The organism is Grimontia sp. NTOU-MAR1 (assembly GCF_035758505.1).
Lineage (GTDB): Bacteria > Pseudomonadota > Gammaproteobacteria > Enterobacterales > Vibrionaceae > Enterovibrio > Enterovibrio marinus.
Map to the genome: position 1 here is coordinate 1440818 of NZ_CP142108.1, position 57671 is coordinate 1498488.

48 protein-coding genes and 3 pseudogenes (2 of these 51 running past the window's edge) are annotated in these 57671 nt (G+C 49.1%); 36 read left to right on the forward strand and 15 right to left on the reverse strand.

What is annotated here, in order from left to right:
• On the reverse strand, nt 1-310 hold the 5' end (the start) of the coding sequence (locus VP504_RS06605) for a tetratricopeptide repeat protein (RefSeq protein WP_325893509.1). The gene continues 851 nt to the left of window position 1, outside the view; 310 of the gene's 1161 nt are visible here — the first part of the coding sequence; the start codon lies at nt 308-310; its stop codon lies off the left edge, out of view.
• Between the two features lie 221 nt (nt 311-531).
• Between VP504_RS06605 and ycaO the strand changes: the two genes are divergently transcribed.
• The 5 genes from ycaO (at nt 532) to pflA (ending at nt 9314) form a co-directional block, all read left to right on the forward strand.
• Complete coding sequence (ycaO, locus tag VP504_RS06610) at nt 532-2283, forward strand: 30S ribosomal protein S12 methylthiotransferase accessory factor YcaO (RefSeq protein ID WP_325893510.1); 1752 nt, start codon at nt 532-534, stop codon at nt 2281-2283.
• A 431-nt stretch (nt 2284-2714) separates the two neighbouring features.
• Nucleotides 2715-4259: a DUF3360 family protein gene (locus VP504_RS06615; RefSeq protein ID WP_442788898.1), complete on the forward strand. Its 1545-nt coding sequence runs from the start codon at nt 2715-2717 to the stop codon at nt 4257-4259.
• Between the two features lie 199 nt (nt 4260-4458).
• Nucleotides 4459-6735: a formate C-acetyltransferase gene (gene pflB / locus VP504_RS06620; RefSeq protein WP_251876208.1), complete on the forward strand. Its 2277-nt coding sequence runs from the start codon at nt 4459-4461 to the stop codon at nt 6733-6735.
• Between the two features lie 478 nt (nt 6736-7213).
• Nucleotides 7214-8425, forward strand: a complete 1212-nt coding sequence (locus VP504_RS06625; protein WP_325893511.1) for an EAL domain-containing response regulator — start codon at nt 7214-7216, stop codon at nt 8423-8425.
• A 148-nt stretch (nt 8426-8573) separates the two neighbouring features.
• On the forward strand, nt 8574-9314 hold the full coding sequence (gene pflA, locus VP504_RS06630) for a pyruvate formate lyase 1-activating protein (protein WP_325893512.1): 741 nt from the start codon (nt 8574-8576) through the stop codon (nt 9312-9314).
• A gap of 74 nt (nt 9315-9388) precedes the next feature.
• Here the strand turns inward: pflA and VP504_RS06635 are convergent, their stop codons facing one another.
• The gene (locus tag VP504_RS06635) at nt 9389-10036 is read right to left on the reverse strand and encodes an energy-coupling factor ABC transporter permease (protein WP_325893513.1); all 648 of its coding nucleotides are present in this window, start codon (nt 10034-10036) and stop codon (nt 9389-9391) included.
• A 204-nt stretch (nt 10037-10240) separates the two neighbouring features.
• On the opposite strand from VP504_RS06635, the gene VP504_RS06640 reads away from it, so the two are divergent.
• The 13 genes and pseudogenes from VP504_RS06640 (at nt 10241) to VP504_RS06705 (ending at nt 23619) form a co-directional block, all read left to right on the forward strand.
• A complete protein-coding gene (locus VP504_RS06640) occupies nt 10241-10747 on the forward strand; it encodes a YfbU family protein (RefSeq protein WP_325893515.1) in 507 nt (168 codons plus the stop codon).
• A 358-nt stretch (nt 10748-11105) separates the two neighbouring features.
• Nucleotides 11106-11297 (forward strand): hypothetical protein, encoded by a 192-nt coding sequence (locus VP504_RS06645; RefSeq protein WP_325893516.1) that lies wholly within the window; start codon nt 11106-11108, stop codon nt 11295-11297.
• A 111-nt stretch (nt 11298-11408) separates the two neighbouring features.
• Nucleotides 11409-13328 (forward strand): biosynthetic arginine decarboxylase, encoded by a 1920-nt coding sequence (gene speA, locus VP504_RS06650; protein WP_325893517.1) that lies wholly within the window; start codon nt 11409-11411, stop codon nt 13326-13328.
• 50 nt (nt 13329-13378) lie between these two features.
• The gene (gene speB / locus VP504_RS06655) at nt 13379-14314 is read left to right on the forward strand and encodes an agmatinase (protein WP_325893518.1); all 936 of its coding nucleotides are present in this window, start codon (nt 13379-13381) and stop codon (nt 14312-14314) included.
• Between the two features lie 189 nt (nt 14315-14503).
• The gene (gene rlmA, locus VP504_RS06660) at nt 14504-15319 is read left to right on the forward strand and encodes a 23S rRNA (guanine(745)-N(1))-methyltransferase (RefSeq protein ID WP_325893519.1); all 816 of its coding nucleotides are present in this window, start codon (nt 14504-14506) and stop codon (nt 15317-15319) included.
• 56 nt (nt 15320-15375) lie between these two features.
• A complete protein-coding gene (locus VP504_RS06665) occupies nt 15376-16332 on the forward strand; it encodes a ChaN family lipoprotein (RefSeq protein ID WP_325893521.1) in 957 nt (318 codons plus the stop codon).
• A gap of 126 nt (nt 16333-16458) precedes the next feature.
• Nucleotides 16459-17415, forward strand: a complete 957-nt coding sequence (locus tag VP504_RS06670; protein ID WP_325893522.1) for an AAA family ATPase — start codon at nt 16459-16461, stop codon at nt 17413-17415.
• Nucleotides 17412-18368, forward strand: a complete 957-nt coding sequence (locus VP504_RS06675; RefSeq protein WP_325893523.1) for a DUF58 domain-containing protein — start codon at nt 17412-17414, stop codon at nt 18366-18368. The genes VP504_RS06670 and VP504_RS06675 overlap by 4 nt, the downstream gene beginning before the upstream one ends.
• Nucleotides 18369-18370: 2 nt before the next feature.
• Nucleotides 18371-18865 carry a DUF4381 domain-containing protein gene (locus VP504_RS06680; protein ID WP_325893524.1) on the forward strand — a complete coding sequence of 165 codons (495 nt, stop codon included), beginning with the start codon at nt 18371-18373 and terminating at the stop codon, nt 18863-18865.
• The gene (locus tag VP504_RS06685; protein ID WP_325893525.1) at nt 18858-19823 is read left to right on the forward strand and encodes a vWA domain-containing protein; all 966 of its coding nucleotides are present in this window, start codon (nt 18858-18860) and stop codon (nt 19821-19823) included. The genes VP504_RS06680 and VP504_RS06685 overlap by 8 nt, the downstream gene beginning before the upstream one ends.
• Nucleotides 19816-21949: pseudogene (locus VP504_RS06690) on the forward strand (vWA domain-containing protein). The gene VP504_RS06685 and the pseudogene VP504_RS06690 overlap by 8 nt, the downstream one beginning before the upstream one ends.
• A 7-nt stretch (nt 21950-21956) precedes the next feature.
• Nucleotides 21957-23177, forward strand: a complete 1221-nt coding sequence (locus tag VP504_RS06700) for a BatD family protein (RefSeq protein ID WP_325893529.1) — start codon at nt 21957-21959, stop codon at nt 23175-23177.
• Nucleotides 23161-23619 (forward strand): hypothetical protein, encoded by a 459-nt coding sequence (locus VP504_RS06705; RefSeq protein WP_325893530.1) that lies wholly within the window; start codon nt 23161-23163, stop codon nt 23617-23619. The genes VP504_RS06700 and VP504_RS06705 overlap by 17 nt, the downstream gene beginning before the upstream one ends.
• A gap of 23 nt (nt 23620-23642) precedes the next feature.
• Here VP504_RS06705 and VP504_RS06710 read toward each other — a convergent pair whose 3' ends face one another.
• Together VP504_RS06710 and yfbV are read right to left on the reverse strand one after the other, a co-directional pair.
• On the reverse strand, nt 23643-24290 hold the full coding sequence (locus tag VP504_RS06710; RefSeq protein ID WP_325893531.1) for a phosphatase PAP2 family protein: 648 nt from the start codon (nt 24288-24290) through the stop codon (nt 23643-23645).
• 280 nt (nt 24291-24570) lie between these two features.
• A complete protein-coding gene (gene yfbV, locus VP504_RS06715) occupies nt 24571-25020 on the reverse strand; it encodes a terminus macrodomain insulation protein YfbV (protein WP_062712052.1) in 450 nt (149 codons plus the stop codon).
• Nucleotides 25021-25629: 609 nt separating this feature from the next.
• Here yfbV and VP504_RS06720 point away from each other — a divergent pair.
• Nucleotides 25630-26826: an acetate kinase gene (locus VP504_RS06720; RefSeq protein WP_325893532.1), complete on the forward strand. Its 1197-nt coding sequence runs from the start codon at nt 25630-25632 to the stop codon at nt 26824-26826.
• Nucleotides 26827-26985: 159 nt separating this feature from the next.
• On the forward strand, nt 26986-29133 hold the full coding sequence (pta, locus tag VP504_RS06725) for a phosphate acetyltransferase (RefSeq protein WP_325893994.1): 2148 nt from the start codon (nt 26986-26988) through the stop codon (nt 29131-29133).
• Nucleotides 29134-29207: 74 nt separating this feature from the next.
• Here the strand turns inward: pta and VP504_RS06730 are convergent, their stop codons facing one another.
• Nucleotides 29208-30140, reverse strand: coding sequence for a LysR family transcriptional regulator (locus tag VP504_RS06730; RefSeq protein WP_325893533.1), 933 nt, complete (start codon nt 30138-30140; stop codon nt 29208-29210).
• Nucleotides 30141-30253: 113 nt separating this feature from the next.
• On the opposite strand from VP504_RS06730, the gene VP504_RS06735 reads away from it, so the two are divergent.
• Genes VP504_RS06735 through VP504_RS06760 form a run of 6 tightly spaced genes read left to right on the forward strand, consistent with a single transcriptional unit; the run spans nt 30254 to nt 35882 of the window.
• Nucleotides 30254-31075 (forward strand): hypothetical protein, encoded by an 822-nt coding sequence (locus VP504_RS06735; protein WP_325893534.1) that lies wholly within the window; start codon nt 30254-30256, stop codon nt 31073-31075.
• A 36-nt stretch (nt 31076-31111) separates the two neighbouring features.
• A complete protein-coding gene (locus tag VP504_RS06740; protein WP_325893535.1) occupies nt 31112-31861 on the forward strand; it encodes an amino acid ABC transporter ATP-binding protein in 750 nt (249 codons plus the stop codon).
• Nucleotides 31825-32667, forward strand: a complete 843-nt coding sequence (locus VP504_RS06745) for an amino acid ABC transporter permease (protein ID WP_325893536.1) — start codon at nt 31825-31827, stop codon at nt 32665-32667. Before VP504_RS06740 ends, VP504_RS06745 begins: the two co-directional genes overlap by 37 nt.
• A gap of 34 nt (nt 32668-32701) precedes the next feature.
• Entirely contained in the window at nt 32702-33529 is an 828-nt protein-coding gene (locus VP504_RS06750; RefSeq protein ID WP_062712005.1) for a transporter substrate-binding domain-containing protein, read from the forward strand.
• A complete protein-coding gene (locus VP504_RS06755; protein ID WP_325893538.1) occupies nt 33526-34473 on the forward strand; it encodes an amino acid ABC transporter permease in 948 nt (315 codons plus the stop codon). Before VP504_RS06750 ends, VP504_RS06755 begins: the two co-directional genes overlap by 4 nt.
• Before the next feature lie 2 nt (nt 34474-34475).
• Nucleotides 34476-35882: an aspartate ammonia-lyase gene (locus tag VP504_RS06760; RefSeq protein ID WP_325893540.1), complete on the forward strand. Its 1407-nt coding sequence runs from the start codon at nt 34476-34478 to the stop codon at nt 35880-35882.
• Between the two features lie 81 nt (nt 35883-35963).
• Here the strand turns inward: VP504_RS06760 and VP504_RS06770 are convergent.
• Nucleotides 35964-38505, reverse strand: a pseudogene (locus VP504_RS06770) (ATP-binding protein); the annotation flags it as partial.
• Between the two features lie 502 nt (nt 38506-39007).
• On the opposite strand from VP504_RS06770, the gene VP504_RS06775 reads away from it, so the two are divergent.
• Nucleotides 39008-40108: a response regulator gene (locus VP504_RS06775; RefSeq protein ID WP_325893544.1), complete on the forward strand. Its 1101-nt coding sequence runs from the start codon at nt 39008-39010 to the stop codon at nt 40106-40108.
• Between the two features lie 13 nt (nt 40109-40121).
• Here VP504_RS06775 and VP504_RS06780 read toward each other — a convergent pair whose 3' ends face one another.
• The 6 genes from VP504_RS06780 to VP504_RS06805 form a co-directional block, all read right to left on the reverse strand.
• The gene (locus VP504_RS06780) at nt 40122-40730 is read right to left on the reverse strand and encodes a LysE family translocator (RefSeq protein WP_325893995.1); all 609 of its coding nucleotides are present in this window, start codon (nt 40728-40730) and stop codon (nt 40122-40124) included.
• Nucleotides 40731-40879: 149 nt separating this feature from the next.
• Nucleotides 40880-42259 (reverse strand): TRAP transporter large permease, encoded by a 1380-nt coding sequence (locus VP504_RS06785; protein WP_062711994.1) that lies wholly within the window; start codon nt 42257-42259, stop codon nt 40880-40882.
• Nucleotides 42256-42822 carry a TRAP transporter small permease subunit gene (locus tag VP504_RS06790; protein ID WP_325893545.1) on the reverse strand — a complete coding sequence of 189 codons (567 nt, stop codon included), beginning with the start codon at nt 42820-42822 and terminating at the stop codon, nt 42256-42258. Before VP504_RS06790 ends, VP504_RS06785 begins: the two co-directional genes overlap by 4 nt.
• Before the next feature lie 87 nt (nt 42823-42909).
• On the reverse strand, nt 42910-44019 hold the full coding sequence (locus VP504_RS06795) for a TRAP transporter substrate-binding protein (protein ID WP_062711988.1): 1110 nt from the start codon (nt 44017-44019) through the stop codon (nt 42910-42912).
• Nucleotides 44020-44350: 331 nt separating this feature from the next.
• On the reverse strand, nt 44351-45766 hold the full coding sequence (locus VP504_RS06800) for a PepSY-associated TM helix domain-containing protein (protein WP_325893546.1): 1416 nt from the start codon (nt 45764-45766) through the stop codon (nt 44351-44353).
• 134 nt (nt 45767-45900) lie between these two features.
• Nucleotides 45901-46236 carry a hypothetical protein gene (locus VP504_RS06805; RefSeq protein WP_325893997.1) on the reverse strand — a complete coding sequence of 112 codons (336 nt, stop codon included), beginning with the start codon at nt 46234-46236 and terminating at the stop codon, nt 45901-45903.
• Between the two features lie 390 nt (nt 46237-46626).
• On the opposite strand from VP504_RS06805, the gene metN reads away from it, so the two are divergent.
• The 5 genes from metN to VP504_RS06830 all read left to right on the forward strand — a co-directional run bounded on the left by metN (nt 46627) and on the right by VP504_RS06830 (nt 50383).
• Nucleotides 46627-47661, forward strand: a complete 1035-nt coding sequence (gene metN, locus VP504_RS06810; protein ID WP_325893548.1) for a methionine ABC transporter ATP-binding protein MetN — start codon at nt 46627-46629, stop codon at nt 47659-47661.
• Entirely contained in the window at nt 47651-48343 is a 693-nt protein-coding gene (locus tag VP504_RS06815) for a methionine ABC transporter permease (protein ID WP_325893550.1), read from the forward strand. The genes metN and VP504_RS06815 overlap by 11 nt, the downstream gene beginning before the upstream one ends.
• 57 nt (nt 48344-48400) lie before the next feature.
• Nucleotides 48401-49213, forward strand: coding sequence for a MetQ/NlpA family lipoprotein (locus tag VP504_RS06820; RefSeq protein WP_062711970.1), 813 nt, complete (start codon nt 48401-48403; stop codon nt 49211-49213).
• 133 nt (nt 49214-49346) lie between these two features.
• Nucleotides 49347-50111: a sulfite exporter TauE/SafE family protein gene (locus VP504_RS06825; protein WP_325893552.1), complete on the forward strand. Its 765-nt coding sequence runs from the start codon at nt 49347-49349 to the stop codon at nt 50109-50111.
• Complete coding sequence (locus VP504_RS06830; RefSeq protein ID WP_325893553.1) at nt 50108-50383, forward strand: SelT/SelW/SelH family protein; 276 nt, start codon at nt 50108-50110, stop codon at nt 50381-50383. Before VP504_RS06825 ends, VP504_RS06830 begins: the two co-directional genes overlap by 4 nt.
• A 41-nt stretch (nt 50384-50424) precedes the next feature.
• Here VP504_RS06830 and VP504_RS06835 read toward each other — a convergent pair.
• A pseudogene (locus VP504_RS06835) lies at nt 50425-50578 on the reverse strand (DUF1538 family protein); the annotation flags it as partial.
• A 291-nt stretch (nt 50579-50869) separates the two neighbouring features.
• On the opposite strand from VP504_RS06835, the gene VP504_RS06840 reads away from it, so the two are divergent.
• Entirely contained in the window at nt 50870-51766 is an 897-nt protein-coding gene (locus tag VP504_RS06840; protein WP_062711962.1) for a TIGR01777 family oxidoreductase, read from the forward strand.
• A 52-nt stretch (nt 51767-51818) separates the two neighbouring features.
• Here VP504_RS06840 and VP504_RS06845 read toward each other — a convergent pair whose 3' ends face one another.
• Both VP504_RS06845 and VP504_RS06850 read right to left on the reverse strand, forming a co-directional pair.
• Nucleotides 51819-54239, reverse strand: coding sequence for an ABC transporter permease (locus tag VP504_RS06845; protein WP_325893554.1), 2421 nt, complete (start codon nt 54237-54239; stop codon nt 51819-51821).
• The gene (locus VP504_RS06850; RefSeq protein ID WP_062711956.1) at nt 54236-54913 is read right to left on the reverse strand and encodes an ABC transporter ATP-binding protein; all 678 of its coding nucleotides are present in this window, start codon (nt 54911-54913) and stop codon (nt 54236-54238) included. The genes VP504_RS06845 and VP504_RS06850 overlap by 4 nt, the downstream gene beginning before the upstream one ends.
• Here VP504_RS06850 and VP504_RS06855 point away from each other — a divergent pair.
• The 3 genes from VP504_RS06855 to VP504_RS06865 form a co-directional block, all read left to right on the forward strand.
• The gene (locus VP504_RS06855) at nt 54912-55520 is read left to right on the forward strand and encodes an arylesterase (protein WP_325893555.1); all 609 of its coding nucleotides are present in this window, start codon (nt 54912-54914) and stop codon (nt 55518-55520) included. The two genes, VP504_RS06850 and VP504_RS06855, sit on opposite strands and share 2 nt — an antisense overlap.
• A gap of 7 nt (nt 55521-55527) precedes the next feature.
• On the forward strand, nt 55528-56355 hold the full coding sequence (locus tag VP504_RS06860; protein WP_062711949.1) for an SDR family oxidoreductase: 828 nt from the start codon (nt 55528-55530) through the stop codon (nt 56353-56355).
• A 507-nt stretch (nt 56356-56862) separates the two neighbouring features.
• A protein-coding gene (locus VP504_RS06865; RefSeq protein WP_325893556.1) for a co-chaperone YbbN crosses the window boundary here: on the forward strand, nt 56863-57671 show its 5' portion. 46 nt of this gene lie beyond the right edge of the window; the window shows 809 of its 855 coding nt (coding positions 1-809); the start codon lies at nt 56863-56865; the stop codon falls past the right edge of the window.

Sequence of the window (57671 nt, forward strand, 5' to 3'; positions counted from 1 at the left end):
CCAGCGCACCTAGCACATCTTTCCTCAAGCTTTCGGGCAGCTTTCTGTATTCCAACGCGTTGGTATAAGTCACATAGGCGCGGTCGTAGTCGCCTTCATGAAGGTATATATAGCCAAGCAGGCGTTGGTGAAGGGCTTTCTGCTCGTCATTGTCAGCGACCAAAGCCTTGGCAAGATCGGCAGCTGTATCTACATCATCATTCGAGAGCAGGGTTTCGATACGATTTAGATGACGGGCAAAATCCGGATCACTGCCATACGCCGGTAAACCCACCAAGAAAAGAAGTATGCCAACGCCAAAAAGTTTCATATCCCTCAGCCAATAACGATTTGATATCTCGAATATAACGCAGATTAGACACTCTTCGCCTTTAAAAACGTCTATTTTTTGCAGGCACGCAAACATATATACCGAAACATGCTAAATCCTGCACCTTCAGCTTGTTTCGGTATACGTGCTAGCTTTCAGTGCATGCACACGTCAAGGAAAGGAGTATATACTCCGCGCCTTCATAAAAGACTGAGATTCCGATGAAAACCTATATCCCTGGTAAAGACGAAGCACTCGAAGTGTCCATTAACAACTTCGAAGCAAAGCTGAAAGCAGCAGGCTTCCACGTTGAACCTATTTCCTGGCTTAATCCAGTGCCGAATGTTTGGTCGGTTCACATCCGTGATGTCGACGCGCCGATGAACTTTACCAACGGAAAAGGCGCCAGTAAAAAAGCCGCGCTGGCCTCAGCACTCGGTGAGTATTTTGAGCGACTTTCCTGTAACTATTTCTACGCTGATTTCTATTTGGGTGAAGAGATCGCAAAGGCACCATTCGTGCACTACCCCGATGAGCAATGGTTTCCACTCACCGATGACGACACGCTGCCGGACGGTCTGCTTGATGAAGACATGAGGGTATTTTACGATCAAGAAGAAACCCTGATGGCGAGCGATTTGATTGATCTTCAATCCAGTAACGCAGAACGCGGGATCTGTGCACTGCCATTCATTCGCCAGAAAGATCAGCAAACGGTATATGTGCCAATGAACATTATTGGCAACCTTTATGTATCTAACGGCATGTCAGCTGGTAACACTGCAACCGAAGCGCGCAGCCAGGCGCTGTCGGAAGTATTCGAACGTGCCATCAAAAACCGCATCATTGCTGGGCGCATCAGCATGCCAGAAATCCCGCAGGAAGTGATTGCGCGGTTCCCTACCATTCAAGCTTCTATTGAGGCCATGCAGGCAGAAGGTTTCCCGATTGCGGTTTATGACGCCTCCATGGGCGGTCTGTATCCGGTTGTTTGTGTAACACTGTTTAACCCCAACAATGGCACCTGCTTTACTTCTTGGGGCGCACACCCCCGCTTTCAGGTGGCTTTCGAGCGCACTGTAACCGAGCTTCTGCAAGGCCGCAGTCTGAAAGATTTAGATGTGTTCGAAGCGCCATCATTTCATGATGAAGAAGTGGCGGACCACCACAACCTCGAAACTCACTTCATTGATTCTTCAGGCACGGTTTCCTGGGACATGTTCAAGTCCACGCCAGATTACGAATTCACAGAGTGGAACTTCGAAGGCAGCTCAGAAGAAGAAGTCTCCTGGTTACTGGGTAAACTCCACGCTGAAGATGCCGATGCCTACATCGCCGATTACAGCCACTTGGGAGTGAACTGTTGCCGTGTGATTGTGCCCGGCTGGTCTGAAATCTACCCTCCGGAAGAAGTGCAGCTTTGCAATAACAATCGGGGTACCGATCTGCGTGATTCAATGTCCACGCTGTTGGCAACTGGCTTCAGTGATGAATCCGTTGAGTCTCTGTTCGACGTGCTGGAAATGTCAGACTTTGACGATAGCTATATGGTTTGCGAATTAATGGGCGTGCTGCCCGATGCAGGTACGGCATGGAAGTCGCTGACTATCGGTGAGCTGAAATGCTTGCTGGCACTGGCGATGGGCGATATGGAAACAGCGCAGGACTTCGCGGCATGGAGCCTCGAATACAACACAACGATTTACAGTCAGCAACGCGCCATGTTTATGCGCTGCCTGTTAACAAGCCTTGCGTTGGCGCAGGATGAAGCACGTGATGCGGCAGAGTATCGCCGAGCATTTGGATTCGTATATGGAGAGAGCGTTACTGAAACGGTTTGGGGCTCTATCTGTGGAGAGATTCGCTTCTATGGCCTTGAGCTTGATAATGTAAACTTAACCTCGTTCAGTGCGCATCAGAAACTTCTGTCCTCCTACAAAAAGCTCCAGCAAGCAAAAGCCAACGCCGAGTAATAACTTTTTACGATTTTTCACTGAAGAAGCCTGCGCAGGAAACCCGCGCAGGCTTCTTAATTTTGTTCAAGTACATCGTGCAGGAAAAGCGATGTGCTACTCCATTTAACTGCAAATCATCACACCTTTGTGGCACATACCTCGCACTATATTTGGTAATTTTATTTCAGAATTTAAAATGAATTCGGTAAAACTGGTAATAACCTCACCACTCATGGCGCTTTTCGTTTCTTATCACTTTCAAATTCTGTAATTTATTTTCACGAAAATGATCTAAATCAAATTTGCTCATAGGAGGTTTGTTAGTATGTTTGTAACGCATTTTTGGCTCCCGGCCTCACCTCTCTCAGCAGCGCATTCATTGCTGAATAAAAGCTAAAACCCGCGGGGAGCGTAACCAGTTCTGTTTGCTTTTGTACGAAGAGGACTTTATGTCAACTCAAGCTCCATCAGAGCATATCGGCGATATGGCGCAAAGCGAGTATCAAGCTAAGCACCGACCTGCCTCAGAGTTCGCGACCCGTTCAGATTACCTGGACCACGAACTTCAAATCATGAACCCGCGCCGCTGGAAACTAAACCTTCCTGGCCGTGATTTCCGTTTCGAACTCGAAGATCTCGTTCCTGCACTGGCGGGTACTATCGGCATTATCGCGATGTACTCCGCAGTCATGATGTCTTGGGCTGATGGCCTGACCCAGGCTTGGGATCACATCAATCTGGGTAAAGAGTTCGCGATTGAAGTTGCGCGTGTAGAGATGCTTATCCCTGCCCTGCTGTTCTGTGTGCTTGCCTCTGGTTTTATCAACCCACGCGCTAACCTTGCCGGTAACCACGGCCCAATGATCCCGCTGATCGGTACCATTGCGCTAGCCGGTGCTCACCCTCTTGCGCTCGCTCTTCTGCTGGGTATGTTCGGCTTGATGCTGAGTTACTTCAAAGGTGGCTCGAAACTGGTGAATCTCACCAGTGAAGGGGTTGCCGGCGGTCTTCTTATCTTCCTTGGTTTCACTGGTGCAATGAGCCAAATCGCGGACATCCAAACCTGGGCAAAAGGCCTTGAGTCTGCGACAGTCGCAAAAGGCAGCATGGGTTATGTTGGCCTAGTGGTTCTGGCTGTGAACGTGGTGCTTTACGCCCTACTTGCACGTATCGGCAAACGCTGGCTGGCCATTCCTGCCTGTGCTTTCACAGGGCTGATTGCAGCACTGGCGCTCGGTGCAGGCTTCGACCTGACCTTCACCACTGAAATGGGTCTGCCTAACCTGAACCCTGTTTACTGGTGGGGTAGCACTGAGCAAGGTTGGATGCTGGGTCTGCCAAATCTGCAGCACTTCATCGCTTCTCTGCCGTTTGCCATCCTAGCGGTAGCCATGTGGTCTCCAGACTTCCTGGGCCACCGTATCTTCCAAGAATTGAACTATCCGAAGAAAACCGAAAAAGTCCTGATGGATGTAGATGACACTATGACCATGTGTTCTATCCGTCAGATGGTTGGTACTGCGGTAGGTGGCGGTAACATCACGTCTTCTTGGGGTACTTATATGATCCCTGCAGCGATTGCGAAGCGTCCAATCCCTGCTGGTGCCATTCTGCTTGGCTGTTTGGTGATGTTCATCGCTATCCTTGGCTTCCCAATGGACATAGCAGTATGGCCACCAGTGATGCGTATCGCGCTGCTGGTGGGTGTATTCCTGCCACTGCTCGAAGCAGGTGTGCAGATGGTTCGTGAAACGAAGGATTCACAATCAGCAGGTATCTGTATCTTCGCATCAATGGTTGCTAACCCAGTACTGGCTTGGGCACTGGCAATGCTGCTCGACAACAATGGTCTCATCGGTAACAAAGCGCGCGCGAAAAAACTGTCTTTCGTAGATCGTATCGTGATTCCAGGTTCAGTATTGGTTATCTGTCTGGTTGCTATGCTCGCAGTTGGTATGCTGGAAGATCAGTTTGGCATCCCTGCTCTTATGTAAATACGACTTGGGCAGCCTTAACTGGCTGCCCAAATTACTGTTCATAACTTGGCTAGAAAGCGTAAAATCAAACGCGTTTTGAAAGACCGTTTTTGCTTTTACAGTTTTTTAATGATCGTGTACGACCACTGGCTCAACGGTGGAGCGACATCTAAGTCGCTAAGTACTTGTTTTCTTCTACTAAAAAGGTAGGTACAACATGTCTGAGCAATTTGCTAAAGCATGGGAAGGTTTCGCTGACGGCGAATGGCAGAACGAAGTTAACGTTCGTGACTTCATTCAGAAGAACTACACCCCTTACGAGGGCGACGAGTCTTTCCTGGTCACTGAAGGTACTGAAGCAACTAACAAGCTTTGGGAAAAAGTGATGGAAGGCATCAAGCTTGAGAACTCAACTCACGCGCCTGTAGACTTCGACACTTCTGTAATCTCTACCATTACTGCTCACGACGCAGGCTACATTAACAAAGATCTGGAAAAGATCGTGGGTCTGCAAACTGAAGCTCCTCTGAAACGTGCAATCATGCCAAACGGCGGCGTTCGCATGATCGAGGGTTCTTGCAAGGCTTACGGCCGTGAGCTGGACCCAATGGTTTCAAAAATTTACTCAGAGTACCGCAAGACTCACAACCAAAGCGTTTTCGATATCTACACCCCAGATATCCTTAAATGCCGTAAGTCTGGTGTTCTGACTGGTCTGCCTGACGCATATGGCCGTGGTCGTATCATCGGTGACTACCGTCGCGTAGCACTGTACGGTGTAGACTTCCTGCTTAAAGACAAAGCGAAGCAATTCCACTCTCTGCAAGAGAAACTGGAAGCAGGCGACGATCTGCAAATGACCATGCAGCTTCGTGAAGAAATCCAAGAGCAATACCGCGCTCTGAACCAGATGAAAGAAATGGCTGCGAAATACGGCTACGACATCTCTGGTCCTGCAACTAACGCACAAGAATCTGTTCAGTGGCTTTACTTCGGTTACCTGGCTGCCGTTAAGTCTCAAAACGGTGCTGCAATGTCACTGGGTCGTACTTCTACGTTCCTTGACGTTTACCTTGAGCGTGACATCGCTGAAGGCAAGATCACTGAAGTTGAAGCGCAAGAAATCATCGACCACTTCGTGATGAAGCTGCGTATGGTTCGCTTCCTGCGTACTCCTGAGTACGATGAGCTGTTCTCTGGCGACCCAATCTGGGCAACAGAATCTATGGGTGGTATGGGCTGTGACGGTCGTACGCTGGTAACACGAACTAACTTCCGCTTCCTGAACACCCTGTACACTATGGGCCCAAGCCCAGAGCCAAACATCACTGTACTGTGGTCTGAGCAATTGCCTGATGGCTTCAAGCGTTTCTGTGCGAAAGTATCTATCGATACTTCTTCTATCCAGTACGAAAACGATGACCTGATGCGTCCAGACTTCGACAACGATGATTACGCCATCGCTTGTTGTGTATCTCCACAGGTTGTTGGTAAACACATGCAGTTCTTCGGCGCACGTGCGAACCTGGCGAAAACGCTGCTGTATGTAATCAACGGCGGTGTTGACGAAAAACTGAAGATGCAGGTTGGTCCTAAGCAAGATCCAATGACTGACGAAGTTCTGGACTTCGACAAAGTTTGGAACGGTCTGGACAACTTCATGGATTGGCTGGCGAAGCAGTACGTCACTGCGCTGAACGCCATCCACTACTCACACGACAAGTACAGCTACGAAGCGTCTCTTATGGCCCTGATGGACCGTGATGTTTACCGTACTATGGCTTGTGGTATCGCTGGTCTGTCTGTAGCAGCTGACTCACTGTCTGCTATTAAGTACGCGAAAGTAAAACCTGTTCGTGACGAAGACGGCATCGCCATCGACTTCGAAATCGAAGGGGACTATCCGAAATTCGGTAACAACGATTCACGCGTTGATGACATCGCATGTGAAATGGTTGAGAAGTTTATGAACAAGATTCGTAAGCTGAAAACTTACCGCGATGCAGTACCTACTCAGTCTATCCTGACCATCACTTCAAACGTTGTGTACGGTAAGAAGACAGGTAACACGCCAGACGGTCGTCGTGCAGGTGCGCCATTCGCACCGGGTGCCAACCCAATGCACGGCCGTGACGAGAAAGGTGCAGTAGCCTCTCTGACTTCTGTCGGTAAACTACCATTCGCTCACGCGAAAGACGGTATCTCGTACACCTTCTCTATCGTGCCTAACGCACTGGGTAAAGATGGTGACACGCAGAAAGCTAACCTTGCTGGTCTGATGGATGGTTACTTCCACCACGAGTCTGGCATCGAAGGCGGTCAGCACCTGAACGTTAACGTTCTGAACCGTGATACGCTGGAAGACGCCGTTAAGCACCCAGAGAAGTACCCACAGCTGACTATCCGTGTATCAGGTTATGCAGTTCGCTTTAACTCTCTGACTGCTGAACAGCAGAAAGACGTTATCGCACGTACTTTCACTGAATCTCTGTAATCTGAGACTTCGATGAATTGATAAGCACCTCCTCCGGGAGGTGTTTTTTTATGCCTGCCCAAAAAGCGCCAAGCCCCTGATACAAAGGCAATAACCGCATAACGTTCTGTCGACGCTCTCAAAAATAGCGACCATACTGGAATCAAGCTCTTCTAGGGGCTGTTGACCTTTGGTGGTGATTTTTGCAGCAGTTTGTGGGGATTTTATGCAAGGCAGAGGCTTCGATGTGTAGCTAGCCTACATGAGAAGCCGATAACGCAGCAGAAATTCCCCACAAACGCTGCCCGAAGGGTTCTGCCCTAAGCGTTTTACGCTTCGTTGAGGTGTATTTGCTTAGAATGACTAGGCGGCACACACCTCGCCGCGCCTAAAACGCTTATAGCGAGAACAAAATTTAACCACCAAAGGTCAACAGCCCCTAGAACAATATTTTCGTATCGCCATTCGATACCGCCATATGCGCATTTAGGGGAACACCATGAATATCTTGCTAGTGGAAGACCATCTCTTCCAACGAGATGTAATTGCTGGGCAATTAATGCAACTCATATCAGGTGATGACACGCTGGTATTCGCCGAGTCTGGTAACACCGCATTGGAAAAAATCCTCCATGAAACACCGGACATCATATTCTGCGATTTAGATTTACCGGATATGGATGGCATCAAGCTTTTAAGCAAAGCTGCCGAGCGCGGATTTACTGGGTGCATTGTCATTACCAGTGCTGCCTCCCAAAAAGTGTTGGATACGGTCAAAAGCATGTGTGAACACATGAAGCTCAACGTATTAGGTATCCTGCCCAAACCAGCCTCTATCCCCCTGCTGAAGTACTACCTGACACTCGCCCATGAGTGTGACACTGATTACCCACAAGACTTGCTGGCAATGTCGGGTGATGAAGTGCTGGAAGCATGGCAGTCGAATCTGTTCGAGACTTGGTATCAACCTATTGTCCGCTTTGATACCGGGGAATGGGTCGCATGCGAGGCACTTCAGCGAATGAAACACCCCATCAGGGGGACGTTAACGCCCATCTCTTTCCTGCCTCAGCTAACAAGCTTGAATCTGGAAGCAGAACTGACGTTATCGGTCATCAATTCAGTGATCGCCAACCAGACTTATCTTGATGGGCATCCCGTCGGTATCAACGTTTCGGTGAGTAACCTTATCGAGTTGGATTTCGTCGATGAGCTCATCGAGATGGGTCATCAGCACCCTAACCTCAACCAACTGATTTATTTCGAGATTCACGAACCTGATAACTTTTCGCAAATTGCGCAACTTCAGGAAGCCGCTTCGCGTTTACTGCTCAATGGATTCCGTATCTCGATAGACGGCTTTGGTTCCGGCTACAGTACTCTGCAACAAGTGGAATTTCTACCACTAGACTCTCTCAAAATAGGCCTCAACCTGATATTGCCGATGTTAAGTTCTCGCACTGCCCTCGCCTTGGTAGAAGCCAGTGTCTTGGTTGCCAACCGCATAGATGTGGCATCAGTCGCTGAAGGCATTGAATGTATTGAAGTGTGGCACTCTCTTCGCGATATGGGCTGCAACTATGGTCAAGGTTTTTTTATTGCCAAACCCATGCCCGCTGACAAATTGCAGGGCTGGCAAGAACTTTGGGATTCATTACTCGAAAGTCGTACGCTTTGTCCACCTCTGGCACTGAACACCATCGTTATCTAACCCTCGAAAAGGCGCGGTTTTCGCGCCTTTCTTCTCCCCTTACAATTTCCTATTTTACTTGGCCGCAAAGCCACCTTATTTCCTTTAGGTCACCACGTTTCTGTAATAAAATAACACCTTACTTTTTACAGTAGTTTTGGAGATGCTCATGTCGGTGATTGGCCGTATTCACTCTTTTGAGTCTTGTGGAACCGTTGATGGTCCTGGCATTCGATTTATCGTTTTCTTGCAAGGGTGCCTGATGCGCTGCAAATACTGCCACAACCGCGATACGTGGGATCTGGACGATGGCCGAGAAGTCACCGTCGAAGAAATCATGAAAGAAGTGGTGACCTACCGTCACTTCATCAATGCCTCAGGTGGCGGAGTGACCGCTTCAGGTGGTGAAGCCATGCTTCAACCTGAATTCGTGCGTGATTTCTTCCGTGCAGCAAAAGCGGAAGGCATTCATACCTGTCTGGATACCAATGGTTACATCCGCAAGCACACTGACGTGGTTGATGAAGTGTTAGATGCCACAGACTTGGTGATGCTGGACCTGAAACAAATGAACGACAAAATCCACAAAGATCTGATTGGCGTATCCAACCGCCGTACACTGGATTTCGCCCGCTACCTGCATCAGCGTGGCCAGAAGACCTGGATTCGTTACGTTGTGGTTCCCGGCTACACTGACGACGAAGAGTCTGCACACCGTCTGGGTGAGTTCATCAAAGACATGGACAATATCGAGAAAGTAGAAATGCTGCCATACCACCAGCTTGGCGCGCACAAATGGGAAGCGCTGGGTTACGAGTATGAACTCAAAGATGTCAGCCCACCGAAGAAAGAAACCATGGAAGCGCTGAAAGCGATTCTGGAAGGCTACGGCCACAAAGTGGTTTACTAACCTCGAACGGATTTAACGAAGACCGGCCTCGCGCCGGTTTTTCTTTAACCACCAAAGGCCAACAGTCCCTAGTGTCATCTATCAGGCGACAAGTATTCTCTGTCGTAGAAGGTTCTCAACCAATGCGGGCGATACACTGCCAGTAAGGTCACAGCCATGCCGTTGAGCAGCCCTTCGGGGAACCAGATCAGCAGTGCCAGCGTCAGGTAATTATCGAGAATCGTATCCCAGCCATGAAGGCCAGACACCCAGTAACCTGTCGACACCGTGCAAAGGTGGAACACTATGGTAAAGGCCGCATTGAGAAAACCGGCGATGAAGATATAGATGAACAGGTGATGGCTGAGATAGCGGTAGGAAAGCAGGAAAATTGCATAGCTGACCACAGCTGGAAGCACCGCCGTGGTGAACGCATATAGCCCAACATCAGCAAATGGCAGCAGGCCAAATCCCACCATTAGAGTCAAAGGAATCACTGAAATCCAAATAGCGATTCTCGGGCCGTGACACAGCGTGAGCACTGTCATTCCCAGAAAGTGGATATCCAACCCTTCGCTGATCCCTGCCTTCAATGCCCACAAACAAAATAGAATGATCCCGCTGGCAAATACTAAGTGCTGGTAGTCCTTTTCCGTGCGCATTTTTTGCCAACCAAGCGGTGACCGGCATAGCCAAAGCGACACCAGAAAACACGTCCAACCAAACACCTGCCAATAAATCATCCTTGCTCCGTTATCCTTGGGCTTTGAGCTACAAAAATGGTGCAATTTTCAAGTTAAAAAAGCGTAACTAACCTGTATCCAGATCAAAAAAGTAGCCTGCTCCAACTGTTAATCTGTGGCACATGGATTACCAAACTAGCTCACTTCAAATCAAAACTAAGAGGCTGTTTGGACAAAGAATTTTTATCTTTCGAGGCCACTATTATGGAAATGACACACGCTCAACGTCTTATCCTATCTAATCAATACACGCTAATGTCCCAACTTGATCCACAAAATGCAGAAAAATATCGTCGTCTACAAACTATTGTAGAGCGCGGATATGCCCTGCAAATGCGTGAATTGGATAAAGAATTTGGCGACATGCCAGAAGAACTGTGCCGCCAGGTGGTTGATATCATGGAGATGCACCACGCACTTCAGGAATCTTATCGCATGCTGGAAGACGGCACCCGTTGCGAATGTGATGTTGATGCACGTCGTCTTCAATTCTGGGGTTTTGATGCAGCGACTGAAGCACATCTGGTGAACTATGTGCGCTTCCTGACCGATGTCGAAGGTTTGTACCCACAATTCGACAAAGGCTCACACCACTTCAACAGCCAAACACCGATGCTGGCGAAATACCAGCGCATGCTGCAGGTATGGCGCAATTGCCCTCGTCAGTACCACCTGTGTGGTAACGAGCTTTGCCAGATCGTGGGCGCATAAGCTCCAAAAATCTCAATCAAAAGCCGCTGTTTTCAGCGGCTTTTTTGCATTTAAATTCCACTCATAACCTACTGTTTAAATTAAATTTATCTCACATCACCTGGATGAGAGGATTGATAAACAATTTTGATTGTCAGTGACAAATTAATTTATTTGCGCCCAAGCTAAATCGGTTGTCTAATCGCCACGCACCCAACCGTTTTTGATGATGCCGTCGAGGTGTATATGGGCTAGGTCAAGCGAATCAACCTCTGATTTGCAATGCGCTGGAACAACCTCAAGTTGCAGTTTCCGCGCTGACCAGCCGCTTTCTCTGTCATACCGTGCAACAGTAAGCGCGGCCTTTTTAGGAATGGCAATGAAATCTTTCGCAAACCACGCTGTTCAGGCAGAAAGCCTGGGTACTCTTTGCGACACCGCAGCTAACATCCACCCGCAAAACAAACCCCAGAACCTGTCGACCCATGTACGCAGGAAACGGGTATCGTTAAAGCGAACACGCAGCGCGGAAACCGTACTTTTCGAACTGTCGCTTCAGATGCCTGAGTAAGGTCTGCCAGCGTTACCCATTATTTTTATCCGGTACACAGCACCGTTGACGGCCACCTATTATCTGCCGTCATCGGCGTTTCCTGTACCCAATCACCACTGAGGAACAAATATGAGTGATTGGTCTACCAATGACGCCCGCGATGTCTATAACACGCCTTACTGGGGTCAGGGTTACTTCGATATTAATTCACAAGGCGAGGTGATTGCCCGTCCGGATACCCAACAACCGGGCAACAACATCGCGCTTTCAACGCTGGCTGATGAACTGATTACCAAAGGCGCTTCCCTGCCTGTGCTGGTGCGTTTTCCGGAGATCTTGCACCACCGCGTAGACAGCCTATGCACCCACTTCAACGATGCCATTGCTGACTACGGCTATGAAGGCGAATACCTGCTGGTCTACCCAATTAAAGTGAACCAGCAAAAAGAAGTGGTTGGCGAAATTCTGAAAAGCCAATACGCCAGTCAGGAACGTCAACTGGGTCTGGAAGCGGGCAGTAAGCCTGAGCTGATGGCTGTGCTGGCCATGGCACGTCAGGCAAGCTCAGTGATCGTGTGTAACGGCTACAAAGACCGCGAATACATCCGTCTGGCACTGATTGGCGAAAAGCTGGGCCACGAAGTCTACATCGTGCTGGAGAAGCTTTCTGAGCTGGATACTGTGCTGGCAGAAGCGAAAGCATTGGGCGTGAAACCGCGCTTGGGTCTGCGCGCGCGTCTGGCGTCTCAGGGCAAAGGTAAGTGGCAGGCAAGTGGCGGCGAGAAGTCGAAATTCGGTCTGTCAGCTTCTCAGTGTATGACGGTAATGGATCGCCTGCGTGAAAACGACATGCTGGATTCACTGCAACTGCTGCACTTCCATCTGGGTTCGCAAATCGCCAATATCCGCGACGTACGCTCAGGTGTAAACGAAGCGGCGCGTGTATTTGCAGAGCTGACCCAAATGGGTGCAGGCATCACGACTGTTGACGTAGGTGGCGGTCTGGCAATCGACTACGAGGGCACACGAAGCCAAAGCAGCTGTTCCATGAACTACAGCCAGCGCGAGTACGCCAACAATGTCGTCTACACCATCGGTGATGTGTGTAAGGCATTCGACATCAAGATGCCGCGCATTATCTCTGAGTCTGGCCGTAACCTGACTGCGCATCACGCTGTGCTTATCACTGACGTGATGGGCGTTGAAAGCTACCAGCGTGAGGAAGTGTTTGCACCAGCAGAAGATGCATCACAGATCCTTCATAACATGTGGCGTTCATTTAAAGACCTGAGCCAGTCAACTGACCAGCGTTCACTGGTGGAGATTTACCACGATAACCAGAACGATCTGGCTGAAGTACACATGCAATTCGCCATGGGTCTGGTGAACTTTGCCGAACGCGCTTGGGCAGAACAAATCAGCCTGCGCATTTGTTACGAGCTGTCTTGCAAGATGTCCCAGAAAAACCGCGCACATCGCCCGGTATTGGATGAGCTGAACAGCCGTTTGGCAGACAAGTTCTTCGTGAACTTCTCTCTATTCCAGTCACTGCCTGACGCTTGGGGTATTGAGCAGGTGTTCCCTATCCTGCCGCTGTCAAACCTGGATAAAGAGCCGCAAAGCCGTGCTGTGCTGCTGGATATAACCTGTGACTCTGACGGTGCGGTTGAGCAATACGTCGAAGGCCAAGGCATTGAAAGCACACTCGCTGTACCAACGTGGAGCGATGAATCGCCATACCGCATCGGTTTCTTCCTTGTGGGTGCGTATCAGGAAATTCTGGGCGACATGCACAACCTGTTCGGTGATACCGATTCTGCCGTCGTTCGCTGCAATAAAGATGGCGGCTACGAGATAGAATCTATCCACCACGGCGACACTGTGGGTGATGTGCTGCGTTACGTGCACCTGGAAGCGGACGAGTTCCTGAGCCAGTACGAAGAAATGGTGAAAGCCCTGCCAGAGCAGGAGCAAGACGCAATTCTGTCTGAGCTTTCTGAAGGTCTGAAAGGTTACACCTACCTCGAAGACATTCACCACAACCGTTAATGATTTCGGCTGCCTGCATTGCGGACAGCCTCTTTTTCAAGGAATTATCAATGGCAACATTGGCCAACTACCCAGACTACTCCCTGTACGCCAACGCGTTCGGTTTCCTGCGCCAACCACTGGTGTTTAACCCACAAGGTTGCGACGCTGACGTGGTGATCACAGGTGTTCCTTTTGATATGGCAACCACAGGCCGCTCTGGCGCACGCATGGGCCCAGGCGCGATTCGTCAGGCATCCACCAATCTGGCGTGGGAAAGCAAAAAATGGCCTTGGGATTTCTCCCTGACCAAAGAAATCAACATCGCTGACTGCGGTGATTTGGTGTTTGATTGTGGCGATGCACGCAACATGAGTGAGCGTCTGGAAGCACACGCCACCAGCCTGCTGGCAGAAGGAAAAACGCTGCTGACGTTCGGCGGTGACCACTTCGTGACCCTGCCACTGCTACGCGCCCACGCAAAGCAGTTCGGTGAAATGGCACTGGTTCACTTTGATGCCCACACTGACACCTACGATCAAGGCAGCGAGTTCGACCATGGCACCATGTTCTACACCGCACCAAAAGAAGGTCTGATTGACCCACATGCGTCTATCCAGATTGGCATCCGTACTGAGCATAGCGACGAGCTGGGCTTCCAGGTAATAGATGCAGCGACAGCGAACGATTGGTCTGTGGAACAAATCGTTGAGGCGATTAAAAACCGTGTTGGCGACCGTCCGGTTTACCTGACCTTCGACATCGACTGTCTGGATCCAGCTTACGCGCCGGGTACAGGCACTCCGGTTTGCGGCGGTCTGAGCACTGACAAGATCCTGAAAGTGATTCGTTCACTGCAAGGCATCAACCTGATTGGTATGGATGTGGTAGAAGTGGCACCAGCCTACGACCACGCAGACCTTACCTCTCTGGCGGCAGCGACGATCGCGACTGACCTGTTGTATGTGTGGGCGGCGAATCGTAAAGCGAAGCTTTATCGCTCGTAATCATATCTATGGGATTTCTAGTGCTTACTTTGACGTGAAGAGCAGAAGCAGTACAAGTACCGATTTATGCCAGACTAGAAAGGTCTGGCATATGTAATGTTTTTCATCTCTATAATCATGTACACCCCTTGAACCACCCGCCCCCACACCGTATCCTTGCCGCTCATTCATCCTTGCCGAAATTTCGCTATGCCATCTTATCTTTGTCCGCTGTGCCAAGAGCCGCTGAACCTTTCTGACCGCACGTACAAATGCGCCAACAATCACCAGTTCGATCTGGCGAAAGAAGGCTATGTAAACCTGCTCCCTGTGCAGCATAAGCGTTCAAAAGATCCGGGTGACAACAAAGAGATGATGCAGGCACGCCGTCAGTTTCTGGATGGTGGTCATTACCAGACAATGCGAGATGCAGTCAGTGAATTACTCACCTCACTGCTTGCTGGAAAAGACAGTGCGGAGCTTTTGGATATCGGTTGTGGAGAAGGCTATTACACCAGCTACTTTGCGGAACAGCTGGCGGGCACCAAGGTGTTTGGTCTCGACATTTCCAAAGTGATGGTTCGCTATGGTGCCAAACGTTACCCAAATGTGGATTTCCTCGTGGCCTCCAGCCAGCGTTTGCCATTCGCCGATAACCAACTGGATGCTGTGGTGCGTATCTACGCGCCATGCAATGACGAAGAGCTTGCGCGTGCAGTGAAAGACAACGGCGTGGTGGTAACAGTCACACCGGGTCCACGCCATCTGTATCAAATGAAAGCGGGCATTTACGACGAGGTGCGCTTACATGACGTGCCAGTGGAAGACCTACCTGGCTTTGAACTGGAAACCGAGCAAACCGTCGCTTACCCAATGAAGCTGAACAGCACAGACGCCACGACTTTATTGCAGATGACGCCCTTCGCATGGCATGCACCGGAAAGTCTGTGGCAAACCCTGAAAGATGCAGAACAGTTTGAATGCGAAGCAGATTTCACGCTTCGGGTGTATCGCAAAATTGCATAACTGAGCCGTTACACCATAATGGAGCGTATCTAAGGATTTACCTCTCAGGACTTCCCATGCCGATACGCTCCATTTCAGCTGCATTGCTCATTCTGTTCCTGATGGGATGCACCCATTCTCTTTCTACAAAAGAATTACCGCCGCCCGCAGGCACCCTCTACGACTACCATATAGAGTCATCAGGTGGCGCTCCCTATTCATTAAACGAACTTGCCAATGCCGTGGCAAATGCCGATGTCGTTCTGGTCGGCGAGTGGCACACCCATCCTGGCGTGCATCTATTCCAAACGCAGCTTCTCGCCACACTGGCTTCCCGCCACCCCGCCACCGTCCTCTCTATGGAGCAGTTTACCCGAGCCGATCAGGCCATTATTAACAGTTACCTTGCAGGAGACTTTGGCGAAAACAGCTTGCTAAGCAAAACCAGTAAGTGGTCGAACTATGAAGGTAGCTATCGCCCATTGGTAGAGTATGCCAAAGCCCAATCATTACCCGTGATCGCATCCAACGCACCGATTGAAATCGTCCGTTGTATTGGTAGAGAAGGGAAAGCGTATCTCGACCGACTGCCGCAAGATAAACGTGGTTTGGTGGCAGAAACACTTACTGACGGGGAATCACCTTACAAAGCGAAATTCTTCGCCGCCATGTTTCATGGTGATGAAGAGAAAACCGCGAATCAGTATTTGGCGCAACTGGCGTGGGACGACACCATGGCTGAGAGCATCGTGAACTATTTAGCTGATAACCCCGGTGATAAAGTGATACACATTGCCGGAGCTTTTCATGTCGAAGATGGACTTGGTATCGCCAGCCGGATTGCGAAGCGCAACCCTGCGCTCAATATCGCTATCATTTCTCCACAAACCGAGGATGCGCCGCTTGCTGATACCATCAAAGACTTTCGTTTGGTAGTCAATCCACTTCCCAAACAATGGCTTTCTGAAGAAGAAATGAGCCAGGCTCTCTCTTCAATGCGACATTCCACCGGAACATCACTAACTTGCCCATAAAGCAATGCATTGCCCCTTGAAAAAAAGAGATAAGAAGACTAATTAAAAGCGTGTGAACCCTAGAGGCTATTTTTGGTCTCAGGTTATTAAACACTTTCTTTGTCAGGTTCAGGGGCTTTCACCACTATGTTCGCAGACACTTTTCAACGTCTTAACACTTACCTACAAAGCCAGGTTATCGGCCAACCCGAACTGGTTAAACAACTTCTTATTGCCCTTCTGGCTGACGGCCACATTCTGGTAGAAGGGCCACCGGGGCTAGCCAAAACCCGGGCAGTTAAAATGCTATCTGATTGTATTGAGGGAGATTATCATCGCATTCAGTTTACGCCAGATTTGCTGCCAGCTGATCTAACGGGCACAGATATTTTCCGTCCTGAAACCGGTGAATTTACCTTTCAGCCAGGACCAATCTTTAACAGCCTCTTGCTCGCAGACGAAATCAACCGAGCCCCCGCGAAAGTTCAGGCTGCCATGTTGGAAGCCATGGCAGAAAAGCAAATCACTGCGGGTCGAAAAACTTACCCGCTACCCCCACTTTTTCTGGTCATGGCGACCCAAAACCCCATCGAGCAGGAAGGGACTTACCCGCTGCCTGAAGCCCAGCTCGACCGTTTTTTACTGCAGCTCAATGTCGAATACCCGAGCGAAAGCAGCGAGATGGCGATTTTGCGTCTAAACCGCGGTGAAGCTCAGGGTCTGGAAAAACAAGAGCCCGTGCACCTCAAGCAGGAGAGTATTTTCGACGCACGCAAAGAAGTGCTCAGCATTCACATGGCAGAAGATGTCGAGAAGTACATCATCCGCCTCATCATCGCGACCCGCGAGCCACAACGGTACAGTGACAAACTGGCCGCTTGGTTACAAATGGGTGTCAGTCCCCGCGCGACACTGGCGCTGGACCGCTGCGCCCGTGCCAACGCCTGGCTGGACGGTCGTGATTTTGTGACACCGGAAGACGTTCAAGCCATGGCCTACCCAGTGCTGCGCCACCGCTTGTTGTTAAGCTACGAAGCGCAAGCAGAAGGCATTGCTGCTGACACTGTGGTTTCCCACCTGATTGAACACGTTGCCAGCGTATGAGAGTAGCGACTCCCCATTCCCTGCTGCCGCCCCACAGCGACGGTGTCAATGTTTTGATGCCAGAACTGCTGCACTACCGCCAACAAGCAGTGCGCTGGTTGCCGCCCGCGCTCAGCGTTTGGTCGCAGCTGAGTGGTCAGCACACTAGTCGCAACAAAGGACGTGGAATGAACTTTTCCGAGGTGCGTCCCTACCAGCCCGGTGATGATATCCGTACGATTGATTGGAGGGTGACAGCACGCACCGGAAAAGCCCATACCAAGCTGTTTACGGAAGAGCGCGAACAGCCTGTGATGTTGATGATTGATCTCAGCGCCAGCATGAAGTTTGGTTCTCAGTTGATGCTGAAATCGGTACAGGCCGCGCATTTTGCCAGTCTGCTTTCCTGGCTGGCCATGAGTCAAAAGGACCGCATTGGCGCGGTGATTTACAACGGAATAACGCTTCGTGAGTGTAAACCAACCGCCCGCCAGCAAGGGCCACTTAGGCTGATACATGTGCTGATGGAGGCCCACGCAGAGATGCTTCAAACCAACACCGCCGGTAACAGCAATCAGGCTTGGCAAGCCGCACTTCGCCATTTGCATCACCTATGCCCCAAAGGCAGTGAGATTGTTATCATCAGTGATTTTTACGCTCTCAGCGCCCATGACAAGCGTCGCCTGAGTCAGCTTCGCCAGCACAACCGTATTCAGTTTGTGCGTGTGCATGACCCATTAGAACAAGGGCAGACCGAGTTCAAAGGGCAGGAATTGGTAGCTGACCATACTGCAACGGCCTGGCTGGATTTTTCATCCCGAAAAACAAGGGACGGACTGGCACGTCAGTTTCAACACCAACAACAATTTATTGCTGACATGGCGCGTTCTCTGGCCATTCCGCTTTATAGCCTTAATGCAGCGCAACCCTTGCTGCAACAACTTGGAGCCACCTCTATGAAGGTAATGCATTAACCATGGCAAACAGTGTGTCTCCCTCTACGCTGCCACTGGCAGACATTCATCTTCAACAAACACCCGGTATATGGCCACTGGCCTGGGGGTGGTGGTTGCTGATTGCGGCAGCGCTCGTTTTTCTCGTTGCCTTCTTCCTTTGGCAGCAAAAGCGCCAACAGCGACGGGCCGCACAACAAGAAGCACTCAAGGCACTGCGCGGCATACATTCACTCTCAGAAATTAATATCTTGTTGAAACGGGCCGCGCTCACCTACTACCCGCGTGACGATGTCGCCGCCCTCACCAGCGAGCGTTGGATGGCATTTTTGGACCAACAACTTCCCGTGAGGCATCAAGGCTTTGTAGCCACGCATACACTCTGGCAGAAAGGGCTCTTCTCCCCCCAACCGATCAGCGATGAAGAATTTGCCAAATGTCAGCAACTGGCAGAGCGGTGGCTGAAACACGCTCTGCCACCCCGTCATGCCTCAGCACAGGAGGCTCAATATGTTTGAATTTCTGTGGTGGTGGTCGGTATTGCTCTTGCCACTGCCTTGGCTGGTATACCGCTTTACACGTCCGGTTCCACGCCCTGCGGCGATTCATCTCCCTCAATTACCAGCAGGCCTTGGGAGTCAGCAGGCAGGCAGTCGGTTACGCTTTATTTTAATGTCTCTGCTTTGGCTGTGTTTGATAGTCGCCGCCTCTCGTCCTGTCTGGTATGGCAACCCCGTACAGATTCAGCCTGAGCACAGAGACATGATGCTGGCAGTGGACTTATCCGGCTCAATGGAAATGGAAGACATGTTGCTTCCCGATGGCAGTGCCACCAACAGACTCTCCGCGGTAAAGCATGTGCTGTCAGACTTCATCAGTAAGCGGGAAGGAGACAGGCTTGGCTTGGTGCTGTTTGCTGATCATGGCTACTTGCAGACCCCATTAACTCTAGACAGAAACACAGTGGCGCAACAACTGAGCCGCGCTGTACTCGGCCTGGTTGGGAAACAGACCGCCATTGGCGAAGGTCTGGGGGTTGCCACTAAAACCTTTATCGACAGCAAAGCGCCGCAACGGGTGATTATATTGCTCAGTGATGGCGCAAATACTGCTGGGGTGATAGACCCAATTGAAGCGGCAAAACTCGCCAAAGAGTATGACGTCACCATCTACACCATTGGTGTCGGCGCAGACCAGATCCGTCAGCGTAGCCTGTTTGGCTCTCGTATCATCAACCCTTCTCAGGAGCTGGACGAGCGCACCCTGACCCAAATCGCCAAGATGACCGGCGGCGAGTATTTTCGTGCACGCAACCCTGAGGAGCTGGAGAAAATCTATCAAATCATCGATCAGTTAGAGCCTATTTCTGCGGTTGAGCAAACGTGGCGCCCAACAGATGAGCTGTTTCGCTACCCCTTAGCCTTGGCGCTGTTGTTTTCTGCCGTGGTGGCAGTGATGAGGAAACGTCATGGCTGAGTTTACCTTTATGCATCCCCAGTGGTTGCTAGCAGCACTGCCACTGGTGCTTTTACTGCCTTGGTTGAAAGGAAAGGCACACGCGTCAGGACTGATCGCCCCGCATCTGGCCAGTCTTCTTTCCACTCAGCCAACCGCTGGCCGACAACGAGCCAAACGCTGGCCTTTATTTCTGCTGGCATTGGGGTGGCTTTTGACCATCGTTTCATTGGCAGGTCCAAGCTGGCAAAAAACGGAATTGCCAGCGGTGAACCTTGCCGGTGCACGGGTATTAGTGATGGACATGTCGCGCTCTATGTATGCCACTGATATTGCACCAAGCCGCTTGGCCCAGGCGCGTTTTAAGGCCCTCGATATGCTGCCAGGCTGGAAAGAAGGCAGCACAGGCTTGGTTACTTATGCTGGTGACGGTTACATCGTCAGTCCGCTGACAGAGGATGCTGCCACGCTGAAAAACCTGATCCCGAATCTGTCTCCTGCAATCATGCCCTTCCCCGGCAGTAATGCAACCGCTGGAATTCAGCAGGCGGTCGATTTGTTGCGTCAAGCCGCCATCGCTGAAGGCGACATTGTTTTGTTGACGGATGGCTTGAGTAACAAAGAGGCAGCGCAATCCCTCAAGGTGTTGGCGGATAGCCAGTATCGCGTTTCTGTGCTGGCGATAGGCACCCAGGAAGGTGCTCCCATTCCACTGCCAGATGGCGCCTTGATTGAGCAAAATGGACGCACTGTGATTGCAAAAATGGAGTTGGCCCCTCTTTCCGATCTCACTCGCGCCACAGGTGGCTTATTGCAACGCTGGCAACCGACCAACCAGGACGTGGATAATCTTGTTGCCTTCACTGCTAAACCCTTGTCAGGCAAAGCTGGAAAAGGAGAAAAAACCATTGAAGAGCGTATCAACGATGGCTACTGGCTATTGCTGCCGATCATCGCTTTGACGCTGCTGAGTTTTCGACGCGGTATTGTGTTGATTGCCATGTTAATGCTGTTACCGGTTCCGCATAGCGCTGAAGCAGCGGCGTTCAAAACCAAAGACCAGCAAGGGTATGAGCAGTTTGTGGCAGAAGACTACCAAAATGCAGCAGACGCCTTTGATTCTCAGGCGTGGAAGGGTATTGCCCAATACCGTGCGGGGGATTACAACGGGGCCATTGATTCCCTCTCTGCTTTGACCGATCCCACCTCACGCTACAACCTTGGCAACGCCTACGCCAAGGCGGGCGAACTGGAAAAGGCAGCGGAAACCTACCGTTCCCTGCTGAAGTCCAATCCTGACTATGCCGACGCCAAACATAATCTGGATATTGTTGACAAGGCGCTGCAACAGCAACAGCAACAGCAACAGCAACAGCAACAGCAACAGCAACAGCAACAGCAACAGCAACAGCAACAGCAAAACGATGGCAACCAATCTTCTCAAGAGCAACAGGGCAGTGAAGACCAACAAGGACAGCAAGGACAGCCAGCAAGGACAGCAAGGACAGCAAGGACAGCAAGGACAGCAAGGACAGCAAGGACAGCAAGGACATTCTGACGCTCAGGATAGCCAGTCGCAAGACGGACAATCCGCTCAAACTCAGCAGGGTCAGCAGGGTCAGCAGGGTCAGCAGGGTCAGCAGGGTCAGCAGGGTCAGCAGGGTCAGCAGGGTCAGCAGGGTCAGCAGGGTCAGCAGGGTCAGCAGGGTCAGCAGGGTCAGCAGGGTCAGCAGGGTCAGCAGGGTCAGCAGGGTCAGCAGGGTCAGCAGGGCGACGCTAATGTGCCCTCTCAGAAAAGCAACGCGTCAACAGACCAAAACTCAGAAAAAGAGGCTGGATCTCCGCAGGCCAGTACCTCTACCAATAAAAAGGGTGGAGACTCAGCGGGCACTGAATCTCGTGTTGTCAATGAACAAAGTGAGAAAGAAGGGCAGGATGCATCCGAGGGGAGCAACGATAAAGAAGGCAATGCCCTTGGTGCAACCTCTGTAGACAACGAGGGAAGCTCAAATGGGTTGGAAGCCAGTCACCCTGTGCTGAAGAAACTGGAGCAAGTTCCTGATGACACGGCCGCCCTGATCCGCGCACAACTTATTTTGCAAGCGCGTCAAAAAGACAATCCCGCACCAACAGAAAACTCATGGTAATCGAGCAATGATAAAGACAACCGGTTCATTCACTCTCCGATTCACTCGCATTCCTTTTAAGCTGCTGAGCCTGTTATTCGTAATTGTGGCCCCTGCTGCCGTGGCGGCATCTGCGGTCGCCACCGTCTCACAAAACGTGGTGCCCGTAGGTGAAGCGTTTCAATTAACTATTTCGGTCGATGACAGCGTTGACAGCGATACCTTGGATCTCACTCCTCTGTCTGCGGATTTTATCTTCGGTCGCCCCAGTGTCAGTAACAGCACATCAGTCATCAACGGCAGTATGTCGCGGAAAACAGAGTGGCGAGTGGCGGTAGCCGCTAAACAAACGGGTACCTACACCCTACCTAGCCTAGATATAGATGGAATGAAAACTGAACCCATCACTATTCAAGTCGTCAACGCCAGTCAGAAAAACAGTTTAAAGGATAAGAATGCTGTGAAACTGACAGCAACTGTCGACCGCGTCAAAGGCTACATAGGTGAAACATTCAATTATCGCATTCGCTTGATGATTGGCATTCAACTTGATTCCCCAACACTCCAAGCTCCAAAGGGAGAAGGACTGGACGTGAAGCAAGTTGGTGAAGATGTGCAGGCTGAAGCCGTGCTTAATGGTCGCCGCTATCTGGTGATCAGCCGCTTATATCAAATCACCCCAACCAAAGCAGGAAGTATCAAACTCCAAGGCGCGGTATTCAGCGGCACAGAAGTAAAAAGCAATGGATGGGGCTCTTCACTCGGCCTCCCTATTGAACGTGAAGCTGAGTCAATGACACTGGAGGTGTTGGACAAACCGACTGACTATCAGGGTCTTTGGCTACCGACGCCATCACTGAAGCTATCGCAAAGTTGGCAGCCAGACTCACTTGATGGCCAACTCTCGGTAGAAGTGGGTGAAGCGATCAACCGTGAGATTACATTAAAAATCAAGAATATCAAGCAAAGTGCCATGCCGAATCTTTCGCTGAATTACCCGCAAAATGTACGCGTATACACAGATAAAACTGAGTACAGTCGTGATGGTGAATACACAGTGATGACGGTAAAACAGGTGATCATTCCTCGTGATGTCGGTGATACTGAACTACCCGAACTTTCCATAAACTGGTTCAATACCCAGACCGAACAGCCTCAAACCAGTGAACTGAAAGGTTTGTCTATCGCGGTAAAGTCTGGCAAGAACGCACACAGCAGCCTTAACACCGACAATGGCTTCTGGCAATGATGAAACTGCGTTACAACCATATGGCCCGTTAAATGAGACAACAATATTCACCAAAGCAGGCTTTTGGCCTTGGCTATCCGGTTTATTTGCCTTCCTTTGGATCATTACTCTGGTACTTTTACTACGAAAAAAAGGTCCCCTTCCCTCCAGCGTGGATAGGCAAGAAAGCAACACGACACCTTCCGGGTTAGAAGCCATGCGTACTGCTGTTATCTCAAACGATGCCGTGAAAGTTGCAACGGCACTGAGGCTTTGGGATCGCTCTTTACTGCCAGAAGCACTCAATAAGGAGATTGAACAAGAAGTCACTGCTCTCATGGCCAGCAGATACAGTTCCTCGATAGGAGAATGGCAAAATCATCAGTTATTGTTGCTGTTAAAAAGAGCGGGACAGCACAGCAAGTTGACGCCTAAGCAAGAGGTATTAAGCGATCTGTACTGATGATTAACTAGGCCGATTCTCATTCAAAACTGATAGTTGAATGTCACCATCATCTCATCAGAGGAGAGATAGAAAAAAGTGAATAAGTTTGGTTCGATACTGTTTGTCATGTCGTAGATGAGGCTAGACACAAAGTTCCCATACACCGCCCCCCACAAAACCTGTGAAGGATAATGAGCCTGTGATTCAACCCTCGCCCACCCGGTCGCATAAGCAGACAGGTAAGTGGCGAAGGTTAATGTGTTGTGTATGCCAGGATGCAGGATTGACTGTTGGTAGTTTCTCCTTGCGATCAGTGCTGTTGCAAAGGCTCTTGAGGTATGCGCCGAGGGAAACCCACAACATCCTCCATTTGGTCGGGCTTTTTTTGTTGCAAGTTGAATGTCCCCAGTGGTAGTCGCTACAAATCCGGCGTTAAGATTGTTTCCTAGCGCCCTAAGCGCCTTACGTTCAAAAAACTCTAGCGGACCGGAAGCACTGTAATCACTGGCGACCAGCAACGTGGAAAGGTGCATGGACATTCGAGTATTCGCCCTCCAGTCATCACTGGCTTCTCCCGCCTCTTTCACACTGCCAAAAAGGTAATTGTTTTCAACGGCTGCTTTGGAGATACGCTCATCACTATCAGTAGCGACTATCACGCCGGCAAGTAGCGCATTTCCCCATGTCATCGGGTCGGTTCCTGCCCGATAAACACTGTCGAAAAAGTTGTATCCTCTCGTCGAAGTGCACCCTGTAACGAATAGAATTAAAGCTAAAAGCAAGGACACCCTAAACCAGTGATAAATTCTCATCGCTATCTCCCCACCTAGGCAATACCCAAATTCTCAACAAAGCAAGAATTAACAAAAAAATAACATTCTTAATATTGAGACTAGACTTTTCCGTTGGATAGCAGCGAAAAAAAACGCCCCGACGTGAGCCGGGGCGTTTTTTATTTAGAAATGTTAATCAGAACCAGCGTTCAAGCGATGCCTTATCAAGCTGTTTAAATGCGCGATTCAGGGTTTGGGCCAGCTCTTTGTATCGTGGGCGGCTTTTCATTGGCTGAACGGCTCCACCTTCGCTGACAATCTTCTCATGCAATTCGCGATACCAACCCGCCAGCGCAGGTGGCAGTTGTGTTTCGCGGCGTTTCCCCAGCCACCACATACCCTGCAGCGGTAAACTAAGTGCAAACAAAGCCATGATCATGGCTTGCGGCAAACCTGAGTAGTTATTGAAGGCCATCTGCATTAACACGCTGATGACAGCCACAGCAGGCATCACTTTAATCGCAAACTGGGTTGCACGGATCACTCGGTTTTCCGGGAACATCGGTGCCAGCTCTTTTCGAACCGGCCACTCCGTCATGTACTTCTGACCATCACGGAATGCGTTCCACATTGATTTATTACTCATACGGCGCATACCTCTTAAGCGATGTCTCTGTATCATCGGCTAAAAACTTGCTGCAAGCTTTAAAATAAAGTTGATAAGCTTTAATTAAAATCAATTAAGACTCAAAAATTTTTGTTATCTGGCGCAAGTATCGCTAGACTTAGCCGACCTAAATCAATTGTTGCTCGGATTTGATTATCTCGCAACCACTGAAACGCCAAATGGATGACCGGCAGCGCAACAAAACACCAAAGATGGTGGGCCTGTAGGACAATCTGTCTGGCGTTTTTCGTTGCGTACCCGGATATGTTGACCGGTGTGGCAAAAAACTGTTTCAAAAAATGAAGCAGTCACACCTTAAAGCTCAAATCTTGTTGCGTCATAAGGCCCAATACGTGAACTCTTCGAACATCAATCACTGATGTGACAGAAAATCGGATTGGCCAGTCATGTGACGCAATACAGGATGAGCGCGACTCAGTGGGTATCTATCAAAGGACTGATGAGCGATGTATCTATTCCGCGACAAATTTTGCTAAAAGTTTTTCTGGGACGGTTAGTGTGATGTTAATCAACTATCCTTCTCCGATTAGTAAACACCCCCTACTTTACACGAATAGGTAGTCTCAAATGTCTAAGCTGGTTCTTGTTCTTAACTGCGGCAGCTCTTCGCTGAAATTCGCAATCATCGACGCACAATCAGGTGATGAGCACCTGTCAGGTCTAGCAGAATGTCTGCACCTGCCAGAAGCACGCATTAAGTGGAAATTGGACGGCAAACACGAAGCTCAATTGGGCGAAGGTGCTGCACACAAAGAAGCACTGAGCTTCATCGTTGAAACCATTCTGGCTTCTAAACCAGAACTGGCTGAAAACCTGGGCGCAATCGGTCACCGTGTTGTTCACGGCGGCGAGCAGTTCACTAAGTCTGCACTGATCTGTGATTCAGTATTGAAAGGTATCGAAGACGCAGCGAGCTTCGCACCTCTGCACAACCCTGCGCACCTGGTAGGTATTGAAGCGGCGAAAGCAGCATTCCCTACTCTGAAAAACGTCGCGGTATTCGATACAGCATTCCATCAAACTATGCCTGAAGAAGCGTTCCTGTACGCACTGCCATACAAGCTTTACAAAGAGCATGGTATCCGTCGTTACGGCATGCACGGTACTTCTCACTACTTCATCGCTCAAGAAGCAGCTGCACAGCTTGATAAGCCAGTTGAAGAACTGAACATCATCAACTGTCACCTGGGTAACGGCGCATCTGTATGTGCAATCAAGAACGGTAAATCTGTAGATACTTCTATGGGTATGACTCCGCTGGAAGGTCTGGTAATGGGCACCCGTTCTGGTGACCTTGATCCAGCAATCATCTTCCACCTGCATGATGCACTGGGTTACAGCGTTGAGCAAATCAACAGCATGCTGACCAAAGAGTCTGGCCTGATGGGTCTGACCGAAGTAACTTCTGACTGCCGCTTCGTTGAAGATAATTACGGCGCGAAAGAAGAAGCAACTCGCGCAATGGACGTGTTCTGTCACCGTCTGGCGAAATATGTAGCTAGCTACACTGCATGTCTGGACGGCCGTCTGGACGCGATCGTGTTCACTGGCGGTATCGGTGAGAACTCTGGCCCAATCCGTGAGCTGGTTCTGAACCGCCTGGCTCTGCTGGGTGTTGAAGTTGACCAAGAGCGCAACCTGAAAGCTCGTTTCGGCGGCGAAGGCGTTATCACTACTGATAACAGCCGTGTTCCAGCAATGGTTATCTCTACCAACGAAGAGCTGGTCATCGCACAAGACACTGCACGTCTGGCTGAGATCTAATCGCCATTTGATGCAAACATGCGGCTGGTCAAAGTGGTCAGCCGTTTCAATTTGGCAAAGTTATCTGACTGTCTGCCAAACTGAATTTTTAATAAAACCTGCGCCTGTGGGTTTTGCCCCCTACATAGTAAAGAGGAATCAAGCGTGTCCCGTACTATTATGCTCATTCCAATCGGCACAGGTGTCGGTCTGACCAGCGTTAGCCTGGGCGTACTGCGCGCGATGGAACAAAAGGGCCTTCGCGTCTCATTTTTCAAGCCTATCGCCCAGCCTCGCCATGGCGACAACCAGCCCGACCTGACGACAACCATCATTGAAGCAAACAGCGACATGAAAGTGGCAGAGCCGCTGACCATGGCAAACGCTGAAGCGCTGATCCGTACCGATCAGACTGACGTGCTGATGGAAGAAATCATCGCCCGCTTTAAAGAAGCAACTGCTGAAGCAGAAGTCGCGTTGATTGAAGGTCTGGTACCTACCCGTAACCATCCTTTCGCGAATCAAGTTAACTACGAAATCGCGAAAACGCTGGATGCGGAAATCGTGTTTATCACCACTCCAGGCACTGACAACCCTGCGCAACTGAAAGAGCGCATTGAAGTTGCAGTGTCTAACTTCGGTGGTAGCAAGAATTCAAACATCGCAGGCGTTGTGATCAACAAACACGGCGCACCTGTGGATGAACAAGGCCGCACCCGTCCAGATCTGTCTGACATCTTCGACGACAACAATGCAGCGAAAGGCAGCAATGTTGAAGTGATGGAGATCTTCAACTCCAGCCCAATCCGCGTTCTGGGTTGTGTGCCTTGGAGCATCGATCTGATTGCAACACGTGCGAGCGATCTGGCGAAGCACCTGAATGCTGAAGTCATCAACGAAGGTGAGATCAACACCCGTCGTGTCAAGAGCATCACTTTCTGTGCGCGCTCAATCCCTAACATGGTTGAACACTTCCGCGCAGGTTCTTTGCTGGTGACTTCTGCTGACCGTCCTGACGTTATCGTTGCAGCGTGTCTGGCAGCGATGAATGGTCTGGAAATCGGTGCCCTGTTGCTGACTGGCGGCTACAGCATCCCAGAACAGCTGAACGGTTTGTGCGAGCGCGCATTCCAAGCTGGCCTACCAGTGTTCACCACTGCGGGTAACACCTGGCAGACGTCTTTGAACCTGCAAAGCTTCAGCCTGGAAGTTCCAGCTGACGATAAAGAGCGTGTAGAGTTCGTTCAAAACCACGTCGCAGCGCACGTTGACGGTAACTGGATTGAGTCTCTGTCTGAAGGCGCTGCGCGTGCACGTCGCCTGAGCCCACCAGCATTCCGTTACCAGTTGACTGAGCTGGCTCGTAAAGCGGCTAAACGTATCGTTCTGCCAGAAGGTGACGAGCCACGTACCGTAAAAGCGGCAGCCATCTGTGCTGAGCGTAAGATTGCGGAATGTGTGCTGCTGGGTAACCCAGAAGAAATCAAGCGTGTGGCAGACCAACAGGGCGTGGTTCTGGGTGCTGGCGTCACCATCATCGACCCTGAAGCAGTGCGTGAGCAATACGTTGCGCGTCTGGTTGAGCTGCGTAAGAACAAAGGCATGACCGAAGTTGTAGCGCGTGAGCAACTGGAAGACACCGTAGTGCTGGGCACTATGATGTTGGAAGCGAACGAAGTACACGGTCTGGTATCTGGTGCGGTTCACACCACAGCAAACACCATCCGTCCACCGCTACAAATCATCAAGACTGCGCCAAGCGCGTCTCTGGTGTCTTCTGTGTTCTTCATGCTGCTGCCTGACCAGGTTCTGGTATACGGTGACTGTGCGATCAACCCAGATCCAAACGCAGAGCAACTGGCTGAAATCGCTATCCAGTCTGCAGATTCTGCAGCAGCATTCGGCATCGAGCCTCGCGTAGCAATGATCTCTTACTCTACCGGTACTTCTGGTCAGGGTGCAGACGTTGAGAAAGTACGTGAAGCAACGCTGATTGCTCAGCAGAAACGTCCTGATCTGATGATCGACGGTCCTCTGCAGTATGACGCCGCTATCATGGAAAACGTCGCTGCTTCTAAAGCGCCAAACTCTCCAGTAGCAGGTAAAGCGACCGTATTCGTATTCCCAGACCTGAACACCGGTAACACCACTTACAAAGCAGTACAGCGTTCAGCGGATCTGGTTTCAATCGGTCCAATGCTGCAAGGCATGCGCAAACCTGTTAACGACCTGTCTCGTGGTGCACTGGTAGACGACATCGTTTACACCGTTGCACTGACTGCAATTCAGGCAAAACAAGCAGAAGACGCGGAAGCAGCAGCTGAATAAACCCTCTGACTTCTGACAGAAAAGCCGACGCCAGTTCACACTGCGTCGGCTTTTTTATAAGTTTAACTTGAGGCTCATTTCCCCAATTTACTGAGGTTAACCTCAAAGTCGCTGATTTCTTTACTTATATCATGAAGCCACTGGTGGAATAAGACATAGGTAGGATTGTCGCTGTCAGCGATTACCCGCACCAGTTTGTAAGTAAAAGGGTTTTTGACCACGGGAGGATATAGCGGAATCAGCTTCCCCTCTTTTAAAGCATCAATCACCAAACATGTGCGCCCCATAGCAATACCCTGACCTTGCTCAGCTAACTGGAGCGTTAAATTGGCGTGAGAGTCAAAATGCTTATAGTCGACGGGTGGTATCACACCCAACTTCTCAGACCACAATTGCCAATTCGCATCAAGATGAGACGGCCCCCGGTCAAATACAACGGGGAGCTTCAGCATTTCCTTGATTTGTTGAGACGTTTTCATTCCGGTACGAAGGGAATTCCTGCGCGCAAACTCTGGCGAGCATACGGGGAAAATGGATTCGGTGAAGAGTTTGTTTTGTTCTGACTGGCTGTATTCAAATTTACAATCAGAATAGTGTGCCTCAATATTCTCTCTCGGGTTAATGATATTGAAGGTCGTAATGATGTCTGGATACTGCTTACGAAAGGCATCCAATCTAGGGAATAACCAACGCACGCCAAAGCCTGGGTAGATAGATACTATTAGTTCATTCTTATGCTGTTTCCTTCGCTCCACCTCAATGGTTTTTTGTATCTGACCAAGGTTCAACTGCACTGAATTGAGTAGATTTCGACCTGATGGCGTTAACTTGACTCCTCTTCCCTCACGAAAGAAGACTTTAAAGCCCACTCTTTCTTCCAATGATCGAATGTGCTGGCTGATAGCGCCTTGGCTCACATTAAGTGACTGAGCTGCCTTAGAAAAGCTGTCATATTCTGTCACAGCCTCAAAGACCTGCAACGTATGTAGAGATGGTAAAAGTTTCATCGGGTATTAGCTAAACCTAATGAGTGAATTAGATATTGAGGATAGGGTATTGAACCGACCGAATGTTAATATTGTTAACAGATTGTTGCAATATGGTTTTTTGGGGAGTGGGAATGATTGATTTAACTCTGGATGTATTTGCATCCCTCAGAGAGTTACCGGAGCCCTTACTACATGAGATTCCAGTCTTACTGGTTAATCGCAAAGGAAACGATGACGACGCTTACATGCGTGTAAAAAATATCACTGGCTTTGTCGAACCAGCACGCAGTTACCAGCTGGGTCTCGGTGGATTTGAACCAACAGATTTAACGCAAAATATCAAAACAACCACAGTGAAAGAACCGTCAAAATGCACTATTGCAGGTCAATGGAAGCAGGTTGTTTTGCATGAAGAAGGTGAGAAAGCCGCCAATATTCTGGGGGGGTATGGCAGGTTTTATCTCCCTGATGAATATGAATACCTAGATGTTCCTGTAAATACCGCCACGCAAGAGAATTTGGCCTATTTCGGCTGTAGGTTGGTTCGCGTGGGAGAGCAAATCACATTTGATGGGGACAGCGCTATGCCCATCACGATTACGTCGATCGGACAAAAATATGTAGATGACTACCTGATGAACCCAAATTTGGGCGCGGGCGCCTACCTTGAAGTTCACAACCGACCGCACTTCCATATGCCACTTAACAACCTAGCCAGAGGCGCGTTGATTTTAGGCAAACAAAAAGCGAATGACACGATAGAACTCTCCGGATTCACTATTCCACTAGGGTTTGGCGTCTACACACCACCTTGGGTGATTCACGCAGACTCGCATTTGGTCGGTGATTACATGGTTGTCTTCTCCCGTACTGATGAATACTCAACTGTCTTAGTAAGACGCCAAAATAATGAGCTGATTGGTCTAAAACTAAATGAAGTATCGATGAAATAAGCCCCCTAAATCCAAGCTGTACTTAGAGAGGTTCTCATGAATGGAAGTGATGAGTTGCTGGTTGATATCCAGGCAATGAACAAGCATTACGGTAAGTTTCACGCACTCAAAGACATCAACCTATCGGTAAGAAGTAGCCAGCGTGTTGTTATCTGTGGTCCATCGGGTTCTGGCAAATCCACGCTGATTCGCTGTATTAACCGCTTAGAGGAACATAGCGAGGGAACCATTAGTGTCAATGGCACATTGCTGAATGACGACACCAAAAATATCAATACGATTCGGAAAAATGTCGGGATGGTCTTTCAACAATTTAACCTGTTTCCCCACCTTACTGTTTTGGAAAATCTCACTATAGGTCCAGTGAAAGTCAAAGGAATGGCCGAATCAGAGGCTATTACTCTGGCGCACCAATACCTTGAAAGAGTCCATATCCCTGAAAAAGCTAACCGCTATCCTGGCCAACTCTCCGGGGGGCAACAACAACGTGTAGCGATCGCTCGCTCACTCTGTATGGAGCCGGACATCATGCTCTTTGACGAGCCAACTTCAGCGCTGGATCCTGAAATGATATCGGAAGTTCTCGACGTTATGGTCGAGTTGGCGAACAGCGGAATGACAATGATCTGCGTGACCCACGAAATGGGATTTGCCCGAGCAGTGGCTGATGTCATGGTGTTTATGGATCAGGGGAAGATCATTGAATATGCCGACGCGGAAAGCTTTTTCTCTCAACCGCGTGACCAACGATGCCAACAATTTTTAAGCCAGATCATCCAGCACTGAAAGCGAAGGCAGAAGTCATGTCGAAAAACCTACTTACGAACAACGCTATATCATGGATGATCTATCTCGCTGTGATGTTTGGTCTGGGGCATTTAGTTGTCGCTGGTGCCTCTTCCATGGGGTACAACTGGCAATGGTACCGCATTCCACAGTACTTTTTCTCCGAAAAAAACGGCACTATCGAATTGGGTTTGTTCACCATTGGCGTGCTCAACACGTTTAAAATCTCTTTTATTGCCTTCTTTTTTGCCTGTGCCTTTGCCATTGTTCTAGTGGCACTGAGGCTATCCCACCTCATCGTTGGCAGAGCGCTATCAATTACCATTCTGGAGCTGGTGAGAAATACACCCATTCTGGTATTGCTATACCTCTTTTATTACGTATTTGGCCCGGTATTTTCACTGGAACGCGAAGCTGCTGGCATCGCATGCCTTGCTGTTTTTCACGGCGTCCTTATCTCTGAAATTCTCCGCTCAGCCATTGAAGCAGTGCCAAAAGGCCAATGGGAAGGCGCAAAGTCTATCGGTATGTCTCCATTTCAAACGTATCGATACATTATCCTGCCTCAGAGTGTCTCTTTCGTTATTCCTCCACTCACTGGCGAACTTATACACCTTATTAAGAACTCGGCGGTCGTAAGCGTCATTGCCGTCGTTGAGCTAACCACCATAGGTCGCAACGTTATATCAGACACATACATGAGCTTTGAAGTCTGGTTCACCATTGCAGCCATTTACTTAGTCATCACGCTCAGCTTCTCGGCGATGTTCCATGTCGTAGAGAAGCGTTTTGCTTTAAAAAGTTGAACAAAGACGGATTTATCACTGTGAGGAAGTAATTATGAATCGGATATTCAAACAACTTTTTGCTCTGTTATTGATGGTGTTCACGGTTTCTGCATCGTTTACAGCAGTTGGAGGCACGCAACAGGATATCGCTAAATCTAGCGTTATCGAATCAATAAAGAAACGCGGATATATGAAAGTAGGCTTATCGCTTTTCGTTCCTTGGTCAATGCGTGACAAGAAAGGTGAGCTCATCGGTTTCGAGATTGATGTTGCGAACAAACTTGCAACAGATATGGGGGTCGAAGCTGAGTTTGTTCCTGTGTCTTGGGATGGCATTATCCCCGCCCTCGTCTCAGGTAAATTCGACGTCATTATCTCAGGCATGTCTATTACACCTGAACGAAACCTCACTGTTAATTTCTCTGATCCCTACTCATATTCAGGCCTAAAAATCATTGCTAACAAGGTAATGACTCAAGGGTTTTCAATTGAAGACTTTAACAATGAAAACGTCACTTTTTCCGCACGTCGTGGAGCTACGACAGCCAACACAATTCAAGTGTTGTTTCCAAAAGCAAAATTGCTCCAGTTTGACGAAGAAGCAGCAACACTGCAGGAAGTATTAAATGGCAAAGCGCATGCAACAATGGGATCAGAGCCCTTCCCTTCCACCGAAGTGGCCAAAAACCCAGAAACGCTTGTTATCCCAACTGATACTGTTTTCTCTAAAGCAGCTGAAGCTTTTGCTCTTAGGAAAGGGGATCCTGATGCATTGAACTTCTTTAATAATTGGATAGCCGCTAACCACCGAAATGGTTTCCTTAAAGAACGCCATGACTACTGGTTTACCACCACGGACTGGGCGGGTCAGGTTGAATGAGTCAGTTAGCGAAAAACCACCGGGAATCTGTATTTATGAATGAAATACTCAAACAATGGTGGAAAACCCTCATTCGGTTTCATTGGGGCAACTATTTGTTGCTCCTACTGATCGGCTTACTTTTCTACTATGTTTGGGTACAAGTAAACCAAACACTTAACTACAAGTGGAACTGGTCTATCATACCCAACTGGATTATTCGTTACGACGAGGACACCCAGTCCTGGGTACCTAACCTGTTGCTCCAAGGGCTAATCACAACATTTAGGCTCACCCTTTATTCCAGTATTCTTGCCTTATTAATGGGTATATGTCTTGGCCTGGCTAGAACCTCGAAAAATCAAGTTGTCAGTATGCTGGCTAGGACCTATTTGGAACTTCTAAGAAATATTCCACAAGTTGTGATCATTTTCGTTTTCTATTTTTTCCTGTCAGAGCAAATCGTTCAAGCTTTGGAAATAGAAAGCTGGGCAAGGAGCATTGCCCGGGGTGATAGTAGCGAAATATGGTCTTTTTTCTTTGGAGATATGAGACGTTTTCCCTCGTTGGTTTCAGGTGTGTTGGTGCTGGCTTTGTTTGAAAGTGCATTTGTCGGAGAAATCATTCGCACAGGAATCCAAACCGTTCCGAAAGGACAATATGAGGCAGCATCTTCTATCGGCATGACGAGAATGCAGTCAATGCGATACATCATCCTGCCTCAAGCATTCAGGAAAATCCTGCCACCGTTGGCAAACCAACAAATCATATTGGTCAAGAACAGCGCTTTCGTCTCTCTTATCGCAGTTCAAGAACTGGCCTATAAGACCACTGAATTGGTCGCAACGACACGGGCAATATTTGAAGCCTGGCTTACAACGGCAGCTTTTTATTTCGTTATTTGTTTTGGTCTTTCTGTGCTTTTCAGGCGCCTAGAGAAGCATGGTATGAGTGAAGGAAGATAGGCATGAGCGGAGACACGCAGAAAACCCGTATAGAAACAGACTGTCTGGGCTCAGTGGAGATTCCTCATGACGCGCTGTATGGCATAAATACAGCCAGAGCAAAAAGAAATTTTGATGTCTCTCCCCTTGTTCTGGGTGACCAGCCTGAGTATGTGCGGGCACTCGCCTTGGTTAAGCAAGCTTCTGCCATAGCGAACCACCAGCTCGGCGCGCTTTCAGAGAAAAAAAGTGACGCGATCACGCGTGCGTGCGAGGAGTTAGCGAAAGGCAAACACTGCCAGTGGTTGATCACCGATATGCTGGAAGGCTCAGGTGGCACCTCTACAAATATGAATATGAATGAAGTGATCGCAAACAGAGGTCTGGCAATTATGGGCTTCAAGCCAGGCGAGTATCAACATCTTCACCCGAACGATGATGTGAACTGTAGTCAATCAACAAATGATGTTATTCCAACAGCGATTCATATTGCACTACTAACAAAGGCGCCCAGGCTTCTTGATGCATTAAATAAACTTAGCCACAGCCTCTCACGTAAAGCGGACGAGTTTTCTTCAGTGTTGAGACTCGGTAGAACCTGCCTCCAATCGGCCCAACCTATGACACTTGGCCAAGCATTTAGTGGATATGCTGCTGTTGTTCGCCGTCGAGCAAAATGTATTGAATTAGCATTGGAAGGCCTTAACGTTGTCGCATTGGGCGGAACCGCAATAGGAACCGGGTTTGGCTCTTTGAACGGCTATCGGGCGCTGGTTAACCAGCATTTGTCGAATATTAGTGGTTTGAACATTTTGCCCGCAGAAGAGCACTTTGATGTCATGCAGAATGCTGATGACATTGCTAGGTTATCATCTGAAATTCGGATAACCGCAGAGACGCTTGGGAAAATAGCAACCGATTTTACGCTACTCGGTTCCGACGATGCCGGTGGGTTAGGAGAAATTGCTTTGCCTGAGTGTCAGGCCGGCTCATCTATTATGCCTGGAAAGGTAAATCCTGTTATTCCAATGATGGTGCAACAAGTCTGGTTCTCTGTTGTTGGCAATGATGCTGCGATCTCAATGGCTGCGTCACATGGCCAGTTGGAAATTAATCACTTTGAACCCGTTATGACTACCCATCTATTTGATTCATTGAATTTATTGACGAATGCTTGCACCCGATTTGACGCCAAGTGCGTGTCTGGGCTTGAGGCAAAAAGCCAACGATCGCTCAATAACCTTTTGAACTCTTCAGCTCTCGCCACTGCGCTCGTCCCTCAAATGGGTTATCAACAAGTCGCCGAGATTGTGAGGGAAAAGCACCAGAACTCTCAGAGTTTTCTAATGACGCTCCAGCAACATGGCTTAATGAGTGAAGATGAAGCCAAAGCTTGTTTAAAACGGTGTGTATATACCCAAACGACCTGAAGATGCTCGTATTCAGAGGCCCATATTCGGGTATACACTCTCGTTAGGTAACGCTCTCGCTAAAGAGGTAACCATCTTTCTCTAACCCATTTTCCTCTTCAGCGCTTTAAGATGCACTTCCGCTTCAACGAAATCGAACTGATTGATTGATTCCTTTAAGCGTTTAAATTCATCAAGTTGATTACACCACTGAGGAAAGTCTTTAGACAGCGAGGTAAGCTTATCCTGCGCGCCAATATCAAACTCCTGCAGACTGATCTGCAAAGCATTTATCTGTTCAATAAGATATGCATCCAGAGGTTTAATTTCTTCTTGGACCATTGAATCTGCTTCTAATGGCGCTGAGCTTAAAGCGATTTCATCAAATTTCACAATAGCAGCCGTGATCAAGTTTTTTAGTTCATTCACTTCTGCTTCAGTGACGACTTCACCCAAGTTGTATTTATCCTCAAGTCCAGAAGCTATCTTGGAGATTTCATCCGCGCCAATATTACTTCCTGCTCCTTTGCAAGAGTGGGCCAGTATCGCTTTTTCGCCGTTATCTACATCTGACAGTAATTGATCCATCGCCGCTTTCTGGGAGGTCAGGAACAGCGATAATATTTTAAGATACTTGACTTTGTTGCCCCCCAAGCGCTGTGCCCCTTCGCCGAGATTGATACCTGGTATGTTATCAACCAAAAGGTCAAACATTGCGTCATCGTATTCCATGTTGACTCTCCTTCGGCCCCGTTCAGCATCTGCAGATTCCTGTTCTGCACCTGACTTCACTGCGGGCTCCAGGGGTTCGACAGCGGTTTCTTTCCCTTCCGTCGTCACATTGGTATCCGTACCCTCTGCTTCTGCGCTTACTTCCGAGGTTTTCTGTACTTTTTCTTTCTGGTTCTGGTTCTGATTCTGGTTCTGGTTCTGGTTCTGGTTCTGGTTCTGGTTCTGGTTCTGGTTCTGGTTCTGGTTCTGGTTCTGGTTCTCCAAGTGATGGAACCACAACCGATTCAATCGGTGCCTCAGATTTCTTCTCTTCCTCTGCATCTTTCGTGAGCCATTCAATCAGTTTGGCGCGAAGCAACTCAAAGTTGATAGGCTTGGCCAGGTGTTCATTCATGCCAGCTTCACGACATGCCGCAACATCATGTGCATCTGTGTTGGCGGTCATGGCGAGTATCGGCAACGATTTCATGCCAAGTTTCTGACGGATGGTTCTGGTAGCTGTCACCCCATCAACAACCGGCATTTGCATGTCCATAAGAATAATGTCGACGTGATGCTCTTTGACCATATCGATAGCCTCTGCGCCGTTGTCCGCGACAAGCACACTCACGGGGAGAGTTTCCATTGCCCCCAATGCCACTTCCTGATTAATCAGGTTGTCTTCAACCAGCAGCACCACCTTGTCCATGATGGCAATTTCTTCTTCTGGAAGATCCTCCAGTTCCAACTCGGACAGATCTGGAAGGCCATTTTTTATCGGCTTAACTGTGCGGGTTTCTTCGGTCAGTGCCCGCATAAACTTGGAAGGTAGCATCGGCATAGTAACCCAGCTAAATGCAAAATTCGGTCTGGCCTCTGGAATATCGAGGCAATGTTTTTTTCCACATAGCAGCAGTACTGATTGCTCCCTTGAAAGGCTATTAAAAATGGTCGAGATACAGGATTTCATTTCCGGAGTGATGGAATTCCAGTCCACCACCACATGCTCGTATCCGCCGTGTTCAATGCTGTGTTTGCTTTGTTCGATGTCATCTAAATCTCGACATTGACTCACGTTAGCTCCAGCATAAATCAAAGGTTCTTTCACGTTGTTTCGAAGCGTTGCATTTGGCGACACAATCAACACGCTTTTGGCCGTGAGTGACCTCGCCCATGCTCCGCCAAGTCTGGATGTTTCGCGGAGGCCTGACTGACATGGCAACGTGAATGAGAATACGCTTCCGTCGCCCAGACGGCTGTCTGCCTGTAGCTCTCCCCCCATCAGCGATACCAGTTCCCGTGCAAGCGTCAGGCCAAGGCCACGCCCGCCATGCTCTCGTGAGGCAGAGGTATCTGATTGAGAGAAAGGCTGAAACAGGGATTCAAGGTCTTTACGTCGGATACCAACACCGGTATCCCGAATCGTGAAGCGGATCTTGACGTCTGATTCACGGCAGGACTCAAGTGTCGCTGAGAGCGTGACTTCTCCTTCCTCAGTGAACTTGATAGCATTATCACCTATGGCCATGAGTACTTGGGTAAGGCGCACGGAATCTACATCAATAATCTTTGGAATAGCCATGTCCAAATTGACACAGAACAACACGTCTTTTTCCTGTGCTCGTTCACCCAACGTGTCAGCGACTGGCGTCAGAATAGTTTCCAGATTGCACTCGACCCATTCAATGTGAAGATTGCCCGCTTTGACATTAGTAAAATCCAGCACATCATTAACTGCATCGAGCAAAGTGTTTGCTGAACTGATCACCCGCTTGATGTAACGCTGCTGTTTTCCTTCAAGGCCGCTGTCCATCGCCAGTTGAGACATCCCTAATATGGCATTCAATGGTGTTCTGAGCTCATGGGACATATTCGACAGAAAGTCTTTCTTTGCCTGATGTGCAACACGTGCAGAGCGTTTAGCGATGGAGAGGTCTTTTTCAGTTTTACGGATTTTTTGACGTTGGTCTTTAATTTGCTCCCGAAGACCTTTAACAGTGATAATCCCGCGGAACAAAATCACCAGCAGTATGATGATAATCCCCGTCAGCAAAGGGATAAGGCTGACACCTTCCCCTGCAGGGGGTAGGACGGCGGAAGATAAATAGCCATACTCTTCTTCCGCCCTCGATGGTGTGGACCACAATACTAGTGCTGCCGCAACGAAGGTGAAGGCCTGTCTCATTATCAATACACCACCCATCATTGCATTAATTCCTGAGCTAAGCCTTCCACTGAACGCTTCTAAGGCTATAAAACTGCTTATATTCATAGGTCTTTGTCTGTTCACAGTTGGCGCATACTGGGGTTTATGCCTTCGCCCCTCTACGCACTGTAACTTCATGTCTCAATTAAAATAATGTGCCCAACAATTGGAACATTATTAAGAGTAGACCTAGGATTGAATAAGTGAAAAGTGATTCAGGAACCCGTTAATGGTGCCACCGGAAAACAACTCAAAGAAGCGCGCTACTATACTGGTCGTCGACGATACCCCTGAGAACCTCGTATTCGTGAGCGAAATGCTCAAAGATAACTATGAGGTAAAAGCCGCGACCAATGGTAAAACCGCCCTTGCTATCGTTGAAAAATTTTCCATCGACTTAATTCTGTTGGATGTCGTCATGCCAGGAATGGATGGCTACGAGGTCTGTCGTCAGTTAAAAGCCAAAAGAGACTGCAGTGACATTCCAGTTATCTTCCTGACTTCAAAGTCAAAAACCGAGGATCAGGAGTTTGGATTTTCAGTAGGAGCCGCGGACTATATCAACAAACCCCTGAGTCCCCCGATCACCATGTCGCGTATCAAGATTCATCTTGAAAACAAAGCGTCAAAAGACTTCCTGCATGACCAAAACGAGTTTCTGGAAGCGGAAGTTCAGCGTCGTGTGAAAGAACTCAGCGTTATACAGGATGTGACTATCAACGCACTGGCGAGCTTGGCTGAAACTCGCGATCAAGAAACAGGGAACCACATCATCCGCACCCAGTACTATGTTAAGATCCTTGCAGACCAGTTGTATTTGCGGGGTAAATACCCCGAAATTGTAACACCTGAGTATGTCACCATGGTGTTCAAAACCGCCCCACTTCATGATGTAGGTAAAGTTGGTATTCCAGACGCAGTCTTACTCAAACCAGGCAAGCTCACTGCTGAAGAGTTCGAAATCATGAAGACACACGCGAAACTTGGCTACGATGCGATAGTGAAAGCGGAGGGAGAAGTAGATACTTACTACCCATTCCTCACCACGGCGAAAGAAATCGCTTATGGGCACCATGAGAAATGGGATGGCTCTGGCTACCCACAAGGCCTAGCGGGAGAAGATATCCCACTCAGCGCCCGACTAATGGCAGTTGCCGATGTCTTCGACGCCCTTATCAGTAAGCGAATTTATAAGTCCGCGATGAGCAATGCGGAGGCGTTCGACATTATTCGGGAAGGCAGAGGGACACATTTCGACCCTCTGCTTGTAGACATCATGTTTGAAAGGAAGGAGGAATTTATAAAAATCGCTGAAACATACAAAGACTAACCTTCAAGAAAGGTTAACCCACCGCTAACCAAACTCCTACCCCCATCATCAACGTACCTGCGATGCGGTTCATCATTCGTACATTACCACTTTTTTGTAGGAAATGACGCAATGTACGTCCACCTGAAGCGTAAAGCAGCAAGCAACCAAATTCAGTCAGTAGAATAATACCGATCAGCACCGAAAGCTGAGGAGGTAACGCCAGTGAAGGATCAATGAATGGTGGTAAAAGCGAAATCATGAACGCCCAACCTTTCGGGTTGGCAACAGCAGTCACGAAGCCTTGCATAGCCAGAGTCAGTGGTGATGTTTTAGAGCTGGAAGCGAGGTCTTGAGGAATCGCCATTTTCCCTCGAGATAGCCACATCTGAACGCCCAAGTAGAAAAGGTACGCGCCACCCAGATACTTTAGAATCGCAAACAACTCTGGGTAATTCAGCATGACCGCTGCGACACCAGCAACCGATGCCAGCGAGACTAAACCCACACCAATTAACTCCCCCCACATCATATGCATGCTGCGTCGTACACCAATGCTCATCCCCAGCGTCATTGCTAAGGTCATACACATGCCCGGTGTTACCGATACAAAAAAGAATGTTGGAATAAACACCGCCAGCATGGCGAGATCAACTGCAGATATCACTTCATCTCCGGACAATAAAAGCATAAAGAAACGTAGTAGAAACTGAGTCTTGCTTAGCGTCAAGCCATATTACTGAGACAAAAAATCCTCCAAGTCTGGAGGCCTTTAAAACTCAGGTTTTCCGGTTAACCATATACTAACTCCGGCAACCAGGTCGCCAAAGACGGCCAGTAAGCCAGCATCACTAACACCAGAATTTGAATCGCGATAAACGGCATCACACCCCGGTAGATATCCATAGTTGAAATGGAATTCGGCGCCACACCACGCAGATAGAATAGCGAGAAGCCAAAGGGTGGTGTCAGGAATGACGTTTGTAAATTCAAAGCGATCATGATGCCAAGCCAGACCGGGTCAACGCCCATGGTCAGAAGAATTGGCGCAACAATCGGGATCACTACAAAGGTAATTTCGATGAAGTCGAGGAAGAAGCCCAACAAGAACAACACCAGCATCACCAATAACATTGCACCAAATACACCACCGGGCAGACTGGTGAGGAAATCACGGACAATGTCATCACCACCAAACCCGCGGAATACAAGCGCAAACAGCGACGCACCAATCAGGATCATAAAGACCATGGCGGTCACTTCAGTGGTGGTTCTCATGACCTCCTTTAGGATAGCGATGTTAAACATGCGCTTACTGGCCGCGAGGATGATAGCACCTACTGAACCCACAGAGGCCGCTTCTGTTGGTGTGGCGACACCCGTCAGAATTGAGCCCAGAACCAGTACAATCAAAAGTACAGGTGGGATCAGTACTGTCATCACCTGAATAAACAGCTCTTTGCTGACCTTACGCTCTTCCGCTGGAATAGGCGGTACACGATGCGGTTGGAAGATCGCAACGCCAATCAAGTACACGATGTACAAACCAACCAGTACAAAGCCCGGGACCAGCGCACCGAGGAACAGGTCACCGACAGTAACGCTCTCCGGCGAGTAAATACCCTGATCAAGCTGCGCCTGTTGGTATGCCGAAGATATAACATCGCCCAGCAATACAAGCACAATGGATGGCGGAATGATCTGCCCTAAGGTACCTGATGCACAAATCGTTCCCGTGGCGATACGTGGGCAATAACCCCGCTTCATCATCGAAGGCAGAGACAACAAACCCATGGTGACCACAGTCGCACCAACAATACCGGTACTCGCCGCCAGCAGCATCCCTACGATGGTTACTGAGATACCCAAACCACCCGCTAATCCGCCGAACACCTGCCCCATGGTATCGAGCAAGTCTTCTGCAATTTTAGATTTTTCCAGCATCACACCCATAAAGATGAACAGCGGGATAGCGACTAATAATTCGTTGGATAAGGTGCCAGAAATCCGGTTAGGGATCGCCTCAAGGAAGGCTGGGTCAAAAGCACCGGTCACGGTGCCGATGAAGGCAAACAATAAAGCCGAGCCACCCAGTGAAAATGCCACCGGATAACCCACCAGCAATACGCCAAATGTAAATAAGAAAAGAAACAGTGCGAGGAACTCGGTCATAGTGCGTGCTCCTCATCGTGGTCTTCTAATTGTTTGGCTAAGTCTTGATGGCCAGTGAGTGTCAGCACCGATCTCAATGACTCTGCGATACCCTGCAGTATCACTAACGATGGCATTAGCAAAATGCTGGTTTTAAAAATGTAACGCGCATTCACACCACCCGCTTCCTGAGAACCTTCCATAATGGCCCACGAAGCGGAGACATAATCCCACGCGATATAAAAGATAAACAAACAGGTTGGGAGCAGTAAAAAGAGAAAACCAAACAAGTCTACCAAGGCTTTTTTCTTTTCACTCATTGGCCGATAGAAAATATCCACGCGCACGTGAGCACCTTTCAGCAGCGCATAAGCTGCTCCAAGCATAATCACGTAATTATGAAAATAGAGAACGGACTCCTGCATAAACACTGAGCCCGTGTTAAACACATAACGCATCACCACCACCACAAAGGTGATAAGCACAATTGCCAACACGAACCAAGAAACGAAGCGACCCGTCCAATCACTGAATCGATTGATCCCTTTGATCAGGGAAATCAGAAAAGGAGAAGCGGTTTCCATACTACAACTCTTGCTTCAGCCCTTAGGGCTTTTGTTTTTATTGGGGTATTGAAAAAGGCAGCAACAAAGAGTGCTGCCTGATCAACATTATTGCGGATTACGGGCGTTCAGCATGGCCTGCTCAGAAATAGCATGCCAGTCGATTGCCTGATCACGGAATGATTTGTAGGAGTCGTAAACTTTCTTACTGACCTCATCCACTGCTGCTTGCTCAGCAACCACTTCATCAGCCACTGCCTGCAGTTGAGTCAGCACTTCTTGTGGGTATGGACGGAGTTCAACCTTGTGTTCATTCACCAGGCTTTCCAGCGCAGCGTTGTTTCGCGCAGTAAATTCCGCCAGCATATCAGCATTCGCTACTCGCGTTGCAGCCAGAACGATGGTTTGCAGATCTTTCGGCAGTTTTTCAAAAGCTTGCTTATTGATCAGCGCTTCCAGCGTTGTGCCCGGCTCATGCCATCCTGGGTAATAGTAGTATTTCGCTGCTTTGTGCAGACCGAATGCCAAATCGTTGTAAGGTCCAACCCACTCAGTCGCATCAATCGCACCTGATTGCAGTGATGGGAAGATTTCGCCACCAGGCAGCAGTACGGGGGTTCCCCCCACACGCTTCAGCACTTCGCCACCCAGACCAGGGATACGCATTTTCAGCCCTTCAAGGTCGCTGATTTGATTAATTTCCTTGTTAAACCAACCGCCCATTTGCACACCAGTGTTACCCGCTGGCATTGGGATGATGCCGAATGGTTCGTAAGCTTCAGCCCAAAGTTCTAGGCCGCCACCGTTATAGATCCAGCCGTTCATTTCCTGCGCCGTCAAACCAAAAGGGACTGCCGCGAAGAACTGACCTGCCGGTGCTTTACCTTTCCAGTAGTAACCCGCACCATGACCCATTTCCGCCGTACCACGGGAAACCGCATCAAACACATCCAGTGCACCAACCAGCTCGCCGGCACCATAGACTTTTACTTCCAGGCGACCATCACTCATATCAGTGATCAGCTCAGCAAGATTATTTGCGCCCGTTCCCAAACCAGGGAAGTTTTTCGGCCAGGTGGTGACCATTTTCCAGGTGATTTTTTCTTGAGCGGCGGGTGCAGCTTCAGCTGCCGCTTCCTGCTTCTGCTCACCACAACCAGCCATGAACACACTAAGTGCGACTGCGGCGGTGGCGAGGAACGAACGACGTTTCAACATGATTTCAGTCTCCTTGCTCGAAATGGCAGTAACAACAGGCAACGTGGAAAGTTGCATAAAATAAGTGCCAGGCTGCCTGTTCAATCCGTGTCAATCTCACTAACTATGCAGTTAATAAGATGTTGCAATAACTTTACTCATTATGCGCCTGAGCAAGTAGCTTAATCACGAGGTTGTTTGAAGTCGGTCAAACAATGATCAGGTTTAATTTAACCTTATGATAGATAACTCCCTATGTAGCCTTCTAATTGCGTGCTACCAAGCACTTTTTCTGAGCGGTTTGCATTTTTTAAATGTACAAAAAGCCCCTATGTTTAGGGGCTCCATTTTATTAACTGATGGCGTGTTTCAAACTCTGAACTCGCCGGAAGATAAGCCAGTCAATGCATAAAATTGCAACCACTGTCAAGCCAGCAAGAGGAAACAACACACAGATAACAATCAGGGTCATCGTACCAACTACCCAAAATCCATTTCCTGCCATAACGGGTGGCGCACCCAGTTTGCGTGAACCATTCGGACGACGCTTCCACCACATGACACCACCTGTGATAGATATAGCGATAAAGGCGAGACAGAACAAAACATTCAACACTTTATTGATGACACTTACTCCTCCTTTGTGCAGAGCAATACCCGCCGCCATCGACTTGGCCATCCAGTTGTAATCAGAAAAGGTAATATCTGCCAACACCTCACCACTGTATTGGTCAATGTGCATGGTTCGGTCTTGCGTTGGATCAGATATATCCCCACTCATAGTGTTTGCTGACAAGGTATAAACCCCAATATCCGATTTAGGGAACTTGAGCTTATAGTGGGTAAAGCCTACTTCCTTAGCCATGGCCACAACCTGGTCGATGCTAACATCCGCAGAGTACTTACGCTCCTCGTTTGGTTCAGGCGCGCCATGACCAACGTGCTGAGAGGTTGGAACCGGCGTTTGCTCAAGGTTCCAGGGCATTTCTTCTTCCGAGCCATGGTTCAGCATTTTATGGGTAATCACTGACTCCGGCGCATTCTTGGAGCGCTCAGCTGGAAAGCTTCCCCAAGGTTGAACAATCTTTCCCCCCCAAACTCCAGCCCAAGCCAGGCCTGAAATGACAAAAAAGAGCAATACAATTGAAAGCACACCCCCGAGGTTCGAATGCAAATCCCTCATAAAAATACGCGAACCACTGTCTGTTCGAATTTTCAAAAAGCCAGCTCGACTTGCCGCGTCTTTCGGCCACCAGAGGTAAATCCCTGACACCAGAAGCAGGATCATAAAGCTCGCCGCAGTTTCAATAAGCCGATCACCTAAATCGCCGATCAACAAAGTGCCATGGATATTGTTCGCCAGTTCATACCAACTGTCGCTGCGGTCGATTGTCCCTGTCATTTCCCCTGTATACGGATTCACTATGGCAAAACGGGTTTCACCGCTTGGCAATTGAATGGAAAAACGGCTGACAGTATCTGCGGTTCGCGCTGGAATAAATTGCGTCACCGTTGCTTCTGGAAACGCCTGATTAACCGCATTGAGCTGTTCAGAAGGTTGCATTGGTTGTCCGCTGGTCTGAACCGTTAGCATGTCTCCATAGCGGGCTGATTCAATCTCATCATCAAACAGCATGACAAGACCGGTAACGCTCAGCATCAACATAAAGGGAATAACGAAAAGTCCGGCATAGAAGTGCCATCGCCAAGCAGTGAAATAACGCGCTTTTTGGGCAGGCGCAGCCGCTGTTTTGCTCTCACTAACCATGGTTAGTTTTCCTTTCTCATAAGCAAACACACCGCAAAACACGCAGTGCATTTTTATAGATGACTTTACTCAGTAGGCTTAGCGCCCTATTTATTTTTGTTTTAGAACACTCCAGCTGTATGTGGGCTTGGAGATCATGAGATTGAGAAAGGTGGGTCGCGGGCGATGGGAGATTCAAACCTTACCCTTTGATCCAATAAAGAGTAATACTGATTCCCCTTGAATTTTACGTGAGTATGCGTGTCTGTCGTGGTGAGTGTAAGGTGATGACTAAAAGAGAAATGGCTGAACGGACAAGGCTTTCCATGGTGCTTTCCTTCACCGCTGGTTTCTTCGCCTTCAACCTGCACCAGCTTAAAGCCATTAACAGTACAGAGTGTTTCCCAGACCCCAGCATTGCTGCCATGGGCATTTATCACAGGCATCAGTGAGACCAGCACCCAACTTAAGGCGCTTGCCAACAACATCATTCGTTTAAATGACGCTCTCACCCATCCATCCTGACCGTGAATACAAGCAACGCAATATATATGACTAGATGTATTGATGCAGTGAGCCAGTACAAAAAGGGAGCGATTGATATGAGGTGCGTTAAAAAGCGGGTTACAAGCCCACAAAGATTGGGTATTCCTGTCTCCTAGCAATACCCAAACTTTGCATCCATACCAGCTCAAGCCATTCTCAAATCCCTTATCAATGACTTAGCCCCATAACACACGTTTAGACGTCTAGCCGTAAAAATATCTATTGACTTATTTTGAGACAATAAATAGCATCAAACACTAGATAGGCGCACAAACTCCATAAAAATCGCTATCTTCTTTACATTTTATTAACACGATTTTTGTCCAGGAAGGCCTATGATCGAAATAAAACAGGTTAACAAGGAGTTCAAGCAGGGTGATCTGACGATCCATGCCCTGCGCGATATTGACCTCCAGATTCCTCAAGGCAGAATTTTTGGTGTTATTGGTGCATCAGGTGCGGGTAAAAGTACGCTGATCCGCATCGTCAACCTGCTGGAACGCCCAACCTCCGGGAAAGTCGTTGTCGACGGCGTTAAGCTCACCGCTCTTTCGCAATCGGAACTGACTCGCGAACGCCAGAAAATTGGCATGATTTTCCAGCACTTCAACCTGCTTTCCTCACGCACTGTGTTTGACAACGTCGCACTTCCTCTAGAATTGGCAGGCAAAGACAAACAACACATTCAACGTAAAGTGACTGAGCTGCTGGATTTGGTCGGCCTGAGTGACAAACACCAGAGCTATCCTTCTAACCTCAGCGGCGGTCAAAAGCAGCGTGTGGCGATTGCGCGCGCACTCGCGAGTGACCCAAAAGTACTGTTGTGTGACGAAGCCACCAGCGCGCTGGATCCGGCGACAACTCACTCCATCCTGAACCTTTTGCAGACCATCAACCAAAAGCTGGGGTTGACCATTCTTCTGATCACCCACGAAATGGATGTGGTAAAGCGCATCTGTCATGAAGTGGCGATCATTGGTGGTGGTGAGTTGGTAGAGAAAGGTCCTGTGGGCGATATCTTCGCTCATCCTAAAACAGAGCTGGCGCGCACTTTTATCCGTGCAACGCTGGATCTTTCCATTCCACAGGATTACGAGGAACGACTGCAACCTCAGAGTGATGGTCATTTACCGCCACTGGTTCGCCTTGAGTTTACTGGCGCCAGTGTCGATGCCCCGCTTATCAGCCAGATATCGCGAAAGTTCAATATCGACATCAGCATTCTGAGTTCTGACATGGACTATGCGGGCGGCGTGAAATTTGGCCTGATGCTGGCTGAATTCTTTGGCGACGAAGAGAACGTCAACCACGCGCTGACTTACCTGAAAGATCACAACATCAACATCGAGGTGCTGGGCTATGTCGCTTAATATCGCAGCTGTTTCAAGCTGGTTTGCTGAAAACGAACGCCTTGTTGGCCTGTTGATTGATGCTTTGGGCCAGACCCTGACCATGGTCTTTGTCTCCGGTGCGATTGGTTTCCTGTTTGGCATTCCTTTAGGTGTGCTACTGCACCTCACCAAACCTCGCGGTCTTTTGGAAAACGCAGCGCTCAACAAATCCATTGGCATCATCGTCAATATTGGCCGTTCGATCCCTTTCATCATTTTGCTGGTCGCCATCATCCCGTTCACCCGGTTCATCATGGGAACATCCATCGGTACAGGTGCGGCGATTGTGCCCCTCACGGTGGGTGCGATTCCGTTTATCGCACGTTTGGTTGAAGGCGCACTGCTGGAAGTGCCGTCAGGCTTGGTCGAAGCGGCTCAGGCGATGGGCGCAACGCCACTCCAAATTATCCGCAAAGTCCTTCTTCCAGAAGCACTGCCAGGTATTTTGAACGGTGCAACAATTACCTTGGTGACGCTGGTGAGCTACTCTGCCATGGCAGGTGCTGTGGGCGGCGGCGGTCTGGGTGATGTGGGTATCCGATACGGCTACCAACGATTTGACGGCACCGTCATGCTGATCACCGTGGTGATGCTGGTGATATTGGTACAAATAATTCAGTCCGCTGGCGACTACTTCGTAAAGCGGGTTGACCACAGATAAAAACGGATGGTGACACCATCCGGATAAATGGAAATTCTATTTTTAGGGAGATACATAATGACTTTTACACTCAAGAAAATTGCTGCAGCTGTTGGCCTTGCTTCTACTCTGGTTCTGACCGGTTGTGGTCAGGAACAGACCGTTGATCTGTCGAAAGTAAAAATCGGTGTTATCGCCGGTGCTGAAGAGCAAGTGGCAGAAGTCGCGGCGAAAGTCGCGAAAGAGAAATACGGCCTGGATGTTGAGCTGGTGACTTTCTCTGACTACGTCACGCCAAACGCCGCGCTGGATGAAGGCTCTATCGATGCAAACGCATTCCAGCACAAGCCATATCTTGACCAACAGGTTTCTGACCGCGGTTACAAGTTTGAAATCGCGGGTAACACCCTAGTTTACCCAATCGCGGGTTACTCAACCAAAGTGACTTCTGTTGAGCAACTGGAAAATGGCGCGCAGATCGCAGTACCAAACGACCCAACCAACCTTGGCCGTTCGCTGCTGTTGCTTGAGCAACAAGGTCTGATTGAGGTGAAAGACGAAGCGGGCCTGAAAGCAACGGTTCTGGATATCACGGCAAACCCGAAAAACCTGAAAATCGTAGAGCTGGAAGCCGCTCAACTGCCACGCTCTCTAGAAGATGTTTCATTGGCAATCATCAATACCACCTTCGCTAGCGAAATCAATCTGTCACCGGAGAAAGACGGGATCTTCGTTGAAGACAAAGAGTCTCCATACGTGAACCTGATTGTTGCCCGTGCTAACAACGTGACTGCACAAAACGTTCAGCAATTCGTGCAGGCGTACCAGACTGACGAAGTTTACAATGCAGCGTCTGAAATCTTTGATGGCGGCGCGGTGAAAGGCTGGTAATTTGCCAACCTCTCCTTATTAAATGATGTAAAGAAGCCTGAGAAATTTCGCAGGCTTTTTTCTATCCATTGGGGTCTGTTGACCTTTGCAAACTGATACACTGCCTGTCCAATACTAACTATCCAGAGTGAATATGGATTTTCTCTCCACTTTTGGCCTTTTCATTGGCTCCCTGATTGCCAATACCCTCGCCTCTCTGGCAGGCGGCGGTGCAGGGCTTTTGCAACTTCCCCTGTTGTTATTTCTCGGTCTCGGCTTTTCTGTTGCACTCGCAACCCACAAAGTGGCCTCTGTAGCACTTGGACTGGGCGCGGCTCTCAAGCATTGGCGCAGTGGCAACCTCGACCCAAAACTCACCCTTTACGTGACATTGGCTGGCGCTGCCGGGGTGATCGGTGGTGCCAATCTTATTCTTTTTGTGCCGGGTCCTTTAGCCGAAGGGTTGCTTGGCGGGTTTATCATTTTGCTGGGTGTTTACTCGCGGATGCGCAAAACACTCGGGCAGGAAGCCGAGCCCAAGCACCGCGATAAGATGGGCATGGTTCTTGGTTGCTTAGGGCTCAGCGCGATCGGCTTGCTTAACGGTTCCCTCACTGCAGGCACAGGCCTGTTCGTCACTCTGTTTCTGGTTCGCTGGTTTGGCTTCGATTACAAGCAGGCAGTCGCACTAACCTTGGTTAGCGTGGGCATATTCTGGAACGGATTGGGTGCAGCAACACTGGCAATTGCAGGCGCGGCGATTTACTGGCCTTGGATCCCGGCACTCTTAGCAGGTTCTATTTTGGGTGGCTACCTCGGCGCGTATCTGGCAGACAAATACAGCAACAAGATGATAAAAATTGCGTTTGAGTTGCTGACCTTTGCTGTTGGTATCAAGCTTTTGTGGGGCGTGTTATGAACAAAGTCAATATCGAGATTTATTACTGCCGCCAGTGCAACTGGATGTTGCGCGCAACCTGGATGTCTCAAGAGTTGCTTTCCACCTTTAGCGAGGAAGTGGAGAGTTTAACCTTGCACCCCGCCACAGGTGGCAGGTTTGAAATTCACTGCAATGGCGAATTGATTTGGGAGCGCAAGCGGGACGGCGGTTTTCCTGAAGCCAAAGTGCTGAAACAACGCGTTCGCGATGTGTTCGATCCAGACCGCGATCTGGGGCATGTCGACCGTTAACCAGCGCTTCTAACAGGCATGCTAGCTGACATCTTAGTCACCAGCATGCCACCTTCGGCGGTCAACGCAGGCTCAGCGCTCGTGGTACCAAAGACCAGTAGAAAGGCAAATACCAACAGCAAAAACACACCTCCCTATTCGCGCCAATGAATGAGCCATAGATTCACCTATGGGAAACAGCACCACTTCCAAACCGAGACGCCCAGACGAAAACGTCCACCGTAATGAAAAAGCCAACAGATGATTTTGTGGTGAGGAGTGATACCCAAACAACCTCAAGATGCTCGCATTCAGGTTATTTTGGTGTAGCTAATTTAACACTGAATCAGTGTGTATAAACTTCCTAGTCCATAATGTCTATAAGGCAATAAAGCTAATAAGATTTTCGTACTTTTCTGCATAGCGATAGTCATTGGGCTGATCAATTAACCATTTGAATGCATACTGAATCTATACCCTTTAGTTCCGGAAAGAAGATTGCGCTTTATGAATATTCTGATTACTGGCGGTACAGGCCTTATTGGGCGGGCACTCATCAATAAACTTGAAGATCATGATGTCACCGTTTTAACGCGGTCTGCTAAAAAAGCAGCTTCACTTTTACCCAGCCGTGTTCAAAGCATTGAATCTCTTGATGCGCTCGATAGCTTTGATTATATAGACGCCATTATCAACTTGGCAGGAGAGCCCATCGTCGATAAGCGTTGGTCAGAAAAACAAAAAGGACTTATCTGCTCCAGTAGGTGGGGATTAACAGAGCAAATCGTAAAGAAAATTCTTGAATCCGACTCCCCTCCACACACCTTTATCAGTGGCTCTGCTGTTGGCTATTACAGTAATCAGGGAGATAAAGAAATCGATGAGTCCCTTAAGGTTGATTCCAACGATTTTGCCCACTTGGTTTGTGCCAATTGGGAAAAAATTGCCAGACGCGCAACTGCCACTCGATCGACACGAGTCTGTATTCTCCGGACAGGCGTTGTTTTGAGCACGACGGGAGGCGCTCTGAAGAAGATGTTACTACCTTACAAATTAGGGCTTGGTGGTCCAATTGGAAAAGGAAAACAGTTCTTCCCATGGATTCATCTTGAAGATATGACCAATGGGATCATTCACTTGCTCAACAACGAAAGCCTGAAAGGCGACTTCAACTTCACTGCACCGACACCAGTGACCAACAAGGAATTCAGCTTGGCGCTGGCGACCTCTCTTCAACGGCCACACTTTCTTTTCACTCCAGAGATTGCCATAAAACTTGCATTAGGTGAGGCATCTCAACTCTTGCTCGACAGCCAAAGAGTGATACCTGTAGCCCTCCAGGAAAGTGGGTTTAACTTCTCCTACGAAACACTACAACCTGCACTTGAGAATTTGGTGCAATAGAGATGAAAAAATGAGCACGCATTAAGCGTGCTCTTATCGGTCGTTGAAAGCATCAACGCTTCAATGGCTCTAACAGCCCACGAAGCATCCAGGCTACTGTCAGGAAGACCAGTCCGACAGCCAATGTCGGTAAGCTCAGCCAGACCTCCGGATGCAAACGAACCGGTAGCTCAACGCCCCACTTCAATAGACCAGCCATAGCAAGTTCTGCACCACCAACAGCCATACAGCCTGATACCAGCGCCATAATGCCGTATTCAGCCCAAAGCGTGGTGTTGATGCGCTTTTTGCTCGCCCCGAGCGTCCGGTAAAGCATGATTTCACGCTGACGTTCGGCAAGTGTAATCCGAAGCAGTGTCAGCAAGAGCAATAAACCACTGGCTACCGCCAATCCCGCCAATACTGACAGCGACAGGCTTACTTGTTTGAGGATCACCTGTATTCTTCCGCTCATGGTGCGTAGATCCAGCAAGGTCACCGTTTGGTAATCACGTCCCAGTTGGTTGAGGATATCGCTCTGACTATTTTCCAGTCGGAAACTTACCAACCAGTTTGCAGGTAAGTTCTCCACCAAAGCCGGGTCAAAGATGAAGTAGAAATTGGGCTTCATATTGCGCCATTCCACATCACGAATCGAGTTCACTTCCGCCGTAAATTCCTGGCTGTTAACGTTAAACGTCAGCTCATCACCAAGGCGAAGTCCCAGCCTTTCTGCAATGCCAGATTCCACAGACACGCCACCTTCACTTGGCCATGAACCTTCCAACAACTCATTATGAGTTGGCAAGGTGTCGCGCCAGGTGAAGTTGAGCTCGCGGCGAAGCGCTTCATCCCGCTCTTCCCTGTCTGGGGTCAGCTCAGCATAACGCTGACCATTCAGGCCAACCAAACGACCGCGGATAATGGGATAAGCCTCTGAACGTTCCAGATTGTTCGCGTCAAGACTGCTGACGTAATCATCCAACTCGCTTTTCGCAATGTTCAACGCGAACACGTTTGGTGCATTTTGTGGCAGGGTTTGCTGCCAGTCATCAAGTAAGTCGGTACGGAGCAACCAGATAATCGAAAGCAGCATGAATGACGTTGCCAGCGCGCCAAGCTGCGCGCCACTTGATGCCGGATTTCGTGTTATTCGACTGAGCGCCAGTTTGAATGCAGGCTGTTTAACGCGTTTCTGCGCGACTTTCAGCACCATAACGCCAATCGCCGCCAGAAGGCTGAGCATCACCACTAAGGCCGCCAATACCAGCCAAAGCAAACGGTTATCATAAGACCATGCCACCAACGCAAGGATTGGCACTGCCGCTAGTAACCAGCTCCAGGGATTCTTCCTCTCGCGTACTGCGCTTTGTTCCTGCAACACACTCATAGCAGGCGCTTCAATCAACCGGATCAATGGAATACCGAGTGCTGGCAGTGCCACCAGCAGAGCAACCATAGGGCCAAGCACCCAAGGCAGATAACCATAGCTCGGTAAGGGTGACGGCAGCACATCTACCAGCGGTAACCGTAGGAGATATTCAAGCGCCGCACCGAATCCCAGGCCAAGCACGATTGCCATCAACATCAACATCAGAAGCTGTCTACCGAGCCAACGTCTAACCCAACTGCGCTGCGCACCAAGGCTTTTCACCATGGCAAGTGTCTGGGTGCGACTATCCACATAGTGCTGACAAGTCAGGAGTAAGGTCGCCGCGGCCATAATGATGACCAACACCACTGTTAAAGAGAGGTAACCGCGGCTTCTATCCAGCATGTCGCCCGTCCGATCTCCGGTGTTTTCATCGATCCAGCGTTGTCCGTCGATCGGCGTGTAAGCGGTCTTTACTGCTTCAAGGTCACTGCTTTCACCACGGAAGAAATAGCGGTAACTCACACGACTTCCCGGACGCACGACTCCTGCAGCAGAGACATCGCTCAGGTGCATCATCGCCGCCGGCATTTGACTGAACGGATTGAAGGACAGTTCAGGCTCAGAAATGATTTTACCGCTAACTGTCAGGGTTAAATCACCGACATCAATTTTGTCGCCCAAGCCCACGTCAAGTAGCGTGAACAGGCGTTCTTCCAGCCAAAGTTCACCGGGTTTGACGCTGTCTTGGATAGCATCCGCACTTTCAAGCTCCAAAGCGCCACGGAGCGGGTAGTTACTCTCTACCGCTTTCACGCTGATGAGCTGCATTTCATTGTCACTAAATGCCATGGTGCCAAAACGCGTTTGGTCAGAGCGCTCAACATCAATGCTGTCAAAATTCTGCAGTGTTTGCGGTGCCAGAGGCTGGTTACTTCGAAGCACCAAATCAGCCGCCAACATGGAACGGCCTTGCTGGGTGAGCACAGATTCAATGCGTCCTGCCAGTGCAGACAATGCAAACACACAGGCGATGATCAGCGCCAGTGCAGCAACGACAGGCCAAAGCTGTCCGTGGAAGAGTTCGCGCCAAGCCCAGCGCCAGACAAGACTTTTCCTCATGCAGCCCCCGCCAATTCGCCCGCGTTGAGATGCAGGGTGCGATTGCATTTCTCTGCCAATGCCGGGTCATGGGTGACCAGAATGAGGGTAGTACCGTGATCGCGGTTGAGTGAAAAAAGTAGGTCGATAACCTTAGCAGCAGTATGCTGGTCAAGATTACCTGTGGGTTCATCTGCAAACAGGACATTAGGACGTGTCATAAAGGCGCGGGCAATCGCCACACGTTGTTGCTCACCACCAGAAAGCTGTGAAGGAAGGTGAGTTTCACGCCCTTTTAGTCCGACCGACGCCAGAAGCTCCAATGCCCTTTCTTCATCTTCATCATCACCTCGTATGGTGCAAGGAAGAAGCACATTTTCTAACGCCGTGAGGGAGGGTACCAGCAAGAAACTTTGGAACACAAAACCGATGGAGTCGGCACGAAGCGCAGCACGCGCATCATCATCAAGCTGGCTCAATGGCTTACCCAGAAGTTCGATTTCACCGGCTGATGGCGTATCCAATCCGGCGAGTAATGTCATAAGGGTTGATTTCCCTGCACCAGAAACCCCAACTAAAGCAATACTTTCGCCCTGCTCGACCTGAAGGGAAACATCCTGCAGAATGGTCAGAGACTGTGCATTCGTCGTCACTATTTTTGAGACGTTACTGGCCCTGATCACTGGAGTTGTCATGATTCGTATCCTTTCTTTTTGTCTTTTGATTGTCAGTCACAGCGCAGCATCGCAGACGCTTCTTGTTCTAGGTGATAGCCTTAGTGCCGGTTACCAAATGGCGATCGAGAAAAGCTGGCCTAGCCTGATTGAACCTAAGCTGACGGAAATCAGCAAGATCACTTCCGTCGTCAATGCCAGTATTTCAGGTGATACTTCTGGAAACAGTCTCGACAGACTCCCAGCCCTGCTGGAACAGTACTCACCTGACTATGTACTGATTGAACTGGGTGCTAACGATGGACTGCGAGGCTTTCCACCCAAGCAGATACGCAACAACTTGTCTGAATTGATCAGTTTAAGCCAGGAAAACGGTGCGCAAGTCATGCTAATGCAGATCCAGATCCCACCCAACTATGGTCAAAGATACAGCAAGGCTTTTGCTGATATCTATCCGGAATTAAGTAAAGAAATGCAAATTCCACTCATTCCGTTCTTCATGGAGAAGATCGTTTTGACCAAAGGCTGGATGATGGCAGATGGTTTGCACCCCAAAGAAATCGCTCAGCCTTGGATCGCTGAATTTATGGCAACACAGATGCTGCCACACATAAAAGAGCAAGGATAAAACAAAAATGAAAAACGCCGTATTGATGACAGGGTGCTCGACCGGCATCGGCTATGTCTGTGCCCATGCACTGGCAAAGCAGGGATTTGAAGTGATTGCATCATGCCGGAAACTGGAGGACGTCGAGCGTCTTGCAAAGGAAGGACTCACTTGCATTCACCTGGACCTTGCCGACAACAACAGCATTCTTAGCGCCGTAGAAGAAGTCAGATCACTCACGGATGGAAAGCTATTGGGCCTGTTTAACAATGGCGCATATGGCCAGCCTGGTGCACTTGAAGACCTACCGACCGATGCATTGAGAAAGCAATTTGAAACCAACTTCTTTGGCTGGCACACGCTGACACAAGCCGTGATTCCGATGATGATGGCTAACGGCAAAGGTCGTATTGTTCAGAACAGTTCCGTTCTCGGTTTCGTCGCACTGAAATTCCGCGGCGCATATAACGCCAGTAAATTTGCTGTTGAAGGTTGGACAGATACTCTTCGTTTAGAACTCGCAGGCACCCCGGTAAAAATCAGCTTGATTGAACCTGGTCCGATTGAAACCCGTTTCCGCGCTAATGCACTGGAGGCGTTTTACCGTTTCATTGATATCGAAAGCAGTCGCTTTAAGAGAGATTACCTCGCCCAGCGAGATCGAATGGAAAGCGAGAACTCCACCAACAAATACACACTGCCTTCAGAATCAATTATCGATCCTTTGATTCATGCGCTAACCGCGGAAGAGCCTAAAGTCCGATACCGGGTCACCAAACCAACCCATTACATGGCCTGGTGTAAACGTCTTCTGCCTTCAAAAACACTCGATAAAATTCTTGCGAAGGGTAGGTAAAATCCCTGCTCTACTCGCAAAAAGAAACATTCCGGGCAATTTATGCCCAATTAGTCTCAAAATCGTGACGTTAAAACTTTATTTCCGCGTTCATTTTTCTGTCATAAAACCGCGTTATTCTCTCTCATGTACCGTGAAACACCTGCCCCCCAACTTCCACTTCGATGTGATGCGTGTCGGATCAGGCCGTGAACAGGGATACAAAAAGAACAAATACCCCAAAAGGAGCCGGACTATGTCCTTAAGTCAATTGAACTGGCTCTGTTTGAGTGTAACGCTGGCAATTTTGCTTGTGTTTTAAGTCAGCGTTTCACATCGACGAGCGCAAAAAGAATGAAGGCCACTGGAAACTCAGTGGCCTTTTTCGTTAGTTAACAGGATCAAAAGATCAGTGATTTGATCCAGCAATATTTAATATTTATCGGCGCTTTAGCGGATAATGCCTTGAATTTTCAAACTGCTCCCCCCACCTTTACACCAAAGAACTTCTAACGCTCAGGCAATACTATGCAACCAAATTATATTGTTGAACTTAACGAGCAGAACTTTCAGCAAATCCTGGAAGGCTCCGTTGAAACTCCTGTCCTGATCCTCTTTTGGGCCCAAATGAGTCCTGAGAGCACCGAGATTGTTCCGGCGCTGGAAAAACTGGCACACGAATATGCAGGCGCATTTACGCTGGCCTTGCTTAACTGCGAACAGCAGCAGATGCTGGCTTCCCAGTTTGGTGTGCGAGCACTGCCTACTATTGCCCTGTTTAGCAATGGCCAGCCTGTCGACGGCATTGCCGGACCACAGACTGAAGATACCGTGCGTGAAATGCTGGTTCGTCATCTTCCAAGCCAGGATGAAATGACCTTTAAGCAAGCGCTGGCGTTAATTGCTGAAGGTAAACATACCGAAGCACTACCATTGCTGAAAACTGTTGAAGCAGCATTAGGCGATACAGGCGCACACAAGCTTGCGGTTGCTGAGTGCTATGTTGAAGCGCAGCAGTTCGACGATGCGGAAGCGTTGCTCGCTAAGGTGTTAATGCAGGATCAGGATGCACAGTATAAAGCCCTGATGGCAAAAGTAGAGCTTCACAAGCAAGCTGCCGACACCCCTGAAATTCGTGAACTGCAGGCGGCCTTTGAGGCCGATGCGGACAATAAAGATCTGGCCTACGAATTAGCTATCCAATACAGCCAGGTCAATCGTCAGGAAGAAGCCTTGGAACTGTTGATTGGCCTACTGCGCAAAGACCTGAACTTTGCCGATGGTGACGCGAAAAAGACCATGATGGATATTCTGGCTGCATTGGGTCAGGGCAACGA

Coding starts and splice junctions, on each gene's coding strand:
- VP504_RS06800 (WP_325893546.1), bottom strand. CDS start 45,766: ATGGTTAGTGAGAGCAAAACAGCGGCTGCGCCTGCCCAAAAAGCGCGT.
- VP504_RS06625 (WP_325893511.1), top strand. CDS start 7,214: ATGAATATCTTGCTAGTGGAAGACCATCTCTTCCAACGAGATGTAATT.
- VP504_RS06730 (WP_325893533.1), bottom strand. CDS start 30,140: ATGAAACTTTTACCATCTCTACATACGTTGCAGGTCTTTGAGGCTGTG.
- VP504_RS06795 (WP_062711988.1), bottom strand. CDS start 44,019: ATGTTGAAACGTCGTTCGTTCCTCGCCACCGCCGCAGTCGCACTTAGT.
- pflA (WP_325893512.1), top strand. CDS start 8,574: ATGTCGGTGATTGGCCGTATTCACTCTTTTGAGTCTTGTGGAACCGTT.
- VP504_RS06860 (WP_062711949.1), top strand. CDS start 55,528: ATGAAAAACGCCGTATTGATGACAGGGTGCTCGACCGGCATCGGCTAT.
- VP504_RS06740 (WP_325893535.1), top strand. CDS start 31,112: ATGAATGGAAGTGATGAGTTGCTGGTTGATATCCAGGCAATGAACAAG.
- VP504_RS06775 (WP_325893544.1), top strand. CDS start 39,008: ATGGTGCCACCGGAAAACAACTCAAAGAAGCGCGCTACTATACTGGTC.
- speA (WP_325893517.1), top strand. CDS start 11,409: ATGAGTGATTGGTCTACCAATGACGCCCGCGATGTCTATAACACGCCT.
- VP504_RS06755 (WP_325893538.1), top strand. CDS start 33,526: ATGAGTCAGTTAGCGAAAAACCACCGGGAATCTGTATTTATGAATGAA.
- VP504_RS06615 (WP_442788898.1), top strand. CDS start 2,715: ATGTCAACTCAAGCTCCATCAGAGCATATCGGCGATATGGCGCAAAGC.
- speB (WP_325893518.1), top strand. CDS start 13,379: ATGGCAACATTGGCCAACTACCCAGACTACTCCCTGTACGCCAACGCG.
- VP504_RS06750 (WP_062712005.1), top strand. CDS start 32,702: ATGAATCGGATATTCAAACAACTTTTTGCTCTGTTATTGATGGTGTTC.
- VP504_RS06675 (WP_325893523.1), top strand. CDS start 17,412: ATGAGAGTAGCGACTCCCCATTCCCTGCTGCCGCCCCACAGCGACGGT.
- VP504_RS06785 (WP_062711994.1), bottom strand. CDS start 42,259: ATGACCGAGTTCCTCGCACTGTTTCTTTTCTTATTTACATTTGGCGTA.
- VP504_RS06705 (WP_325893530.1), top strand. CDS start 23,161: ATGGCTTCTGGCAATGATGAAACTGCGTTACAACCATATGGCCCGTTA.
- VP504_RS06790 (WP_325893545.1), bottom strand. CDS start 42,822: ATGGAAACCGCTTCTCCTTTTCTGATTTCCCTGATCAAAGGGATCAAT.
- VP504_RS06855 (WP_325893555.1), top strand. CDS start 54,912: ATGATTCGTATCCTTTCTTTTTGTCTTTTGATTGTCAGTCACAGCGCA.
- rlmA (WP_325893519.1), top strand. CDS start 14,504: ATGCCATCTTATCTTTGTCCGCTGTGCCAAGAGCCGCTGAACCTTTCT.
- VP504_RS06710 (WP_325893531.1), bottom strand. CDS start 24,290: ATGACATGGGGAAATGCGCTACTTGCCGGCGTGATAGTCGCTACTGAT.
- VP504_RS06805 (WP_325893997.1), bottom strand. CDS start 46,236: ATGATGTTGTTGGCAAGCGCCTTAAGTTGGGTGCTGGTCTCACTGATG.
- VP504_RS06840 (WP_062711962.1), top strand. CDS start 50,870: ATGAATATTCTGATTACTGGCGGTACAGGCCTTATTGGGCGGGCACTC.
- ycaO (WP_325893510.1), top strand. CDS start 532: ATGAAAACCTATATCCCTGGTAAAGACGAAGCACTCGAAGTGTCCATT.
- VP504_RS06680 (WP_325893524.1), top strand. CDS start 18,371: ATGGCAAACAGTGTGTCTCCCTCTACGCTGCCACTGGCAGACATTCAT.
- VP504_RS06645 (WP_325893516.1), top strand. CDS start 11,106: ATGAAATCTTTCGCAAACCACGCTGTTCAGGCAGAAAGCCTGGGTACT.
- metN (WP_325893548.1), top strand. CDS start 46,627: ATGATCGAAATAAAACAGGTTAACAAGGAGTTCAAGCAGGGTGATCTG.
- pta (WP_325893994.1), top strand. CDS start 26,986: ATGCTCATTCCAATCGGCACAGGTGTCGGTCTGACCAGCGTTAGCCTG.
- VP504_RS06830 (WP_325893553.1), top strand. CDS start 50,108: ATGAACAAAGTCAATATCGAGATTTATTACTGCCGCCAGTGCAACTGG.
- VP504_RS06825 (WP_325893552.1), top strand. CDS start 49,347: ATGGATTTTCTCTCCACTTTTGGCCTTTTCATTGGCTCCCTGATTGCC.
- VP504_RS06820 (WP_062711970.1), top strand. CDS start 48,401: ATGACTTTTACACTCAAGAAAATTGCTGCAGCTGTTGGCCTTGCTTCT.
- VP504_RS06700 (WP_325893529.1), top strand. CDS start 21,957: ATGATAAAGACAACCGGTTCATTCACTCTCCGATTCACTCGCATTCCT.
- VP504_RS06720 (WP_325893532.1), top strand. CDS start 25,630: ATGTCTAAGCTGGTTCTTGTTCTTAACTGCGGCAGCTCTTCGCTGAAA.
- VP504_RS06665 (WP_325893521.1), top strand. CDS start 15,376: ATGCCGATACGCTCCATTTCAGCTGCATTGCTCATTCTGTTCCTGATG.
- yfbV (WP_062712052.1), bottom strand. CDS start 25,020: ATGAGTAATAAATCAATGTGGAACGCATTCCGTGATGGTCAGAAGTAC.
- pflB (WP_251876208.1), top strand. CDS start 4,459: ATGTCTGAGCAATTTGCTAAAGCATGGGAAGGTTTCGCTGACGGCGAA.
- VP504_RS06815 (WP_325893550.1), top strand. CDS start 47,651: ATGTCGCTTAATATCGCAGCTGTTTCAAGCTGGTTTGCTGAAAACGAA.
- VP504_RS06850 (WP_062711956.1), bottom strand. CDS start 54,913: ATGACAACTCCAGTGATCAGGGCCAGTAACGTCTCAAAAATAGTGACG.
- VP504_RS06845 (WP_325893554.1), bottom strand. CDS start 54,239: ATGAGGAAAAGTCTTGTCTGGCGCTGGGCTTGGCGCGAACTCTTCCAC.
- VP504_RS06760 (WP_325893540.1), top strand. CDS start 34,476: ATGAGCGGAGACACGCAGAAAACCCGTATAGAAACAGACTGTCTGGGC.
- VP504_RS06640 (WP_325893515.1), top strand. CDS start 10,241: ATGGAAATGACACACGCTCAACGTCTTATCCTATCTAATCAATACACG.
- VP504_RS06745 (WP_325893536.1), top strand. CDS start 31,825: ATGCCAACAATTTTTAAGCCAGATCATCCAGCACTGAAAGCGAAGGCA.
- VP504_RS06735 (WP_325893534.1), top strand. CDS start 30,254: ATGATTGATTTAACTCTGGATGTATTTGCATCCCTCAGAGAGTTACCG.
- VP504_RS06635 (WP_325893513.1), bottom strand. CDS start 10,036: ATGATTTATTGGCAGGTGTTTGGTTGGACGTGTTTTCTGGTGTCGCTT.
- VP504_RS06780 (WP_325893995.1), bottom strand. CDS start 40,730: ATGCTGGCGGTGTTTATTCCAACATTCTTTTTTGTATCGGTAACACCG.
- VP504_RS06670 (WP_325893522.1), top strand. CDS start 16,459: ATGTTCGCAGACACTTTTCAACGTCTTAACACTTACCTACAAAGCCAG.
- VP504_RS06685 (WP_325893525.1), top strand. CDS start 18,858: ATGTTTGAATTTCTGTGGTGGTGGTCGGTATTGCTCTTGCCACTGCCT.